Consider the following 56792-nt stretch of genomic DNA (forward strand, 5'->3'; position numbering starts at 1 on the left):
GGTCCTGGCCCATGTCGCCCTCGTCGATCCGCAGCCGCTTGGCCACCCACGGCAGGGTCGGTCCCTGGAGCAGGGTGAAGACGACGACCAGCATGAAGACGATGTTGAAGACGTCGTCGGCCCGGTGCGCGCCCGACACCACCGGGATGGTGGCCAGCACGATCGGCACCGCCCCGCGCAGTCCGGCCCAGCTCAGCAGCGCCTGCTCGCGGGCCGCCACCTTGAACGGGGTCAGCGAGGCCATCACCGAGAGCGGTCGGGCCAGGAACACCAGCACCCCGCCCACCACCAGTGCGGGCACCACCGCGTCGCCCATGGTCTCGGGCGTGACGAGCAGCCCGAGCAGCACGAACATGCCGATCTGCCCGATCCAGGCCAGCCCGTCGGCGAAGCCCCGGACGGCCGGGCCGTGCGGCAGCTTGGAGTTCCCGAGGATCACCGCGCTGATGTAGACGGCGAGGAAGCCGGAGCCGTGCAGCAGCGCGCCGCCGGCGTACGCGAGCACGGTGAGCGCCATCACGGCGATCGGGTAGAGGCCCGAGGAGGGCAGCGCGACGTGCTTGAGCCCGTACGCGCCGATCCGGCCGACGGCCAGGCCCACCGCGGCGCCGATCGCCAGTTCGGCGACGATCGTGGCGATCAGGACGTACCAGGAGTCCAGTTCCCCGGTGGTGGCGAAGGCGACGACCAGGATGACCACGGGGGCGTCGTTGAAGCCGGACTCGGCCTCCAGCAGGCCGGTGAGCCGGTGCGGCAGCGGGACCATCCGCAGCACCGAGAAGACGGCGGCCGCGTCGGTCGAGGAGACGATGGCGCCGAGCAGCAGTGAGGTCCGCCAGTCCAGGCCGACCAGCCAGTGGGCGCCGGCCGCGGTGGTGAACACGCTGACGCCGACGCCGAGGGTGGCGAGCACCGTCGCGGCCGGCACCACCGGCTTGATCTCCCGCCAGCTGGTCTTGAGGCCGCCCTCGGCGAGGATCACCACGAGCGCCGCGTAGCCGAGCACCTGGGTCAGCTCGGCGTTGTTGAAGGTGATGCCGATCCCGTTCTGGCCCAGCGCCACGCCGATCCCCAGGTAGATCAGCAGGCTGGGCAGCCCTGATCGGGTGGAGAGGCGTACGGCGCCCACCGCGAACAGCAGGATCACGGAGGACTCAAGCAGGAGCTGGTTCAGATGGGAGACGTTCACGCAGGGGCACCTCGGGCAGGCATGGGCGGGCGGGGTGTCTGGTGGTGCTGGGGGTGACCCGTTAAGAAGTCGTCAATGCTCCCCTTGCGGATCGTTACGCAGTCTAACATTTTGCCATATCTTTAGCTTGGTCCCCCGTTCACGGTGCCCGGCCGACTCGGCCTAATGTGGTGCCCTGTCACGGCCGCAGGCCCTGGACACGCCCGCCCGCCCCGAAGTCAGGACCGCAAGGACCCAGATGCCCCGCTCGAAGAAGTTCCGGCGCGCCCGTCTGATCGTGATCGTGCTGGTCGTGCTGCTGGTGGCCGGTGCCGGCTACGGCGGCTACCGCGGGGTCTCCGCGGTCCGCGCCTCCTTCCCGGAGGTCGACGGCAGTGTCAAGGTGGCGGGCCTGAGCGCGCCCGTCGACGTCAAGCGGGACGCCAACGGCATCCCGCAGCTGTACGCCGACAGCAACGAGGACCTGTTCCGGGCCCAGGGCTACGTCCAGGCGCAGGACCGTTTCTGGGAGATGGACGTCCGCCGGCACATCACCGCGGGCCGGCTCTCCGAGATGTTCGGCGACGGCCAGGTCGACACCGACGCCTTCATCCGCACCATGGGCTGGCGGCAGGTGGCGCAGAAGGAGTTCGACACCAAGCTGTCGCCGGAGACGAAGAAGTACCTCCAGGCCTACTCGGACGGCGTGAACGCCTGGCTCGCCGAGCACCCCGGCGGTGCGAAGGCCTCGCTGGAGTACAGCCTGCTCGGCGTCGTCAACAGCGGCTACCAGCCCGAGCAGTGGTCCCCGGTCGACTCGGTGGCCTGGCTCAAGGCGATGGCCTGGAACCTCTCCGGGAACCTCCAGGAGGAGATCGACCGCTCGCTGCTGGCCCAGGACTTCGGCCCGGACAAGATCGCCGAGCTGTACCCGGACTACCCGTTCGCCCGCAACGGCACCATCGTGAAGACCGGCACCGTGGCCGGCGACAACTACCGCCCCGCCGACGGCTCCCCGCAGTCCGGCGCGCCCGCCGGCACCGCCACCGCCCAGGGCGCGGCCACCACCAAGGCGATGCTGCAGGGCCTGACCGACCGGGTCGACTCGATGCCGCAGCTGCTCGGCCGCCCCGGCCAGGGCATCGGTTCCAACTCCTGGGTGGTCGCCGGCTCGCACACCACCACCGGCAAGCCGCTGCTGGCCAACGACCCGCACCTCGGCCCCGGCCTGCCGTCGGTCTGGTACCAGATGGGCCTGCACTGCCGGACCAGTTCCCCGGCCTGCCAGTTCGACGTCTCCGGCTTCACCTTCGCGGGCATGCCCGGCGTGGTGATCGGCCACAACAAGGACATCGCCTGGGGCTTCACCAACCTCGGCGCCGACGTGACCGACCTCTTCCTGGAGAAGGTCACCGGCCCGGAGACCTACCAGGTCGACGGCAAGGACGTGAAGTTCGACCTCCGCAAGGAGACCATCAAGGTCGCCGGCGGGGAGGACCGCACCATCACCGTCCGCACCACCCAGACCGGCGCCCCGCTGATCTCCGACCAGAGCAGCGAGCAGCAGAACGTCGGCAAGTACGCCCCCAACGGCCAGTCCGCCCCCGACCGCGGCACCAGCGGCTACGGCGTCGCCCTGCAGTGGACGGCGCTCAGCCCCGGCAAGACCATGGACGCCGTCTTCGAACTGGACAGGGCGAAGAACTGGGACGAGTTCCGCGCCGCCGCCAAGGACTTCACCGTCCCCGCGCAGAACCTGGTCTACGCCGACGCCAAGAACATCGGCTACCAGGCCCCGGGCACCATCCCGGTCCGCGGCAAGGGCGACGGCACCCTCCCCGCGCCGGGCTGGGACTCCGCGTACCAGTGGAAGGACCCGATCCCCTTCACCGCGCTGCCCTGGAGCCTCAACCCCTCGGCCGGCTACATCGTCACCGCCAACCAGGCCGTGGTGGACCCGGCCTACAAGTACAGCCTGACCAAGGACTGGGAGTACGGCACCCGCGCCAAGGAGATCACCGACCAGATCGAGGGCCTGCTCAAGAACAACGGCAAGATCTCGCCGGACGACATGCAGACCCTCCAGCTGGACAACACCAGCGTGATGGCCAAGACGCTGGTCCCGCTGCTGCTCAAGCAGCCGATCAGCGATCCGTACGTGCGCGAGGCCCAGGACCTGCTGAAGGACTGGAACTTCCACCAGGACGCCGACTCGGCCGCCGCCGCCTACTACAACGGCGTCTGGCGCCAGCTGCTGATCCTGGCCTTCGGCCAGAAGTTCCCGGCCGACCTGCGGGCCAAGGACAACTGCCTGCTGGTCCGCCAGCAGGACGACCCCACCAAGCCGGACAGCTCCACCAAGATCGTCACCGAGTGCGGCACCCGCGAGCCGGGCAAGGCCCAGCCGGACGGCGGCGACCGCTGGACCGAGGTGGTGCGCCAGCAGCTGGAGAAGCCCGACAGCTCGTGGTGGACGTACATCGACGACCAGCACAAGGAGCAGAAGGGCCTGGACAACCTGCTCCAGGAGGCGATGAAGAACGCCCGCCAGGAACTGACCTCGCTGCTCAGCAAGGACGTCTCCACCTGGAGCTGGGGCCGCCTGCACAAGCTGGAGCTGCGCGAGCAGACCCTCGGCACCGACGACTCGTCGATCGCCTCCGGCGTGGTGCACAAGCTGCTCAACCGCGGCCCGTACCGGCTCTCCGGCGGCTCGGCGGCGGTCGACGCGGCCGGCTGGAACGCGGCGGCCGGCTACCGGGTGGACTGGATCCCGTCGATGCGCATGGTGGTCGACCTGAACGACCTCGACTCCTCGCGCTGGGTCAACGTCGGCGGCGCCTCCGGCCACGCCTTCCACGACAACTACAACGACCAGACCGACCTCTGGCTCAAGGGCAAGCTGCTGACCTGGGCCTACTCGCCGGACGCGGTCGAGAAGGCCACCAAGCACAGGCTGGTGCTCACCACCGGCTGACGCCCGTACGGCCCGTCCGGCGGCCCCGTTCCCCCCCCCCGGGGGAGCGGGGCCGCCGCCGTCCCCGCCTCCACCCCTCACCCGAGCCTGCGCACCCCGGAGGGCAGCACCGCCAGGTCCACCGGCCGGTCGTGCGGCTCGGCCGGCACCCGCTCCAGCAGCTCGTGCTCGTACAGCAGCACCGCCAGCACCGGCCGCGCGCCCGCCCGCGCCAGCCGGGCCAGCACCCGGTCGTAGCTGCCGCCGCCCCGGCCCAGCCGCAGCCCGGAGCGGTCCACCGCCAGGCCCGGCAGCAGCACCACCGAGGCCTCCGTCACCGCCTGCGGCCCGAGCCGCGGGCCGACCGGCTCCAGCAGCCCGCGCCCGGCCGGGGTCAGCGCGTCGGGCCCCGCGTACTCGGTCCAGTCCAGGTCGTTGTCCGGCAGCAGCACCGGGAGCAGCACCCGAACCCCGCGTGCCAGCAGCGCGTCCAGCAGCGGCCGCGTCCCGGGCTCGGCGCCCATCGAGACGTACGCGGCCACCGTGGCGCCCGCGGCGGCCAGCTCCCCGGCGTGCCCGGCCAACGCGTCGGCCGCCGCCGCGCGCTCCCCGGCGGCCAGTTCGCGCCGTTCCGCCAGCAGCCGTGTCCTCAGGCCGCTCTTCTCGTTGGGCAACCGATCCTCGTTCATCCGATCCTCCTGGCCTGCGCACCGTCGACGCGCAGAGCCTGACACGCGAAGGGGCACCCCCCATTGACCACCCCGCTGCTGGTCCAGGCCCTGGCCGCACTGAGCGTCCCCGCACTGGTCGGCGCCACCGTCCTCGGACTGCGCGGACGGCGGGCGCGGGCCGGGGCCGCCGCCGGGGCGCAGCGGCTGCGCGGGCGGATCGCCGAACTGGAGGAGCGCTGCGCCGAACTGGAGCGCACCGCCTCCTGCGATCCGCTCACCGGCGTGTGGAACTACCGCCACCTCCAGCTCACCCTGGACCGGGAGATCGAACGGGCCCGCCGGGCCGAGCACACCGAGCAGGCCGACGGACCGCGCCCGCTCGCCGTGCTGATGCTGGCCATCACCGGCTTCGACGCGGTCGTCGCCGAGCACGGCCGGGGCCGGGCCGGAGCGGTGCTGCGCGACCTCGCCCAGCGGCTCGCGATGGAGATCCGCCGGGCCGACACGCTCGGCCGGTACGGCGGCGAGGAGTTCCTGGTGGTGCTGCCGGACACCGGAGCCGAGGGCGCCGCGCAGGTCGCCGAGCGGCTGGTCTGGTCGGTCCGCCGGCACCTGCTGCTGGACTGGTCCTCCGGCCAGCGCGAGTCCCGCCCCGCCGCCGGCAACGGCCTGACCGCCGCCGCCGGCATCGCCGTGCTGCCGGAGGACGGCACCCACGCGGCCGTCCTGCTGCGCGCCGCCGACGCGGCGCTCGCCGCGGCCCGGGCGGCCGGCGGTGACTGCTGGCGGCTCTCCGCCCAGCCCGCGGGGGAGGTCGACCGGCCCCGCGGGGACCGCCCCGGACAGGGCGGCCGTACCGCCGGTCACGGAGCGGAGGCCGATCGTGACCCTTCGGGAAAGACGGGTAGTCTGTCGGCCTGTGTCGGCAGGGACCCCCTCGCCCAGCCGGTCGCGACCCATACGCCAGCCACCGTGGCCGGGCACCGCGACGTGCTGTCCTAGCCGTCCGCCCGCGCTCGGCCGGGCAAAAACGTGCCTGAGTAAGGTAAACGCATGACGACGACCAACTCCCGAGTTCCGGTAACCAAGGCCGTGGTACCCGCGGCCGGACTGGGCACCCGCTTCCTCCCGGCGACCAAGGCCACCCCGAAGGAGATGCTCCCGGTCGTCGACAAGCCGGCGATCCAGTACGTCGTCGAGGAGGCCTCCGCCGCGGGCCTGTCCGACATACTGATGGTCACCGGCCGCAACAAGCGGGCGCTGGAGGACCACTTCGACCGTGCCTACGAGCTGGAGGAGCTGCTGGTCCGCAAGGGCGACGAGCAGCGCCTCGCCCGGGTCCGCGAGTCCGTCGAGCTGGCCAACATGCACTACGTCCGCCAGGGCGACCCGAAGGGCCTCGGCCACGCCGTCTCGGTCGCCGAGCAGCACGTCGCCGGCCAGCCCTTCGCCGTCCTGCTCGGCGACGACCTGATCGACCCGCGTGACCCGCTGCTCTCCCGGATGATCGAGGTGCAGCAGCAGCTCGGCGGCTCGGTCGTCGCCCTGATGGAGGTCGACCCCTCCCAGATCCACCTCTACGGCTGCGCCGCCGTCAAGGCCAACGGCTTCGGCGAGGACGTCTTCCAGGTGACCGACCTGGTCGAGAAGCCGGAGCCCGGCGAGGCCCCGTCCAACTACGCCGTGATCGGCCGCTACGTGCTCGACCCGCTGGTGTTCGACGTGCTGCGGGAGACCCTGCCCGGCCGCGGCGGCGAGATCCAGCTCACCGACGCCCTGCGCGAGCTGACCGACCGCGAGGCCGCGGACGGCGGCCAGGTGCACGGCGTGCTCTTCAAGGGCCGCCGCTACGACACCGGCGACCGCGCCGACTACCTGCGCGCTATCGTCCGTCTGGCCGCCGAACGCGAGGACCTGGGCCCGGAGTTCCGCTCCTGGCTGCGGGAGTTCGTCGGCTCCGAGATGCAGGCCTGACGCAGGACCGACCACGACAGAGAGCGAGTCGCCGATGACCGGGTCCACCGAGCACAGCACCACGCCCAGCGCCTGCTGCGACGCCGGAGCGGACCCGGCCCCGGCGGCCCCCCGCCTCTGGACCGTGGACGAGCACCTCGCCGACGTGCTGGCCTCGGTCCGCCCGCTGCCCGCGATCGAGCTCGGACTGCTCGACGCCCAGGGCTGCCGGCTCGACGAGGACGTGGTCGCCGACGGCGACCTGCCGCCCTTCGACAACAGCTCGATGGACGGCTACGCGGTCCGCACCGCCGACACCGAGGGCGCCACCGACACCTACCCGTCGGTGCTCACGGTGGTCGGCGACATCGCCGCCGGCGCCGACGAGCTGCCCAGGGTCGGCCCCGGCCAGGCCGCCCGGATCATGACCGGCGCCCCGCTGCCGCCCGGTGCCCGGGCCGTCGCCCCGGTCGAGTGGACCGACGGCGGCACCGGCACCGGGGTGGCCGCCGCCGCGATGACCGCGCCGGTCCCGGACGAGGAGGTCCGGGTCCTGCGCCCGGTCGCCGAGGGCGCGCACATCCGCCGCCGCGGCAGCGACGTCGCGGCCGGCACCCGGGTGCTGGAGGCCGGCACCCGGCTCGGCCCCGCCCAGCTCGGCCTGCTCGCCGCGATCGGCCGCCCCACCGTGAAGGTCCGCCCGCGCCCGCGGGTCGTGGTGCTGTCCACCGGCAGCGAGCTGGTCCAGCCCGGCGAACCGGTCGGCCCCGGGCGGATCGCCGACTCCAACAGCTTCACCCTCACCGCGGCCGCCCGGGAGGCCGGCGCCATCGCCTACCGGGTCGGCGCCGTCCCGGACGACGCCGACCGGCTGCGCGCCGTCCTGGACGAGCAGCTCGGCCGGGCCGACCTGATCGTCACCAGCGGCGGGGTCAGCGTCGGCGCGTACGACGTGGTCAAGGAGGTCTTCGAGACCTACGGCGGAGCCGCCGACGTCGAGTTCCGCAAGCTGCGGATGCAGCCCGGCAAGCCGCAGGGCTTCGGCCGGATCGGCGGGGCACCCGGGGTGCCGCTGCTCGCCCTGCCCGGCAACCCGGTGAGCGCCTACATCTCCTTCGAGCTCTTCGTCCGCCCGGTCATCCGCACCATGCTCGGCGCCGCCGACGTGCACCGCCCGGTCGTCCGCGCGCTCTGCCCGGCGGCGCTGCGCTCCCCGGCCGGCCGCCGGCAGTTCCTGCGCGGCCGCTACTCGGCCGCGGACGGCACGGTCGAGCCGGTGGGCGGCGCCGGGTCGCACCTGGTCGGCGCGCTGGCCCGGGCGAACTGTCTGATCACCGTCCCCGAGGACACCACCGAACTGCCCGCCGGCAGCGAGGTGGACGTGGTGTTGCTGGACTCCTGATCGGCCCCGAGGACCTGGGAACGGTACGGTAGCGCGGTATTCGACCTGCGCGCCCCTGGAGTTACCCGTGACGACACCTCCCCCCGGCGACCGCCTCACCCACGTCGACGACCAGGGCGCGGCCCGGATGGTCGACGTCTCCGAGAAGGCCACCACCGCGCGCACCGCCGTCGCGGCCGGCCGGGTGCGGGTCTCCCCGCAGGTGGTCGAGCTGCTGCGCGGCGAGGGTGTGCCCAAGGGCGACGCCCTCGCGGTGGCCCGGATCGCCGGGATCATGGGCGCCAAGAAGACCCCGGACCTGATCCCGCTCTGCCACCCGATCGCGGTCTCCGGCGTCAAGGTCGACCTCGCCGTCGCGGACGACGCGGTGGAGATCACCGCCACCGTGAAGACCGCCGACCGCACCGGCGTCGAGATGGAGGCGCTGACCGCCGTCGCGGTGGCCGGGCTGACCGTCGTCGACATGGTCAAGGCGGTGGACAAGGGCGCCACGATCGAGTCGGTCCGGGTGCTGAGCAAGACCGGCGGCAAGAGCGGCGACTGGTTCGCCCCGGAGGTGGACGCGTGACGGGCACGGCGGGGAGGGCGCTGGCCGTCACCGTGTCCAACCGGGCCTCGGCCGGGGTCTACGAGGACCGGGGCGGCCCGCTGCTGGTGGCCGGCCTGACCGCGATGGGCTTCGCCGCCGACGGCCCCCGGGTCGTCCCGGACGGCGAGCCGGTGGAGGCCGTGCTGCGCGAGGCCGTCGCGGCCGGTTACGACGTGGTGCTGACCACCGGCGGCACCGGCATCTCGCCGATGGACCTCACCCCCGAGATGACCGCCCGGGTGATCGACCGCCAGATCCCCGGCATCGCCGAGGCCGTCCGCGCGTACGGCCGGGAGAAGGTGCCCACCTCGGCGCTCTCCCGCGGGCTCGCCGGGCTCGCCGGACGTACCCTGATCGTCAACCTGCCGGGCTCGACCGGCGGCGTCAAGGACGGCCTGGCCGTCCTGGAGCCGCTGCTCGCCCACGCCGTCGACCAGCTCGGCGGCGGGGACCACCCCCGGACCGACGCCCCGGACCCCGGGGCTCCAGCATCCAGGAGAGGGCACTGAACGCCGGCTGGCCGGTAGAACTCCACGAGGGGGAGGTCGTGCTGCGCCCGATCCGGGCCCGCGACCAGCGCGAGTGGCAGGAGGTGAGCCGCCGCAACCGGGACTGGCTGCGCCGCTGGGAGGCCACCGTGCCGCCCGGCGCGGCGGGCCAGGCGGCCGGGTCCCGGCCGACGTACCGGCAGATGGTCCGCTTCCTGCGCGGCGAGGCCTCGGCCGGCCGGATGCTGCCCTTCGTCGTGCTCTACAAGGGCCGGCTGGTCGGCCAGTTGACCGTCGGCGGGATCACCTGGGGGTCGATGTGCTCGGCGAACATCGGGTACTGGGTGGACGAGTCGGTGGCCGGCCGGGGCATCATCCCGACCGCCGTGGCGCTGTCGGTGAACTACTGCTTCCGCACGCTCGGACTGCACCGGATCGAGGTCTGCATCCGCCCGGAGAACGCCCCGAGCCGGCGGGTGGTGGAAAAGCTCGGCTTCCGCTCGGAGGGAATCCGTCCGCGCTATCTCCACATCGACGGGGACTGGCGCGACCACCTCGTGTACGCGCTGACCGACGAGGAGGTCCCGGAGGGGATGCTGGAGCGCTGGCGGGCGCTCAGTTCCGGGCGCGGGCTGAGTAATTGAATATATGTTCGAAAGAAATATCGATATGGCATCGGCGGGGCACCGGACCCCCACAAATGGCGGCAAAATAGTCGGAGAATCAGCTTGATCACACGACACGCCGTGCCAAATTGCTGCCAGGCCTTCCCCGGCGCCCGTACGGTGTGAATCGTGAGCAGTAGCGGCCTTATCTACGCCGTCATCGTAGGGGCCTGGGCCGCCTATCTGGTGCCGATGTGGCTCCGCAGGCAGGACGAACTCAACGAGGCGCGCCCGACGGAACGCTTCAGCACCGCCATCCGCCTGCTGGCCGGGCGTTCGGCGCTGGAGCGGCGGGCAGCCCGGGCCCTGGGCGACGAACCGCGTGACGACGAGCAGAGCGACGACGGTCCTCCCGAACGGGACGGGACCGCCTCCGACGACCCCGCACGGGAGCCCGAACCCCCGGCGCAGCGTCCGGCCGAGCGGCCGGTCCCCGAGTCGAGGGCCGGCACCGAGCGCCGGGCGCAGCTGCTGGCCCGCCGGCGCCGGATGGTCACCGCCCTGTTCCTCTCCTTCGCGCTCGGCGCGGTGGTCGCCGCGGTGGCCGGACTGGCCTTCCTCTGGGTCCCGGCGGTCCCGGCGGTGCTCCTCACCCTGTACATCGGCCACCTGCGCAAGCTGGAGCGCCAGCGGTACGAGGTGAAGCTCGACCGGGTCCGGGCCGCCCAGGCGGCCGAGCGGCTGCGCAAGCGCGAGCAGCAGCGGGCCGGGGCCCCGGCTCCCGGCGCGGCCCCGGCCGAGGCCTCCGCCGAGCCGGCTCCGGCCGCGCCCGCCGAGGAGCGGGCCGTCCGCCGTCCGCACCTGCGGCTGGCGGCCGACCCGGAGCAGGCCACCGTCTCGGTGCCCTCCGCCTCCGCGGTGGCCGAGGCGACCGAGCACGAGGAGTGGGTGGACGGCATGCGCGAGCGCGGTGCGGCCGGCCCGGACTCCTGGGAGCCGGTGCCCGTCCCGCTGCCGACCTACGTGACCGCCCCGGTCGCGCCCCGGGTCTCCCGCGGCCTCGACCTGTCGGCGCCCGGCACCTGGACCGCGGGCCGCCCCGCCGAACCCCGCAAGACCCCGCTCTTCGACCAGTACGCCGACCCCCAGGCCCCCGAGTCGCGCCCGCGCGCGGCCAACGAGTAGCCCGGGGGAGGCCCCGGCCACCCCCCCCGACCGGCACCGCGATCCGGGGGTGGTCACAGGCCCCCTCCGAAAGGTGCTAGAGTTTCTTCTCGTTGGGGCTGTGGCGCAGTCCGGTAGCGCACCTCGTTCGCATCGAGGGGGTCAGGGGTTCGAATCCCCTCAGCTCCACCCAACGACTGTTTACGAGTCTGACTCGTAAGTGGTCATGAGATCCCGCTCGGCCGGTTCGGCTGAGCGGGATTTCTGCTTTGGGTGGGCTTGTTCGAGGTGGCGTGCGATGGCGATGGTGCTTCGTGACGCAGATCACGGGGTCGCTTGGGCTGCTTCGGGGGCGGTCGGGCTGCGGCGGGCATGCGGAACTGCCGTCGAGTGGCAGGCCAACGGCTGTGTGATGCAGATCTCTTCGGATCTTCTGTGAGCTGTTCGTCAGCCGGGCGGTGGGGGAAGGCCGTTGAAGCCGGCCAGGGCTGGCACGAGGCCGTCGTAGTCGTCGATGGCGTTCGTCGCTGTGAGCTCCGGGCTGGTGGTGCGGAGCCAGTCCTGGATGGTCCGCAGGTTGATCATGAGGATCATCAGGGCGAGCAGGATCGCCTGGGCGACGCGTCCGTGAGCGAGGCGCTTCTTCGGATCGGCGATGTTGATGTGGTGGCCCTTGGCGCGGCCGTTGACGGCCTCGTTGTGGGCCCGCATGGGCTTGTAGGCGTCGTGCCACGCCGCGCCGAGGTAGGGGCGGTCCTGCCGGAGCTTGTCGACCTTGCCGAGGTCACCGGGACGGACCGTGATCGTCGGCTTGCGGCAGATCCTCGGCAGGTCCTCGGCCGGGAGCGGCCGCAGGCGCTCGACGGGGGCGATCTGGACGCTGGGCTTCGCGGCGAGGTGGGCCGCGGTGGAACGGGAGCTGGTGAGGTCGACCACTGTGGGCAGACCCGCCTGGGGCCGGTGCGCGCGGTTGAAACGGGGGCAGGTCACGGATGGGGACGGACCGGAGGCCGGGCACTGGAAGCGGACCGTTCCGCGTCGGTCGGGACCCTGCTTGCGCTTGAGGAAGTAGGGCTCCCTGGCCGCCAGTCGCTGCCGCAGTCTCTCGTCGGGATCGCGGACCGTCTTGTCGTCGAGCCCGGTAGTGGCGTTGGCGAGGGCCTCGGGCATGAGTGGGCAGGCGAGGGTGCCGTCGACGAGGACGGCGCCGAGGTGGCTGCCCTGGACGCCGCGCTGATCCTGCTTGTAGTCGAGGGCGAGCTGGTAGCCGAAACGGCGGACGTGCAGTTGGAAGTGCTCGGTGGTCTGGTCGGTGTAGGCGCGGTCGGCGGCGAGCAGGCCGACGGGCAGGCCGAGTGGGACGAGGGCTTGGAGCGTGTGGACGGCGTTGGGGCCGACGCGTTTGCCGGGGCTGTCGAGGACGGCGCCCAGGATGAGCTGGGGGTGCTTGCTCGTCCGGGTTCCGGCTGCCGGGTGGCCGGTGGGGTGGCGGCGGCTGACCGCGGCCAGGAGGGTGGCGCTGTGTCCGAAGACGCCCTCGGTGCTGCCTCCGCTGAAGTGCCAGCCGGCCGTGATCTCCACCGATGCCAGGCCGCGGCGGTCGCTCTGGGGGTGGTGCCAGGCGGGGAAGGCTGTGGTGTCGGCGCCTACGTCGCCGTGCCAGCCCTTGAAGAGTCCTCGCCGGTGGGCCAGGCGGACGGTGACCAGGACGAGGCGGTCGCTGATCTGCTGCAGGAGGTCACGGCGGCGCACATGCTCGGCGTCGTCGTCTTCCCAAGCGGAGGCGTGCACGATCGCGTCGGCGAGCGGGAGCCTGCGGCGGCGGTCCGTGCGGGCCGGGTCCAGGGCGGTGGTCAGGCGGTCGAACGATCGGTAGACGCGCTGGCAGAACGCGTTGCGCGCCCACGGGTCATCCCGGTCGATCTCAGGGACGTGGAGCCAGGATCGCGCGGTGGGGCTGATCTGGTCGAGCAGGACTCGGCAGGCGTCGGCCAGGTTCCCGCTCGCGTGGTAGTGCAGAGCCAGCAGCACGCCGACCAGCACGGTGCGGACGGGCAGTCCGCCGGGGCCGGGTCGGCCTGCCAGTTCCGCGTCGATCAGGTCGAGCGCGCCGGAGTGGTGGAGCAGGAAGTCGACCTGGCCGACTTTGGAATCCGGGATCTCGGCGGGTGCGTCGGTGACCGGCCGTGGTCGACGCCGCCGGGCCTTGTTCGCGTCCCGCCACGTGCGGGGAAGGGTCACGCCGTCCTGCCGCGCAGGAGCCGGGCCGCGGTGGCGTCGTCGAGCGGCGGGACGAAGTGCTGGAAGCGGGCGAGTGAGGCGGCGGAGGCGAGCCCTGCGGCCTTGGCGATCAGATCGTGGTCGATGCGTTCGCGCATCAGTTCCACGATCCAGCCGGTCCGCAGTCGGCCGACCGACAGCGGTGGCAGGCCGTCGGTGGGCTGGTGCAGGTGAGACCAGGAGCCGATGAGGTTCTTCGCGTAGGGCTTCGTGCGGCGAGGCCGGAACAGGTAGCGGCCGCCGGCCGCATCGGCGAGGTCGGCCAGGACGTCTTCCCACTGGGCGCGGGCGGCCACAGGCGAGCGCTCGATGCCGGTGTGGACCAGCGGATGCCCCGGTCCGTGCCGCCGAAGGTCCAGCCCCCTGGTGGCGGCGACTTCCCTGGGCATCAGCCCGTAGCCGGCACCGAGCCCCAGCAGGGCGAGCGCGTCGGTTCGCTGCTGTCCGCGCAGGCGCGAGGCCCAGTCCCGGAGCCCGGCCAACTCGTTGCTGCTGTAGGGCTCGTGAGGATTGGCGGGTGCGTGCAGCTTGGGCGGGACGGGCTCGCCCCGGTCCGTCCAGGCCAGTGCGTCCCGTACGCGCCGCAGCCAGGTGCGGTAGGTCTGCACCGATGTCGGCGCGAGAACGCCCGCCCGGGACAGCACGAACGCGTCGATGACCTCGCTCCGCAGCCAGCCGTCAGGGTCTCGTGGCAGCCCGTTCTCCTCGGCCCACAGCGCCAGGCCGGCCGTGGCGTGCAGGAGCCGCTCGACGTCGTAGGGCACCGCGGTGACCGTCGCCGCGACGACGGACCGCACGAGCGGTGCGACGTCCTCCCAGGCAGCTGGGGCCTGGCGGGGCCGGTAGCGGGCGATCTTCGCGGACGTCTCCGGATCAAGGGTCACGGTCCACGAATACCGGCTGGTCAAGCAGCCGTCAGGGGATTGATCCACTTCAACGGACAGGATGGTGTGAGCATGGTCGGTGGAAGCGCCCGCGTGCGCCCCCCACGGGAGATGACCGACGATCCGGAAGCCTGGCCCCGCGAGGCCAGCGCCGACACGGCCGCTGAGGCCGTGCGGATCATCTCCAGCCGCCTCGCCGACGCCCTCACGGGGCAAGGCTTGAGCCTTCGCCAAGCCGCTGCCGGCTCGGGCGTGAACCGACAGGCGATCGCGGACCTGCTGGCCGGCCGGTCCTGGCCCGACGTGGCGACCGTGGCCCGTCTCGATGCGTTCACCGGCGTGGTGTTGTGGCCGGTCGATACCGGAATTGACCGAGGTGGGAGGCATTGAGTCTCGATTCCGCCCGGTCCCGCGAGTCTTCGTGACCAGGGCACGGCGATTCCGCGCTTCCCGCTCCGAATCGCCAGTCACCTCAACTACGCTCGGGCATGCGGAAAGCGCCTTGCTAGGAGCTCACGCAACCGGGTGCCGTCGAGGTCGACTCTCGACGGCACCCACAAGGCGACTACCCGTCGCCCCGCACCACCTCCTCCTCGGCCGGAACCGTGGCAATCCGGAACTGTCCGGGCTGCACTTCGACCGCTCTCCCCTCCTTCACCAGGCTTTTGCACCGGCCCCTGGTGGTTTCGATCCGCGCGGGAGACACCTCCTCGCCGATCGCCGCCGTGATCTCCCGGGCCCGCATCACCCGCCCCGAGGTGGCCAGCAGCGCGAGAATCCGCTCCAGCCCCTCAGCCCAGTCCAGCCGCTGGGACTCCGCCGGCCGCGCCGGGTGCGGGACGGACGCCTGTGGCGTGAACCCGGACGTGGGAGCGACAGGCTGGGGCGTCGGTTCATCGGGGGCCAAGGAGGACGGTGCGGCAGGGCCCCAAGCCCTCTCCTGGATGACAGGCGCCTGCACCCGAGCAGAAGCCGGACCATCAGCGGGCTCTGGGCCGCCAAGCAACTGCACGGCGGTCTCCCGAGTGATCGTCAGCCGGGCCAGACGCTCCTCCGCCGCCGCCAGCTTGGCCCGCAGCACGTCCAGCTCACCACGAACGATGGCCTCTTCCTCGTCCAGCCGCTGGAACAACGACGCCATCGCCGAACCCTGCCTTCCCAAACGGGCCACATGCCGTGCGCAACCGTAGGGCCAGACCCCAAACGCCCGCAGGGCGTGATCACATCTGCCGCAAACGGAACAACTCCGACCCGCAGCCTGGCTGTTCGCCGACCGCTGGCGCACGAACCAGCGCGGACACGACTCCCGACTGCCATGATCAGCACATGAGTGAGTACTCCTGGCCCTGGGAGAACTACCAGGACCGAGCAGCCACCGCCCGCGCAGCCTGGACCGAAACCGTCCGAGCCCTGCCCATCGGCACCCGGATCACAGGCGAGGTCGTCGGGCGGCAGCCCTTCGGTGTGTTCCTCGCAATCGACGGCCGGCCCGACGCCGTCGGCCTCGCCAAGATCACCGCCATGCCCAGATGCCTGGACCTGCCCGCGGTCGGCCAGCATGTCACCGGGGAAGTCGTCTGGCACGCCGATCACAACCACCAGGTCGGAGTCACGCTCGCCGCGTGGGCCCACCACGAGGACCTGCTGCCCACCTTCGCCGACCGCATTGGCCAAGTCGTCAACGGACGCGTCACCAAGACCGTGCCGATCGGAACATTCGTCCGCATCGCCCACTGCGTTGAGGGACTCGTGCCTTCCATCGAGCTTTCCGGCTCGCCCACGAAGGATGCCGGGCAGGCTGCCCAGGAACGTCAGGAGATCTCTGTACGAATCCTCGCCGTCGACCTGGGAAGACGGCGGATCATCCTGTCGACCAGATGTCTGCCGTAACTCCGTGCAGCCCCCGCGGCCTCAACCCGAGCCACGCAACGCAACACCTCCGGCCGGCGCGCGTCCGCCCGTCGACTGCGGTTCGAACCGGGCTGTCAGGGGACGGTGGCATGCTCAGCTGCCATGGACACCCAGCAGTTCTGGAAGCTGATCGAGGAAGCCCGCTCGCAGGTGCCGGCTCCGGACAACGGTGACGCTGTGGCCGAGCAGGCGACCGCACTGCTCGCGCTTCGCCCGGTCCAGGAGATCGTCGCCGCCCAGCAGATCCTCTGGGGCCTGATGGCTGACTCGTATCGAGCCCCCCTTTGGGGCGCCGCCTACGTGATCAACGGCGGATGCTCCGACGACGGGTTCGACTACTTCCGCGGCTGGCTGATCACCCAGGGCCGTGAGACGTTCGAGCGAGCCATCGGCGATCCCGATGCGCTCGCCGATCTTCCCGCAGTCCGTGCTTTTGCCGCAGACGGGATCGACATCGAGTGCGAGGAAGCCCTGGGCATGGCCTGGAACGCCCACCAGATCGCAACCGGCGAGGAGCTCCCCAACGACTCCTTAACCAACCGCTATCCAGAGCTGGACCCGGAATGGGGCTTCGACTTCGAGGACGACGACGAGCTGAGCCGCCGGCTGCCCCGCCTGGCAGAGCTCTACGCGGAATAGGGTCGGATCAACGCGTCGGCCGTGCTCCGAGCACCGTCAACAGTGTGCCCGACGTGCTGGCACCCACCAGGTTCGCCGACTACTCGCCGACCCTCCCGGCGCAGGCACGGAAGCGTTCGAGAAGTTCGCGCCCGGGCCCACTGTCTGGATCGAAGCCCTGGATGCGCCGTAGCCCGGCCGGGACGCCGGCCCCCAGGAGAAGGGCACCGTGGCAGCGGAAGCAGAACGCGATCTCGAAGAGGAGATCGGCGGAGCTGTGAGCCCGAATGCCGTAGCCGGGCACGAAGCACCGATGCAACTCGTCGCCGGGCAGTTCGGCCACCAGGTTCAGCACCTCCCGAGCCTGGTCCTCCACCCAGATCTCCAGAACATCGCCAACCAGGGTGCCCGAGTCCGTCGGTGCGGTGATGCGGACCACTTCGATCAGTTCGGTCTGTGCGGCGGTCTCGGGAAGCAGCATCCGTACAGGATCACCGACAGGGCCACGACTCGGGAAGCGATCACCAAGACGATGGGAAGCGATCTTCAACGCGCTCGGATCTTTCCTGGTCAAAGCCACTCGTGAACAGCCCACCCAACGGACCGGCTCAGGCCGGTCGACGAAATCCCGCCGGGAGGCAACTCCCGGCGGGATTTCGCGTTTTGGGTCCCCGGGCCGGTGCCGGGCCCGACCGCGGGCCGCCCCCCGGCCGGATGTGGGGCGGATCACATCACCCTTCCGGGCCCGTTTCTGACGCGGTTTGGGGCTCAGGGGGGTCGGTTATGGTGGGTGGGCCCAGACGCTGACGAGGGAACGATCTGGTCTATCTCAACGGGGTGCCATCGCGGTGCGCGAGCTCGGTCTGAAACGGTGGGGGCGGCGGACGGGCCCGGAGGAATCCGGCGGCGCGGCGGAAACCGGAAGACCGAGTTCCCGGACCCTCCCGGCGGCCTGCGTGGCGGCGGTGTCACTGGCGGTGTTCGCCTGGTTCCGGCACACCCACGGGGCCACCATGGTCGACATGCTGGTCTACCGGGCCGAGGGCCAGGCCGTCGTCCGCGGCGAGGACCTGTACGCGATGCGGCTGCCCGGCTGGGACCTGCCGGCCACCTACCCGCCGTTCGCGGCGATGCTCTTCGTGCCGAGCACCTGGTTCGACGTGAGCACCCTGCGCGTCCTGGTGATGCTCCTCAACTACGCGCTGCTCGCCGCGGCCGTGTACCTGTCGCTCAAGCTGGCCGGCTGGCCCAGGCAGCACCGCGCGGCCGTGGTGGTCCTGGCGACCGGCCTCGGCATCTGGCTGGAGCCGGTCTTCACCACCTTCCAGTACGGCCAGGTCAACCTGGGCATCCTCTGCCTGGTCCTGTGGGACCTGACCCGCTCGGACCGCGACCGCTTCAAGGGCGTGGGCATCGGCCTGGCCACCGCCATCAAGATCACCCCCGGCCTGTTCGCCGTCTACCTCTTCCTGACCGGGCGGGTCCGGGCCGCGCTGGTCTCGGCCGGCACCTTCCTGGCGGCGGGCCTGATCGGCTGGGCCCTGCTGCCGGACGCCTCGTACGGGTTCTGGACCGACTACCTCTGGGACCCGAGCCGGGTCGGGGTGACCGTCCTGGTGGACAACCAGTCGCTGCGCGGTGCCGTCTGCCGACTGCTCGACGTCAACGACCCGGGCGTGGTCGGGCTCGTCGCCTCGGCGCTGGTCGGGGCGGGCGGGCTCGGGGTGGCGGTGCTGGCCGGGCGCTCGGCGCGGGTGCTGCGGCGGGCCGACGCCTGGGGCGCGGTCTGCGCCGCCCTCACCGCGCTGCTGGTCTCGCCGATCAGCTGGACCCACCACTGGGTCTGGTGCGTCCCGCTCCTCGCCCTGCTGGCGGTGGAGGCCAGGACCACGGCCCGGAAGGTGCTGTTCGGCCTGGCCCTGCTGGTGTTCCTCTCCCACGTCATGTGGACGGTGCCGCACCGCTGGGGCCGCGGGGTCGCCTGGTACTGGCAGCTGCCCGGGGCGATCTACCCGCCGATCGCGATCGCCGTCCTGGTCGTCGTGGGCCTACGGCTGCGCCGCGCCCGGCGACAGGCCGTGGACGCCACCGGCGGGGCCCGGGCCCTGGCGGCCGACAGGCCGGACCGCGACCCCGAGCTGACGAACCGGACCTGACGGCCCGGACCCACGGACCCAGACCGGACGGATCAGACCTGACGTGACCACCCAGACCGCACCCCCGCCGCCGGCCGCCGCCGGGCCCGCCGCCCGCCGGCTGGCCGCGGCCGTGCTGCTCGGCCCGGCCCGGCGCACCGCGCTGCTCACCGCGCTCTGCTTCGCGGTGACCTGCGCGATCGGCCTGCAGGGCTGGACGTCCGTGGCGCTCGGCGGCTTCGACCTCGGCATCTTCGACCAGGGCGTGCGCGGCTACGCCCACTTCGGGCTGCCCGTCTCGACGCTGAAGAGCTTCCACCACGAGTTCCCGCCCGGCTTCTCGCTGCTGGGCGACCACTTCTCGCCGGTGCTGGCGCTGCTCGCGCCGCTGTACTGGATCTGGGACGATCCGCGCTCGCTGATCATCGGGCAGTCGCTGCTGTTCGCCGCCGGGGTGCCGCTGATCCGGCGGATCGCCGGGTACGCCTTCGCCGACGCCGAGCCGCGCACCGCCCGCCGGGCCGCCGACCTGGCCGGCCTGGTCCACGCGCTCGGCTGGCCGCTGCTGGTCGCCGCCCGGGTCGGCTTCCACGAGGTCGCCTTCGCGGTGCCGCTGACCCTGCTGATGCTGGAGCGCGGGCTGGCCCGCCGGTACGGCACGGTGCTGCTCGCCGCCGTGCTGCTGTGCTGCACCAAGGAGGACCTCGGCCTGATGGTCGCGGCGTACGGCCTGGTGCTGCTGCTGCGCACCCGCCGCACCGGCGACCGGGCGGGCCGCCGCACGGGGCTGGGGCTGCTGCTGGGCGGGCCGGTCGCCTCGGCGGCCGCCATCACCTGGCTGATCCCGGCGATGGGCGGGGAGCCGGGCTACTACTGGAACTACGGCTCGATCGGCACCGATGGCGGGGACGCGCTGCGCAACCTGCTGCACGACCCGTTCCTGCTGGTGCAGGCCGCCTTCGACCAGCCGCTCAAGCCGCTGCTGCTGCTCTGGCTGTTCGGCACCACGCTGCTGCTGCCGCTGCGCTCGGCCACGGTGCTGTGCGCGCTGCCGCTGCTGGCCGAGCGGATCCTGTCCAGCAACCCCAACCACTGGTCGATCGCCCGGCACTACGACTCGCTGCTGTGGCCGATCCTGCTCACCGCCGCGATCGAGGTGCTGGGCCGGCTGAGCGCCACCGGGCGGCCGGAGCGGACCGTGCGGCGGGCCCGCCGGCTGGGCCTCGGCGCGGCCGGGATCGCGCTGGTGGCCGCGGTGCCGATCGGGCTGCTGCCGCTCGCCGTACCGTCCTCCTGGGCGCCGAAGACGAGCGAGGCGGCGCTGGTGCGGGCGGCCGCGCTGATCCCGGACGGGGCGTCCGTCGAGGCGGACAACCAGATCGCGCCGCGGCTGACCGCCCGGGCGGACGTGGTGCTGGTCGACGGCACGCCGCGCGGGCGCGAGTACGTGCTCACCCGGGGCGACAAGCGGTCCTTCCCGTTCAAGACGGACAAGGAGCAGGCCGAGCGGATCCAGCTGCTGCTGGCGCACGGCTACCGGCAGCTGTGGGCCGAGGACGGGGTCGTGCTGCTGCACCGGGAGGGCGATCAGCCGGTCCCCGGCGAGCACGTGCCGGGGCCGGGCGACGAGCCGGTCCAGGACGAGGTCCCGTCCGACGTGGGGCACAACCTGTTCCGCGGCTGAGCACGACCCCCGGACACGCCGGAGGGCCGGCCGGAACGACGTCCGGCCGGCCCTCCGGGAGTGCCTCAGGGGCGGTCCGAGCCGGCGTAGCTGCCGCTCTGCGGGGAGCCCTGGGGCGGGACGGCGCCGTAGTGGCCCGGCCGCCGGCCGCGCGGGTGTCGGGTCAGCCTGTAGCCGAGGACGCCGGCCAGCGCGGCCAGGAAGCCGCCGCCGATCGTCCAGTACCAGCGGCTGTTCCAGCCGGAGAACCAGCCGGTGTACCAGTGCTCCTCCTCGGCCACCGGGGCGGCCGCCTTGGCCGTGCTCGCGCCGCCGCCGGCCGGCGGGACCAGCGGGGCCTTCAGCTCGCCGCCCTCCGGCTGGGCGTTGTCGGCGTCGCCCTTGGCGGCGACGTGCAGCCGGACCGAGGAGGCCAGGCCGAGGTCCGGCTGCGGGACGTCGCTGACCGACAGCCGCACGTAGTAGGTGCCGGGCAGGGGGTCGCCGGACCACGGCTCGGCCCAGGTGCGGACCTCGCGCAGGGTGCAGTTCAGCGCCAGGGTGGCGGCGCTCTGCTCGGCGGTGGCGTTCTGGGTGCCGGCGGTGCACGACTGGCGGCGGCGCAGCCCGTCGAAGACCTCGACGGACCAGGTCTGCGGGCCGTGCCGGTCGGCCGCGGGGGCCAGGTCGACGGTCAGGTCGACCGTCGGGGTCTGGCCCTCGGAGGCGCCGAACGCCCAGTACAGGTAGTCGCCGGTGGAGACGGCGACCTTGGCGTCCTGGCCGGGGGAGAGGTTGACCGCGGTCAGGAAGGAGGTGCCGGCCTTGGTGGCCGGGGCCGGGGTGCCCTTCGCGCCGGCCGAGGGGGACGGCGAGGCGGCCGAGGCGGCCGGGGCGCCCAGGGCGCTCAGGGCCAGGGCGGGCAGCAGGGCGAGGGCGGCGAGGGTGCCGCGGAGCGTCGTACGCATGGTCAGTTCTCCCGCCAGACGGCGATCCGCCAGCGCGCGATCCAGCCGAGGACCAGACCGAAGGCCAGGCCGGCCAGGGTGAGGGTGAGCAGCAGGATCCAGCCGCGGCCGAGGCCCATCGCGGCGCCCTCCGGAGCGGGCGAGGCGGAGGCCAGGTCGACGGTCAGCTCCAGCGGCATGCCGGGGTCGGCCAGGACGCCGGTCTGCGGGGCCAGCGAGTTGCTGACGACCAGGCAGACGGTGGTCTCCGGCTTCTCCTTGGAGCCCTTCGTGGCGGTGGGGCTCGCGGTGACGTAGCCCTTGGAGTCGTCGGTGGACCAGCGCAGGCCGGTGGAGACCACGTCGGTGCGGCCGCTGCCGGCGTCGGTGCCGCGGACCAGCTCCTGGCCGGTCGCGCTGGTCGCCTGGAGCAGGACCCCGTAGTCCCGGGCCACCGGGCGGTCGAGGGCGACGCTGACCGAGGCGCGCAGCTCCTGGCCGGACTTGACCGGGACCTTGTAGACGCGGTGCTCGGAGAACTTCTCGCGGTCGGTGTAGACGCCCGGGGCGAGCACCGGGGCGCTCTCGCACCTGTCGGTGCCGGAGGTCTTGACCGGGGTCACCGTGTAGGTGTCGTTGGAACGGTCGACCAGCTGCTTCACCTTGTCGGTGAGCTGCTCCTGGGTGCGGACGTCGGTGTAGGTGCCGCCGGTCGCGTTGGCGATGCAGAGCAGCTGCTGGCGGGTCTTGTCGTCGTGGGCCAGGCCCAGGGTGTCGACCACCAGGTGGATGCCCTGGGAGGCGAGTTCGCGGGCGACGTCGCAGGGGTCGGGCGGGGTGCAGGTGTCCTCGCCGTCGGTGATCAGCACCACCCGGCGGGTGGTCTCGCCCTTGCCGAGGTCCTGGGCGGCGCCGCGCAGGGCCAGGCCGATCGGGGTGAAGCCGGTGGGCCGCAGGGTGGCGACGGCGGTCTTGGCCTCGACCTTGTCGGTCTTGCCGACCGGGAACAGCTGCTTGGTGTCCAGGCAGCCCTGGGCCTTGTCGTTGCCGGGGTAGGTCGCGCCCAGCGTGCGGATGCCGAACTCGGTCTCCGCGGGCAACGCGTCGATCACCTCGTTCAGCGACTGCTGGGCCACCGCGATGCGGCTCTTGCCCTGGATGTCGGCCTCTCGCATGGAGCCGCTGACGTCCAGGACGAGGTCGACCCGGGGGGCCTCCTTGGTCGTGGGAGCGGCGCCGGCTGATGGTTCGTCGGCATGGGCGGGCAGGCCGAGCAGCAGCGAGGCGCCGGTTATCGCCAGGGCCGCCAACAGGCTGCCGAGCCTGGTCTGTGGTCGTCGTCCGGTAGTCACCCGCCGATCCTAGGGAGCATCAGTTGACGATGGCGAAACGAGGCCGGATCGTGCCTCGACCAGCCGAGGCGTGAACTCCGGCGCGCGGACGAGGAATTCGCTGACGCCGCCCTTACCGCGGCTGGATAGCCTTCCGTACGCACGCGACGGCGACGGGGGCGGGATGGAACTGACGGCGGTCGGCAAACGGTACGGGCGGCGGGAGCGGTGGATCCTGCGCGGGGTCGATCTGGCGGTCGGGCCGGGCGAGTTGGTGCGGATCGCCGGGCGCAACGGCAGCGGCAAGTCGACGCTCCTGCGGCTGGTCGCCGGGATCGAGCGGCCGAGCACCGGGCGGGTGCTGCGGCCCGGCCCGACGGCGTACGTGCCCGAACGCTTCCCGCCGGCGCTGCCCTTCGACGCCGCCACCTACCTGCTGCGGGTCGGCCGGGTGCACGGGCTGTCGGCGGAGCGGGCGCGGCGGCGGGCGGCGGAGTGGCTGGACCGGTTCGGGGTCGCGGACCGGGCGGGCACGCCGCTGAGCCGGCTGTCGAAGGGCACCTGCCAGAAGGTCGCGGTCGCCCAGGCGCTGCTCCCCGAGGCGCGGGTGCTGCTGCTGGACGAGGCGTGGACCGGGCTGGACCCGCAGGCCCGGGCGGTGCTGGACGAGGCGGCCGCCGAGCGGGCGGCGGCGGGCGGCACGGTGCTGTTCGTCGACCACGACCCGGCCCGGCTGGCCGGGCTGACCACCGCCGCGTACCGGGTCGGCGCGGACGGCGGGCTGCGCGCCGTCGAGGACGGGGCGCGGGAGCCGGTGTGCGGCCCGGTCTCGGACGGCCCGGTGATGGAGGTCGAGGTGGACGTCGAGGACGGCGCCCCGCTGCCGCCGCTGCTGCCGGGGGCGCCGGAGGTCACCGCGCTGGCCGGGACGGCGGTGCGGCTGGCGGTGCCGGCCGCGCACTCGGACGCGCTGCTGCGCCGGCTGCTGCTGGGCCGCCCGGCCGTCCGGGTGCTGGCGGTGCGGCGGCGCGAGGAGGGGGAGCGGTGATGACCCGGACCGGTGCGCTGACCAGGTACCACCTGGAGCTGCTGCTGCGCTCGCACGCCTGGCTGCCGCCGTTCCTGGCGTACGCGCTGCTGCTGGTGGTCGGAGTGCCGGTGGGCGACCCGCTGCTGGGCGGCCTGGGCTACGGCGCGGGGGTGCTGCTGCCGGTGAGCGCCTGGTACGTGCGCGGCGCGCTGAACGCGGAGCCGCCGGCCTCGCGGGCCTGCCTGGTGGCGGCGGCGGGCCCGGTGCGGGTCCAGCTGGGCGCGCTGCTGGCGGCGCTGACGGCGTCGCTGGTGCTGGCGGTCGGCCAGGTGGCGGCGGTGTGGTGGGTCGGTGGTGCGGTGGCCGGCCCGGGGGCGCAGCGGCAGCCGTCGGCCGGGGCGGCGGTGCTGGCCGGGCTGGTGGCCTCGGTGGCCTGCGCGCTGCTGGGGGTGCTGGCCGGGGCGCTGGCCAACCGTCCGGTGCTGGGCCGCCCGCAGTACGGCATCCCGACGGCGCTGGCGCTGGCCGTACTGCTGCTGGTGGTGCCGGTCTCGCCGGCCAACACGGCGGTGCGCGAGCTGGTGTCGGCGGCCCGGACCGGCCGGATCGCGGTGCCGTGGGCGAGCCTGCTGGCCGCCGCCGTCCTGCTGGCGGCGGTCGGCGCGGGGACGGCGGTGCTGGCCGGGCGCCGGCCGGAGTGACGGGCGCAGTGAGGGCCGGAGTGACGGGCGGAGGGGCTCGGCGGACGATCGCCGCAGGGCGCTGAGCTGCTGCTTCGACCGCCGAGTGGGAGAAGCGCCGTTTACGAAGTGTCCGGTTTGTATAGCACTATGCGCCAATTCGGACAATGCGCCGGTTGGGACTGTTCGTTTGCGACACTGGTGCTTTCGCCGGGTACTGTCCCATGTTTGTTCGGTTGGTCCCCGATGACACCCGGAAGGGTTCCGGGTGACCAGCCGCTAGGACACCCTCCCCCGCCTAGAAGGACCGCAGTTTTGGCCAGCAACACCCTTGGTGCGCGTCTGCTGCGACGCAAGCCCGTCTCGACACTGATCGCCGAGTCCGAAGGCAAGGACGCCCTCCCGGCCGGCGCGCCCGAGGAGGGCGGGCGCTCCGGCATCCACCTGCGCCGCTCGATCGGCCTGTGGCAGCTGTCCTCGATCGGCATCGGCGCCACCATCGGCACCGGCATCTTCTTCGTGCTGAACACCGCCGTGCCCTCGGCCGGGCCGGCCGTCATCCTGTCCTTCGTGATCGCCGCGATCACCGCCGGGCTCACCGCGCTCTGCTACGCCGAGATGGCCTCCGCGATCCCGGTCTCCGGCTCCTCGTACTCCTACGCCTACGCCACCCTCGGCGAGGGCGTCGCCTTCGGCGTCGGCATCTGCCTGCTGATGGAGTACGGCGTCTCGGCGTCCGCGATCGCGGTCAGCTGGGCCGAGTACCTGAACAAGTTCCTCGACCTGGCCTTCGGGATCACGATCCCCGAGCAGCTGTCCGGCGCGCCGGGCGGGGGCCACTGGTTCAACCTGCCCGCGCTGCTGCTGGTCGCCATGGTCTGCGTCCTGCTGATCCGCGGCGTCAGCGAGTCGGTGAAGGTCAACGCGGCGATGGTCGCGATCAAGATCCTGATCCTGATCCTGTTCGTCGGCGTGGCGCTCACCGGCTTCCACTCCGGCAACCTGACCCCGTTCATGCCGCTCGGCATCGGCGGCGTGCAGGTCGCCGCGTCCAGCATCTTCTTCTCCTTCATCGGCCTGGACGCCGTGTCCACCGCCGGTGAGGAGGTCAAGAACCCGCGCCGCACCCTGCCGCTGGCGATCATCATCTCGCTGGTCGTGGTGACCCTGCTCTACATCCTGGTCGCCCTGGCCGGCATCGGCGCCCAGCCCTGGCAGAAGTTCGACGGCCAGGAGGCCGGCCTCGCCCAGATCCTCCAGGACATCACCGGCCAGAGCTGGCCCGCGATGCTCTTCGCGGTCGGCGCGATCATCTCGATCTTCAGCATCACCCTCGTGGTGATCTACGGCCAGACCCGCATCCTCTACTCGATGGGCCGCGACGGCATGCTGCCCAAGCGCTTCGCCGAGCTCTCCCCGCGCAGCGGCACCCCGGTGTGGAACACCCTCGTGGTGGGCCTCGGCGTGGGCGCGCTGGCCGCGTTCGTCCCGCTGAACATCCTGGCCGACATCACCAGCCTCGGGACGCTCATCGCCTTCTCGGTGGTCTCGATCGGCGTGATCGTGCTGCGCCGCACCCAGCCCGACCTGCCGCGCGGCTTCAAGGTGCCCGGCTACCCGGTCGTCCCGCTGGTCAGCGTCGGCTTCTGCGCCTACCTGATCACCGGCCTGCACGCCGACACCTTCCGGGCCGGCGCGATCGCCCTCGTGGTCGCCGTGGTCGTCTACTTCGGCTACAGCATCAAGCACTCCCGGCTGGAGCAGGCCGAGCGGCAGTCCGTGCCCTCGGACAGCGCCGTCGGCTGATCCGGAGGCAAACCCCGCGTGAAGGGCCGCCGACCGCCGAGGCACCCGGCGGCCCTTTTCGCGCCATCGCCCGTCCGGTGTCCTACGCCATGGCGACAGGGCCCGGCCCACACCCATAACCTTCCACCATGGTGAGCACCCGCACGCCCGGCTTCTCCCGCCCGCGCGGCCGCTTCACCGGCCGCAGCAGAACGCCGGCCCAGACCTCCGCGACCGAGGCGCCGTCCGGATCCGGACGGCCGCCGCGCGGCTTCTCCACCCGGCCCTTCCCCCGTCAGCGTGGTGAGAGCACGTTTCCGCCCACGCCCGATCGGCTGAACGCCGCCCGGCTCGCCCGCCTCTCCTCGACGCGGACCGTCCAACTGCTCGGCTGCCTGGTCGCGGCCGGCTGGGCCGCCGCCTTCCCGCTCGTCTCCGACCTGCCCAACCAGCGGCTCTGGGGCCTGATCGCGGCCCCCGCCTACGCTCTGGCCGGGCTGCTCTGCCTGACCCTGCCGCGCCGCTTCGCGGCCCACGCGGCGGCCTGCGTCGCCCTCGTCGGAGCCGTCCTCGTCCCGCTCGGACTGCTCGCCCTGCACGGCCGCCACCAGTCCGAGGTGATGGTGGTCGAACGCTCGGCCCACCTGCTGCTCACCACCGGCACCGCGTACCTGCCGCACCCGGTGGTGGTCACCGACTACAACCCGTACCTGCCGGCGATGTCCCTGTTCGGGATGCCGCGCCAGCTGCTCGGGGACTCCACCGCCTTCGCGCGGGTCGCCGGGGACGCCCGGATCTGGTTCGCGCTGACCTTCTTCGCCTGCCTGCTGGCCGCCTGGCGGCTGCTGCGGCCCTCCGGCCCCGGCCCGAGCGGCCGGCGGGCGCCGCTGCTGCCGCTGGCGGTCCTCACCGCCTCGCCGCTGATCGCGCTGGCCCTGGTGGTCGGCGGGGTGGACCTGCCGCTGATCGGGGTCTGCTGCCTGGCCATGGCGCTCGCCGAGCGGGACCGCACCGTCGGCGCCGGGCTGGTGCTCGCCCTCGCCTGCACCCTGAAGTGGACGGCCTGGCCCGCGCTGCCGGTCGCCGTCCTGCTGCTCTGGCGGCTGTACGGCCGGCGGCCCGCCGCCCGGACCGCGCTGATCGGGGTCGGGGCGAGCGCGCTGGTGATACTGCCCTCCGTACTGGCCCAGGCGGACGCGCTGCGCGAGCAGGTGGTGCGCTTCCCGCTCGGGATGACGGCGATCCGCACCCCGGCGGGCAGCCCGCTGCCCGGCAAGGTGCTGGCCGGCTTCGGGCCGACCGGGCACGCGGTCTCGCTGGCGCTGATGACCATCGCCCTGGTCGCGGTGGCGATCTGGCTGCTGGCCCGGCCGCCGGTCTCCGCGATCGCCGCGGCCGACCTGCTGGCCGCCGGGCTCGCCATCGCCTTCATGCTGGCCCCGGCCGGGCGGTTCGGGTACCTGGCGCTGCCGGCGGTGCTGCTGATCTGGCCGCGGCTGGCGGCCCGGCGCTGGAGCAGCCGGCGCCCGGTCCCGCCCGGCCGGGTGCGGGGAAGGCCGCAGCCCGCCCTGCCGCGGGGCTGAGCGGGAAGTGACTCGTCCGTTCGCCTCCGGGCGTTCCGGACCCGGCGGCTCGGGGCGTGACTCGTCCGTTCGCCTCCGGGCGTTCCGGACCCGGCGGCTCGGGGCGTGACTCGGCCGCTCGCCTCCGGGCGTTCTGGACCCGGAGGCTCGGGGGTTCTCAGCGGCCGCCGGCGGCCTTCAGGATGGAGGCGACGGCCGGGCCGGCCGCGTCCACGCCGTGGCCGCCGCCCTGCACCTCGGCGGCCACCGCGATGTTGCCGCGGTAGGCGGTGAACCAGCTGTTGGTGACGTCGACGCCGGCGACCTCGGCGGAGCCGGTCTTGGCGCCCGCGTTGTCGGTGATCCCGGCCATCACGTCCTTGGCGGTGCCGCCGGTGGCGGTGGCGGCCATCATCGCCTTCAGCTTGGCGGCCACGTCCGGGGAGAGCGGGCGGGCGGCCTTCTGCTGCGGCAGTTCGGCGACCAGGACCGGCTGCTTGAACTCGCCGTTCTGCACGGTGGCGGTGATCGAGGCGATGGCCAGCGGGTTCATCTGGACCTTGCCCTGGCCGATGTAGTTCATGGCCTGCTCGTCCTTGCTGCCCGGCGTGGCCGGCACCTTGCCGTCCGCGTTCGGCAGGCCGGTCTTCCACTCCAGGCCGATGCCGAAGACGTCCTTGGCCGTGCCGGACAGCGTCTCGGGCTTGAGGCTGGCCAGGCCCTGGTTGATGAAGGCCGTGTTGCAGGACATCATGAAGTCCTGCTGGAGCGTGTTGCCCGGGAACGCGCCCGGGAACGAGTTCGGGATCGGGTGCGCGTTGCCGCTCTTCTCCGGGCAGGCCACCACGGTGTCCGGGTTGATCCCGGCCTCCAGCAGCGACGCCGAGGTGACGATCTTCATCGTCGAGCCCGGCGCGAGCAGCCCGGTGAAGGCCCGGTTCTGGCCGTTGGCCGGGGAGTTGGCGAAGGCCAGCACCTGGCCGGTGCTCGGCTCGATCGCGACGATGGACCCGGGCTTGCCGCCCAGGTCGGTCATCGCCTTCTCGGCGGCGGCCTGGAGGGTGTTGTCGATGGTCACCTTGAACGGCTTGCCGGGCTTCGGCTCGACGATGGTGAACAGCTTGTCCTGGGAGCCCTTGCCGGCCGGGTCGGAGATCACCACCGCGCTGCCCGCGTCCTGGTCCTTGTTCGGGTCCGGCGGCAGCAGCTTGTTGGCGTTCTCCTGGAGGGTGGTCATCAGCGCCGGGGTGAGCGAGGCGCCCTGCACCGGCTTGCCGTTGCGGTCGACCACGGTGGACGGCGGGGAGAAGACCGGCTGGACGGCGATGGTCTCGTTGCCGGACAGGTGGGGGTGGATCACCGAGGGTGCCCAGTGCACGGCCGGAGTGTTGTCGCTCATCTTCACGACGCCCAGGAAGCCCTGGTAGTCCCAGGCCCGGTTGGTGCCCGCGAACTCCGCGCGCGCCTTGTAGGACATCAGCGTGCCGGTGGGCCCGGGGGTGGCGGTCGGGGACGGCGAGTCGCCGGCGCCGGGGGCGCCGGGCGTCCCGGAGGCGGCGGCGGACGGCTTGGGGGCCGGGGCGGGGGTGCCGGTGGCGGCGGAGAAGACCTGCTGGGTGGTCGGACCGAACGGGGTGAGGGTCAGCGCGCTCGGCTTGACCTGGTCCCGGAAGGCGGTCAGCGCGGTGGTGGCCGCGGCCGGATCGTCGGTCAGCGAGGCCGCCTTGGCGATGTCGCCGGCCGCCCACGCCGCCAGGAAGTCCTTCAGGCCGGCTGCCGCCTGCTCGGCCGACGGCGGCTCGGCGACGACCGTGCGGGGCTTCTTGCCCTCGGATCCGCCCGAGTCGCTCATCAGGCTGTACGCGCCGTAGCCGCCGCCCGCGAGGACGGCGATGGACACGCCGGTGATGATGCCGATCTTCGCGCCACTGCGCATGGTGCAGTTCCCCCAGGGGTCTCGCGGCCGGGCGCAACCGGCCGGGGCCGGAAACGCGGTACCCCCCCACCCTAGGCAGCCCGGATCGGTGCGTCGGCGAATCGCCCCGGACTTGTGACGGATCTGGTACGTGGTGTGCACCGCGTACGGACGGTTCGCGGGAACGCGGTGCGGACCCGGCGGACGGTCAGATCCAGGTGTTGAACCACATCCGGCGGCGCCAGTCCTCCAGCGGGATGGTCTGCCCGGTGAAGAGCGGGTAGAAGAAGAGGAAGTTCCAGACGATCAGCAGGACCAGCAGCCCGGCCGCCGCCGAGCCGATGATCCGGCGGTCCCGGGAGGCGCCGGCCGGGCCGATCAGGGCGCCGACCAGCATCGTCACCGCGAGCACCAGGAACGGGACGAAGACCACCGCGTAGAAGAGGAAGATCGTCCGCTGCTGGTAGGCGAACCAGGGCAGGTAGCCGGCGGCCAGGCCGCAGAGCAGGGCGCCGGCCCGCCAGTCCCGCCGGGCCGCCCAGCGCCACAGGCAGTAGGCCAGCGCCGCGACGGCCGTCCACCACAGCAGCGGGGTGCCGATGCCCAGCACCTCGCGGGCGCAGTCCGCGGCGGTGCAGCCGGCCTGGCCGTACTTGGGGGACTCGTAGTAGAAGGACACCGGCCGGCCCAGCACCAGCCAGGACCACGGGTTGGACTGGTAGGTGTGCGGGTCGCTCAGGCCGACGTGGAAGTCGTAGACCGTCGAGTGGTAGTGCCACAGGGAGCGCAGGGCCTCGGGTATCCACGGGAAGTCGGTGGAACGGCCGACCGCCCAGTCCCGGCCCCAGCCGCCCTGGCCGGGGGCGGTGCTGCTGGCGAACCAGCCCCACCAGGACGCGATGTAGACGCCGACCGGGACCACCACGACCGAGACGAAGGCCGGCACCACGTCCCGGGCGAGCGCCGCCCGGAGCGGGTGCGGGGCGCCGGCCAGGCGGCGGGCGCCGACGTCCCAGAGCACGGTCATCAGCCCGAAGGCCGCCGCGACGTACAGGCCGCTCCACTTGGTGGCGCAGGTCAGGCCGACGCAGACGCCGGCCGCGATCCGGTACGGGCGCCAGCCCAGGTTCAGCCGCTGGGCGAGCCGCGGGTCCTCGACCCCGCCCAGCCGCCGGGCCAGCAGGGCCCGGGTGCGGTCGCGGTCCAGCAGCAGGAAGCCGAAGGCGGCGAGGGTCCAGAACATCACCACCAGGTCGAGCAGGGCGGCCCGGCTGAGCACCAGGTGCAGGCCGTCCACCGACAGCAGCAGGCCCGCCACGCAGCCCAGCAGGGTGGAGCGGAACATCCGGCGGGCGATCCGGGCCAGCATCAGCACCGACAGGGTGCCGAGCAGGGCCACCGCGAACCGCCAGCCGAACGGGTTCATGCCGAACAGCTGCTCGCCCGCGCCGATGATCCACTTGCCCACCGGCGGGTGCACCACGTACGAGGGCGTCGGCCGGTACGGGACGGCCGCGCCCGGCGTCATGATCGTCGCGTTGGCGTCCTCCGGCCAGCTGATCTCGTAGCCGCCGTGCCAGAGCGCGTAGGCGTCCTTGGCGTAGTACGTCTCGTCGAAGATGATCGCGTGCGGCTGCCCGAGGCCGGTGAACCGCAGCAGGCCGGCGAAGACCGCCACCGCGACCGGGCCCAGCCAGCCGGCCCACCGGCAGAGGAAGGACCACAGGCCCTGCGGCAGCGAGACGCCCAGCCGCAACAGCAGCGGCGACTGCGGCACGTCCCGGGGCGTCACCCGGGGGCCGTCCGGCATCGGCGGCGCCAGGCGCTCGGTGAGCGTCGCCGTGGGGCGGGCGGCGTAGCCGTACCGGGCCAGGCGTCCGCGCCAGCCGGCGGGTCCGGCCTGCGGTGAGCGGGGGGACGGCAGGCCGACGCCGCCGTACGCGGAGTGGTCCGTACCAGTGGGCGTCTGCGCCGCCGTGTCGCCGTTCATCCGCCACATCGTAGGGGCGCTCTTCGTACGCGTGTCCGCTCCCTCGGAAGCTGACCGAATCGTCACCAAAAACCCCGGGCGCTCCACAGCTGCGAGGATGGGGACCGTGACAGGAGTACTCGTTCTCGCAGGCACCCCCATCGGCGACGTCTCGGACGCCCCGCCCCGGCTGGTCCACGAACTGGCGACGGCGGACGTGATCGCCGCCGAGGACACCCGGCGGCTGCGCCGGCTCACCCAGGCGCTGGGGGTGACCCCGGCCGGGCGGGTGGTCTCCTACTTCGAGGGCAACGAGGCCGGCCGCACCCCCGAACTGGTCGAGGCGCTGCTCGGCGGCGCCCGGGTGCTGCTGGTCACCGACGCCGGCATGCCCTCGGTCTCCGACCCCGGCTACCGGCTGGTCGCCGCCGCCGTGGCCGCCGACGTCAAGGTCACCGCGGTGCCCGGGCCCTCGGCGGTGCTCACCGCGCTCGCGCTGTCCGGCCTGCCGGTCGACCGCTTCACCTTCGAGGGCTTCCTGCCGCGCAAGAGCGGCGACCGGGCCCGGCAGCTCGCCTCGATCGCCGCCGAGCCGCGCACCATGGTCTTCTTCGAGGCGCCCCACCGGATCGCCGAGGCGCTGACGGCGATGGCCGAGGCGTTCGGGCCGGAGCGGCCGGCCGCCGTCTGCCGCGAACTCACCAAGACCTACGAGGAGGTCAGGCGCGGACCGATCGGCGAGCTGGCGGTCTGGGCGGCCGACGGCGTCAAGGGCGAGATCACCGTCGTGGTCGCCGGCGCCCCGCCGGCCGCGCCCCAGGAGCTGACCCCGGCCGAGCTGGCCCGGCTGGTGGCCCTCCGGGAGGAGGCCGGGGAGCGGCGCAAGGAGGCCATCGCGGCCGTCGCCGTGGAACTCTCGCTGCCCAAGCGCGAGGTCTTCGACGCGGTCGTGGCGGCCAAGCGGGAAGGCCTGGAGGGGCGCCCGGGGAAGCCGTGAATCCCGGGGGTTGCGTTGCCCACGGGGAGTCGTACCGTGGAGAGAAGGCCTCGGTAAACACCCGCTGAGCTGAAGTTTCGGTCGCGGTTTCCGGTCCTGGGAGGGCCCTGCGTATAGGGCTCCCCAACCCGCATCCAAGTCTTCACAAGTGGGGCGTCGGCCGGGGCGGTCCGGGCATTTCCTGGAACGGAAAGACCCAGCCGGACGAGCGTCCGGCGGGCGCTGGGAGACGGCCATGAGTGATGTTGTCGGTAGCCCCCGCAGTGGCAGCGCACTGAGCACCGCCGGTCTGGCCGGCCGGCCGCACACTCCCGTCGAGACCGTACGGGAGGCCTACTCCTTCGCGTGCCTGCGCTGCGGGTACGGCTGGGAGCAGGCGTACGACATCGAGCACCACGTGGCCAAGGACGGGCACGTCGTGTTCGAGTACCACGCCAACGGCGTCCGGGTGCCGTCCCCGCTGCTCAAGCCGACCTGCCCGGGATGCGGCGGCCACACCGTACGGATCATGCGCGAGGGCCGGGTGGCCTCCGCGGACCAGCCGCGGCACCACGCCCCCGGCTACCCGGCGCACGCCGAGCCGGCCGGGGCGACCCCGGTGGCCGAGCCCGTGCGGCCGCGCGGACGCTGGGCCCGGTTCTGGTCGCGGCTGCTGGGCTGACACCGGGGCGACGTGGAAGGGACCGCCCCCGGCCGGGAGAGAACTCGGTCGAGGGCGGCCCGCCCGCCCGACTAAGCTTTCCGACCATGGCGGCCACTGCAGACCACAGCACCACCGGGGCGAGCGCCCCGGCGTACTACGTTTCCACCCCGATCTACTACGTCAACGATCGCCCCCACCTGGGCCACGCGTACACCACCGTGGCGGGCGACGTCCTCACCCGCTGGCACCGCCAGCGCGGCGAGAAGGTGTGGTACCTGACCGGCACCGACGAGCACGGTCAGAAGATCATGCGGACGGCCGAGGCGAACGGCGTCAGCCCGCAGGAGTGGTGCGACAAGCTGGTCGAGGAGGCCTGGAAGCCGCTCTGGGAGCACCTGGAGATCGCCAACGACGACTTCATCCGCACCACCGAGGAGCGGCACACCGCCCGGGTGCAGGAGTTCGTCCAGGACCTGTTCGACAAGGGCGAGATCTACAAGGGCGGCTACTCCGGCCCGTACTGCGTCGGCTGCGAGGAGTTCAAGCTCCCGTCCGAGCTGCTCGACGGCGCGGCCGAGGACGAGAAGCTCTGCTCCGTCCACAAGCGGCCGGTCGAGTGGCTGGAGGAGGAGAACTACTTCTTCCGCCTCTCCGCCTACGGCCCGCGGCTGCTGGAGTTCTACGCGGCGAACCCGGACTTCATCCAGCCCGCCTCGGCCCGCAACGAGGTGCTGCGCTTCGTCGAGCAGGACCTCAAGGACCTCTCGATCTCCCGGTCCACCTTCGACTGGGGCGTGCCGCTGCCCTGGGACGAGAAGCACGTCCTCTACGTGTGGGTCGACGCGCTGCAGAACTACATCACCGCGGCCGGCTACGGCAGCGACCCGGAGCGCTTCGCCGAGCTGTGGCCCGCCTCGGTCCACCTGGTCGGCAAGGACATCCTGCGGTTCCACGCCGTCATCTGGCCCGCCATGCTGATGGCCGCCGGGCTGCCGCTGCCCAAGCGGGTCGTCGCCAACGGCTGGCTGATGGTCGGCGGCGAGAAGATGTCCAAGTCCAACCTGACCGGCATCGCGCCCACCGACCTCACCTCGCACTTCGGCGTGGACGCGTACCGCTACTACTTCCTGCGGGCGATCCCGTTCGGCACCGACGGCTCGTTCTCCTGGGAGGACTTCACCGCCCGGTACACCTCCGAGCTGGCCAACGACTTCGGCAACCTGGCCTCCCGGGTCGCCGCGATGGTCGGCAAGTACTTCGACGGGGCGCTGCCGGCCGCGGCCGCGCACGGCGGGGCCGAGCAGGCGATCGCCGACGGGCTCGCCAGGGCCGTCGACACGGCCGACCGGAAGATCGGCGAGGAGCTGGACTTCGCCGGCGGCCTCGCGGCGATCTTCGAGTTCGTCAAGCAGGTCAACGGCTACCTCACCGAGCAGGAGCCGTGGAAGGTCGCCAAGGACGACTCCGAGGAGGGCCGGGCCCGTCTCGCGACCATCCTCTACACCGCCGCCGAGGCGCTGCGCGCCACCGCCGTCCTGCTCAACCCGGTGATGCCGTCCACCGCCGAGAAGCTGTGGACCTCGCTGGGCGCCGAGGCCGCCGGCCTGGGCGCGCTCTGCGCGCAGACCGTCGCCACCGCCGCCGACTGGGGCCGGCTGCCCGCCGGTGCCACCGTCACCAAGGGCGAGATCCTCTTCCCGCGCCTCGAAGAGAAGCCGGCCGCCTGACATGGCCGCCAAGGACGACGCCCGGTCGACCCCGCCGCCGCTGCCGGAACCCCTGGCGGTGGCGGTGGCCGACTCGCACACCCACCTCGACATGCAGTCCGGCACCCCGGCCGAGGGCCTGGCCAAGGCCGCCTCGGTCGGGGTCACCACGGTGGTCCAGGTGGGCTGCGACGTGCCCGGCTCGCGCTGGGCCGCCGAACTGGCGGCGCAGTACGAGCAGGTGCACGCGGCCGTCGCCCTGCACCCGAACGAGGCGCCGCGGATCTTCCTCGGCGACGCGGACGGCTGGTCCGGGCAGCAGCGGAAGGCCGGCGGCGCCGCCGCGCTGGACGAGGCGCTCGCCGAGATCGACCGGCTCGCCGCCCTGCCGCAGGTGCTGGCGGTCGGCGAGACCGGCCTGGACTACTTCCGCACCGGCCCGGAGGGCGTGGAGATCCAGAAGGAGTCGTTCCGCCGCCACATCGAGATGGCCAAGCGGCACGGCAAGGCCCTGGTCATCCACGACCGGGACGCCCACGACGACGTCATCGCCCTGCTGCTGGCGGAGGGCGCCCCGGAGCGGACGGTCTTCCACTGCTACTCCGGCGACGCCGACATGGCCAAGACCTGCGCCGAGCACGGCTGGTACCTCTCCTTCGCCGGCCCGGTCACCTTCAAGGCCAACCAGCCGCTGCGCGACGCCCTGCTCGCCACCCCGCTGGACCGGATCCTGGTCGAGACCGACGCCCCGTTCCTCACCCCGCACCCCTACCGCGGCCGCCCCAACGCCCCGTACCTGATCCCGGTCACGGTGCGCTCGATGGCGGCGACGCTGGGGCTGCACGAGGACGAGCTGTCGGCGGCCGTCGCGGAGAACACCGCGCGCGCCTTCGGGTACTGAGCACGAGGTCGGGGCCCCGTCCGGATCGGCGCGTCCGGACGGCGGCCCCCGCGCCCGTATCCTTGGCGCGTGAGCACCACCGACCCCACCCCTGACAGCCGCCCCCAGCCTCCGGCCGGGGGGACCCCCTTGCTGGGCAGCGCCGACATCCGGGAGCTGGCCGCCGCGTTCGGCGTGAAGCCGACCAAGCAGCGCGGGCAGAACTTCGTCATCGACGGCAACACCGTGCGGCGGATCGTCCGGGCCGCCGACGTGACGGAGCAGGACGCGGTGGTGGAGGTCGGGCCCGGGCTCGGCTCGCTCACGCTGGCGCTGCTGGAGGTGGCGCGGCACGTCACCGCGGTCGAGATCGACCCGGTGCTGGCCCGGCACCTGCCGGACACCGTCGCGGCCCGGATGCCCGGCAGGGCGGGCGCCTTCGACCTGGTGTTCAGCGACGCGATGGAGGTCACCGAGCTGCCCGGGCCGGCGCCCACCGCGCTGGTCGCCAACCTCCCGTACAACGTCGCGGTGCCCGTCCTGCTGCACATGCTGGCGACCTTCCCCAGCATCGACCGGACCCTGGTGATGGTGCAGAGCGAGGTAGCCGACCGGCTCGCCGCCAAGCCGGGCAACAAGGTGTACGGCGTCCCGTCGGTCAAGGCCAACTGGTACGCCGACGTGAAGCGGGCCGGCGCCATCGGGCGGAACGTGTTCTGGCCCGCCCCCAACGTCGACTCCGGGCTGGTCTCGCTGATCCGCCGCGAGCCGCCGAGGACCAGCGCCAGCCGCGAGGAGGTGTTCGCGGTCGTCGACGCCGCGTTCGCCCAGCGGCGCAAGACCCTGCGCGCCGCACTGGCCGGCTGGGCCGGCTCCGCCGCCGGGGCCGAGCAGGCGCTCGCCGCGGCCGGCATCGACCACAAGCTGCGCGGCGAGATGCTGACGGTGGAGCAGTTCGCCGCGATCGCCGAACACAAGCCCGCGAAGGACCCCGGTAAGGACAGCGAGTGATCACCGTACGGGTACCGGCCAAGGTCAACGTCCAGCTGGGGGTCGGCGGGCTGCGCGCCGACGGCTTCCACGACCTGGCCAACGTCTTCTTCGCCGTCGCCCTCGGTGACGAGGTCACCGCCACCCCGGGTGAGGACGTGACGCTGAGCTGCACCGGCCCGGACGCCGCCGTCGTCCCGCTGGACGACGGCAACCTCGCCGCCCGCGCCGCCCGGCTGCTCGCCGCCCACCACGGCATCGCCGACCCCGGCGTGCACCTGCACATCGCCAAGGCCATCCCGGTGGCCGGCGGGATGGCCGGCGGCAGCGCCGACGGCGCGGCGGCCCTGGTCGCCTGCGACGCGCTCTGGCAGCTGGACACCCCGCTGCCGGTGCTGCTCGACCTGGCCGCCGAACTCGGCTCCGACGTGCCGTTCGCCCTGCTCGGCGGCGTGGCGCTGGGCCGCGGCCGGGGCGAGATCCTGGAGCCGCTGGCCGTCGAGGGCACCTTCCACTGGGTCTTCGCGGTCGCCGAGGGCGGCCTGTCCACCCCCGCCGTGTTCCGCGAGTGCGACCGGCTGCGCGAGGAGGCCGGCACCGGCTCCGGCGCCGCCGACGTCCCCACCCCCGACGCCGACCCGGCCCTGCTCGCCGCCCTCGCCGAGGGCGACGCCGTCGCCCTGGCCACCGCGCTCGCCAACGACCTCCAGCCCGCCGCGCTCTCGCTGCGCCCCGCGCTCGCCGCCACCCTGCGGGCCGGCACCGAGGCGGGCGCGCTCGGGGCGCTGGTCTCCGGCTCCGGGCCGACCTGCGCCTTCCTGGTCAAGGACGCCGAGGCCGCCGCCGCGGTGGCCGACGCGCTGCGGGCCTCCGGCACCTGCCGGACCGCGCACGCCACCCACGGGCCGGTGCCGGGGGCGTCGGTCGTCGGTTGACGTTGACGGGGTGGTGCGGGGTCACCGCGTCCGTCGTCGGCTGGCGGGGTGGCGCGGGGTCACCGCGTCCGTCGTCGGCTGGCGGGGTGGTGCCGGGTCCACCGCGTCCGTCGTCGGCCGACGGGTCGGGCGGGTCCACCGCGTCCGTCGCCCAGCCAACGCGGTGAAGCCGATCCGGCGGGCCCATTAGGCTGGAGAGATCGGGGTGTCCCGAGAGGGGTGCCCGACCGCCGAGCGGCGGGCCGCCCCGCGACCGCCGAACCCAGGAGCGCAGCACACGTGGCCGTCAACCTCGCCACCATCGAGTCCGTCACGAAGGTCTACGGCACCCGCGCCCTGCTGGACGGGGTCAGCCTGGGCGTCAGCGAGGGCGACCGGATCGGCGTCGTCGGCCGCAACGGCGACGGCAAGACCACCCTCATCCGGATGCTCGCCAAGCTGGAGGAACCCGACGGCGGCCGGATCACCCACTCCGGCGGGCTGCAGATGGCCGTCCTCACCCAGCACGACTCGCTCGACCCGACGGCCACCATCCGGCACGAGGTGATCGCCGACCGGGCCGACCACGAGTGGCTCGGCGACGCCCGCATCCGCGACATCATCGAGGGCCTCTTCGGCGGCCTCGACCTGCCCGGCTTCGCCGACGGCCTGGACACCGTCATCGGCCCGCTCTCCGGCGGCGAGCGCCGCCGGATCGCCCTCGCCAAGCTGCTGCTCGGCTCGCCCGACCTGATCGTCCTCGACGAGCCCACCAACCACCTCGACGTCGAGGGCATCAACTGGCTCGCCCAGCACCTCCAGAAGCGCCGCTCCGCGCTGGTCTGCGTCACCCACGACCGCTGGTTCCTCGACCAGGTCTGCACCCGGATGTGGGACGTCCAGAACGGCGAGGTGCACGAGTACGAGGGCGGCTACTCCGACTACGTCTTCGCCCGCGCCGAACGCTCCCGGATCGAGGCCGTCGAGGAGCAGAAGCGCCAGAACATGGCCCGCAAGGAGCTCGCCTGGCTGCGCCGCGGCGCCCCCGCCCGCACCTCCAAGCCGCGCTACCGGATCGAGGCCGCCAACGCCCTGATCGCGGACGTGCCGGATCCGCGAGACAAGTCCGAGCTGATGAAGTTCGCCAACGCGCGGCTCGGGAAGACGGTCTTCGACCTGGAGGGCGTGACCGTCAAGGCCGGCCCGAAGCTGCTGCTGGAGAACGTCACCTGGCAGCTCGGCCCCGGCGACCGGATCGGCCTGCTCGGCGTCAACGGCGCCGGCAAGACCTCGCTGCTGCGCGCGCTGCGCGACGCGTACGCGAGCGAGGGCGACGTCCAGCCGGCGTCCGGCGTCATCAAGGTCGGCAAGACCGTGCGGCTGGCCTACCTGTCGCAGGAGGTCGCCGAGCTGGACCCGGCGACCCGGGTGCTCCAAGCCGTCGAGCAGGTCCGCTCGCGGGTCGACCTCGGCAAGGGCCGGGAGATGAGCGCCGGCCAGCTGTGCGAGCAGTTCGGCTTCGGCAAGGACAAGCAGTGGACGCCGGTCGGCGACCTGTCCGGTGGCGAGCGGCGCCGGCTCCAGCTGCTGCGGCTGCTGATGGACGAGCCCAACGTGCTGTTCCTGGACGAGCCCACCAACGACCTGGACATCGAGACGCTCAACCAGCTGGAGGACCTGCTCGACGGCTGGCCCGGCTCGATGATCGTCATCAGCCACGACCGCTTCTTCATCGAGCGCACCACGGACACCGTCCAGGCGCTGCTGGGCGACAAGCGGATGCGGATGCTGCCGAACGGCGTGGACGAGTACCTGGAGCGCCGGGCCCGGATGGCCGCCGCGGCCGCGGCGGTGCCCGCTGCGGGTGCGGGTTCTGGGGGTGCTGCGGGTTCCGCGGGCGGGTCCGGTGCCTCGGCCGACGCGGGTGCTGCTCCGGCGCTGTCCGGCGGGGACCTGCGGGCGGCGAAGAAGGAGATGCAGAAGCTGGAGCGGCAGATCGCCAAGCTGGACGAGAAGGAGTCCAAGCTGCACGCCCAACTCGCCGAGCACGCCGCCGACTTCTCCAAGGTCGCCGAACTGGACACGCAGCTGCGGGCGGTCCGGGACGAGAAGGAGGAGCTGGAGATGAGCTGGCTGGAGCTGGCCGAGCAGGTCTGAACAGGTCTGAGCGGCGCTGAACAGATCTGAGCGGCGCTGAACAGCTCTGAGCAGGTCTGAGCCCGGTCACCCGTCGGGCCGGGTGCCGAGGAGCGTTTCGAGCTCCTCCGCTGCCCGGGCCAGCGCGCTGCGCGTCGGGTCGTGGGGCGTGGTCGGACCGGCCGCCCGGTGTGCCGCGGCAGCCGGGGCGGCCGGGACCGCAGGGGCGGTCGGTGGGCGGTGTGCCCGGGCGGCGGCGGTCAGTTCGTCCAGCGCGCGCCGGACCCGGTCGACCTCGGCCGGGTCCGGTACCCGGCCGCCGTAGCGGATCTGCGCGGCGAAGGCCGCCACCGCGCCGCCCAGCCGTTCCAACGCCGCCGTCGCCGGCAGCCACCGCTCGGCCAGCCGGCCGGTGGGCGGTGGCTCGGACAGTCCCTGCCGCACCTCCTGGCGGGCGTCCGCCAGTGACCGGTAGGCCGTGCGGCGCAGCCACACCTGGGCGTTGCCGGGCCGGGTGGCGGTGTCGGTGTCCTCGGCGGCGGCGTTCTCGGCGACGGCGTTCTCGGCGGCGGTGTCCTCGGCGACGGCGTCCAGGTAGGCCCGTAGCGCCGTCGCCGCCTCGACCAGCTCGGGCTCGATCCGGTGGCGGGGACGCTCCGGCCACAGCAGGTACCCGAAGAGCAGGACGATCCCGCTGGCCAGCACGGTGTCCAGGACCCGGGGCCAGAACTCGGCGGCGCTGCTCTGCCCGCCGAGCTGCAGCAGGACCAGCGCCATCGGCGTCATCACCACGGTGTTCAGCCCGTAGTGCGCCGCCGTGGCGTACGGGAGCAGGGCCACGCAGCCGGCGGCCATCGCGGTCAGCGCCCACTCGTCGGTGGTGGCCAGGAGCAGCGCCGCGGTGACGACCACTCCGAGCACCGTGCCGACCGACCGGCTCACCGCACGCAGGAACACCGAGCCGAGGTCCGGCTTGAGCACGAAGGCGATCGTCATCGGCACCCAGTAGCTCTTGCTGAGCGGGAAGTTGGCGGTGACCGCCGAGCCGACCGCGATGCACAGCGCGACCCGCAGTCCGTACCGGACCGACCCCCGGGACAGCAGCCGCGCCCGAAGCCGCCACGGGTCCGGCGGCGGCGCGGGGGCGGTGCCGAGCCGGGAGTCCCGGCCGGCCACGGTGTCGGCGGCGGCGCGCAGGGCCACGTCCAGGGCCTGCCGGGAGGGGGTGTCGGGCCGCCAGTCGGGGACGGCGACCTCGCCGCCGCCCTGCCGTACGGCGGCCGCCAGCCGGTTCGGCACCTCGGCCACCTCCGGCGGGACGGGGCGGCGGGCCCAGAGCAGGCCGGTCGCCGCCTCGGTGGCGGCGAGGGCGGCCTCGTACATCCGGGCGCGGCGGTCGTGTCGGCTCTGGCGGTCGCGGCGGTCCTGGCGGGTTCGACGGCTCCGGCGGTTCCGGGGCGTCCGGTGCGTCGTGCCGAGGAGGTCCTGGAGCTGGTTCAGACGGGCCGTCAGCACCTGGCGCGAGGCGGCGGCCCGGGGACCGCCCAGATCGGCGAGCGTACGGCCGAGCGCGTCGTACGCGGCCGCCAGCGCCCGGTTGCGCGGATCCGCGGCGGGCCGGCTCGGCGCACCCGCCGGCAGCCCCAGCAGCACCACGAACGCGGCCCCGGCCAGCAGCATCGGCGCCGCCGCCCACCACGGCTGCGGCAGCGGCATCCCACTGCCCAGCGCCGCCGACACCGACAGCAGCATCCCGGCCGCCGAACCGCGCGGGCCGGTCGCACTCAGCGCGCCCGAGACGAAGGCGGTCGACGTCAGCGCGACTCCCAGGGCGAGACCATCCGCACCGGCGTGCTGGAGAGCGGTGCCGATCAGCATGCCGACCGCGGAGGCGAGCACGGCCGTCCCGATCCGGGCGGCCCGCAGCCCGCCCGGCTCCACCCGGTCGTTCATCGTCGCGTGCATCGCCCCGAGCCCGGCGAACACCCCCAGGTCCAGCCGGTGCACCAGCAGCCCCACCGCCAACGGCACCGCCATGCCCACCGCCGCCCGCACCATCAGCGCCACCGGCACCGGCGGCCGCGCCGGCCGCACGGCACGGGCCCACCAGGGGGAGGGGGAGGCGTCGAGGGAGCTCACGCGGTCACGTCCGTTCTGCGGCCTGGGGTCGCTGCTGTGCGACATTGCGCGGCAGATGGGGCGTACCGGGCCAGTCTACCCAGGGCGGGCCCGGCGGCTCGTACGTGTCAAGTTCGTACCGATCGCGTACGGGCGGGCCAAGGGCCCTGCCGGGCCGACAGAGGTGGTGGCTACGATGACTGAGGCGGAAACCGTCCACAGGGCGGACGGTGCACCGACCAGGACGGTACGACCCAGAAGTTGACGGTGTGTTGCGGCGGGGGCCGCCCGGGACGCCCGGGCGCGAACCGGCCGTACGGGGGAGAGGTGAACTGCTGTGGCAGGCAATGCAACTAGTTCGGGGACGCCGACTCCTTCGGCGAGTCCGTCGCCCAGTCCGTCGCCGACGGCGACTCCTTCGCCGAGCCCTTCGCCGAGTCCGTCGGCGAACCCCTCGCCCAGCCCTTCGGCGAGTCCCGCACCCAGTCCGTCGTCCAACCCGTCGTCCAGCCCGGCGCCCAGCCCGTCGGGCACCGACCCGGGCGCCGGCGACACGGCTCCGTACATGCTGGAGCAGAAGCTTCCGTGGCCGCTGGGCGGGATCAACATCGCGCCCATCGTCAGCACCATTCAGACGAACGGCAGCGCCAGTGACCTGGTGTCGGCCTTCGGCAAGCAGAACGTCCAGATCGAGCTCGACACGCTCAGGACGTTCGCCGGGAAGGTCGAAGCGCTGCTCGCCGCGATGGAGGGGTCGGCGGCCGCGCCGTACCAGCTCCAGCAGCAGAAGCTGACGAGCAAGAGCTTCGCGAGCGAGGAGTTCGCGGAGGCGACGGCCCTGACCACCGCCTACGAGAAGGTCCACGGCCAGCTCGTCCAGCTGCACAAGGACTTCGCGGCGCAGATCCAGGCGATGCAGACGGCGGTCTCGCAGACCGCGAGCAACTACGTGACCAACGAGGACCACACGACGGCCGCGCAGAACTCCGTCGCGAAGAACGCGGGTGTCACCACGCCGGCGCCGGGGTCGGGCGACGGCAGGTACTGATGGCCGCCTGGGGAGAGTTCTACGGGGAGACGGGGAGCAAGTAGTGTCAGCCAGCACGAACTTCGAAAGCTTGGAACACGCCCATCTGAGGAAGATGGTGTCCAGCACGGACCCGGCGACGGTCCTCAGCCGCGGCACCCAGCTGCAGTCGGCCGGCCGGGTGCTGAAGGAACTGAGCACGGCGCTCAAGTCGCATGTCGGCAACGTGACCTGGGAAGGTCCGGCTGCCGAGAGCTTCAAGACCTGGGTGAACAACCTGCAGCAGTCGGCGCAGATCATCGGCGAGCACGCCACGACCGCGGGCAACGCGATGCACCAGGCCGGCGAGGCGCTCAGCACCGCCAAGGTCGCCGTGCCGGAGCCTCCGCAGACGGAGATCCAGACGGTCAACAAGCACAACAGCCAGTCGAACCTGCTCAGCATCCCCCAGCTCGCCGTCGGCCAGACCGCCGACCAGTACATGAAGTCGGTCAACCCCAACTGGGTGACCGCGGCGGAATACAGCCAGGCCAAGGCGAAGGTCGAGAAGGAGCACCAGGAAGCCGTTCTCCAGATGGAGAAGCTGGCGCAGGCGTACAACGCGGCGACGACCACGCTGAACGGGATTCCCTCGGACGTGGTGCTGCCGGGGACGCCTGGTGCGAACAACCGGAACGACTCCTCGGACTACCAGGGCGGAGGTTCCGGGAGCACGGGCGGTTCTGGAGGGTCGGTTCGCTCGCCGCGGTTGAGTGGTGGAAGCGGCGGCGGTTCCAGCCCGTCCGGCGGCGGAAGCTACGGCGGCGGGACGGTCCTACCCCGTGACCCGGGCTCGGGTGGCTCCAGCCCGTCCGGGCCGGGCCGCACCACGCCCCCGCCGCACACCGGCGGAGGCCAGCTGCCGCCCGCGCCGCAGGACCCGGGGGCCTCGATCCCGCCGTCCTACCCGTCGGATCCGGTCAACCGTCCCGGCACCGACATCAACAGCCTGCCCACCCTGCCGACCCAGACCGGTCCGTACGGCCCCGGCGGCGGCCAGCTGCCGACGGACGGGCCGACCGGCCTTCCCGGCTACCCGACCGGGCCGACCGGCCCGGGTGGCGGACCCGGCCTCCCCAACAACGGTCCGTCCATGAGCTTCCCGGTCGGACCGGGCGGCGGAACCCTCCCGAACAAGGGCGGCGGCCAGGTCCAGCCGCGCACGACGCCGTTCAGCGGCACTCCGGGGCAGGCGAAGAGCGGCACCCCGGGTCTTCCCAGTGGGACGGTCTTCGGCAACCGCGAGGCGGGGCCGGGCGGAGGCCGGACCGGTGGGCCCGGCATGGGCGGCATGCACCCGGGTATGGGTGGCGCCCACGGTGGTGCGGTCGGCGCCGGCGGCGGCTCACGTGGCCGGGGCCTGTCCTCGACCACCGGCGGGACGGTCGGCGGTCGCAAGGGACCGACCGCCGGCGGGGAGTTCACGCCCGGCGGTACCGGTCTGCGCAACCGCGCGGCGGGAGCCGGCGAGGGCGGCGCCCAGTCCAGGCAGAACGGCATGATGGCCCCCGGAGCGGCGGGCCACGGCGGCCGCAACGAGCGCGACCGCCGCAAGCGGGCCGACTATCTGCACGAGGACGACGAGACCTGGACCAGCGGTACGCCGCACAGCAACCCGGACGTGATTGAGTAGGACGGCAACGACTGCCCGGCCACTGGGCATCCCCAGTGGCCGGGCAGTCCTGTTCGGGGCACGCGTCGACGAGAGATTGACGAGGAGTTGTGATGGGGCGGACGAGCGCGCGAGCGCGTTGGCGGGCTGCTGCTGCGGCACTTCTGGCGGCGGGAATCGTGGTCGGCCCGGTCGCAACACCCGCGCTCGCCGGTGGCCCGATCCGTGACGATCAGTGGCATCTGGACGCCATGCATGCCCCGGAGATGTGGAACATTTCCAAAGGAGAGAACGTCACTGTTGCCGTGATCGACGATGGCTTCAAGCTGGACCACCCGGATCTGGTCGGCCAGTTTCTTCCGGGCAAGGATTTCAGTGGTAGCCCGGGTGGCGTCGGATCCTATGCGGACGGCCACGGCACACAGATGGCCAGCCTCATTGCGGGGACCGGGAAATCGGATGGCGGCAAGGGAGCTTACGGCCTTGCGCCCCGCGCCAAGGTCCTGCCCTTGAAGATCGCCAATGGATCCGAGCATGCAGTGGTTTCGGCTGACTTCCTGGACCAGATCGGGCAAGCGGTGACGTATGCGGTCGAGCAGGGCGCCAAGGTCATCAACATTTCGCAGGGAACCGCCGCCGTCACGACTTCTCCGGCTGATGTGGAGAAGCTGAACAGGATCTTGGCATGGGCCCGGGGAAAGGGCTCGCTGGTGGTCTCCAGTGTCGGAAACTCCGGCGACAAGGGGAATGTCGTCGAATACCCGGGAGCCCTGCCCAATGTTGTCGGAGTGGGATCCTCGGATCGGAACGGTACGGTCACCGCTGAATCCGAGCGTGGACCGCAGGTTGCTCTTGTCGCTCCCGGTGTGGACATGATCGAGGCCTGCACGGGTCCGACCGGGTACTGCAAGAGTCATGGCACGTCGGATGCGACCGCCTTGGTTTCCGCCTCGGCGGCTTTGGTGTGGTCGTTGCATCCGGATTGGACGGCGAATCAGGTCCTGCGGGTACTCCTCAATACCGCTGGGAAGGCGAATGACGGCGCTGGCCGCAACGACCTCATCGGTTACGGTGCGGTGCGGCCGCGTATTGCCTTGACGGAACCGGGGGACCCCGGTCCTGCGAACGTGTCGCCGCTGCCGGCCGACGTGGCTGTGCCGTCTGCGGCCCCGTCGCCTTCGGCGAGCGCGTCCGCCCCGGTGTCGGCGGTGCCGAGTCCGGTTGGGAGCGCCACCGATGTGGCCGTTGGCGCGCCGACGGCGCAGCCCCAGGCGGAGAAGTCGTCGGGTTCGGGCAGCACGCTGCCGGTTGTGGCGGGTGTGGTGGTCGGGCTGGTGCTGGTGGCCGGCGTGGTGGTCGCCGTGATGCGGCGCCGACGGAAGCCTGCCGCGCAGCCGCAGGCTGCGGTGGCGGCCCAGGTGCCGCCTCTGCCGACGCAACAGCCGGCGGGGACGGTGCCCCCGCCCCCGCCGTCGTTCCAGCCGCCGGTGCCGCCCGTGCCGCCGGAGGACAATCCGTACGCGAGGTAGTCGCGGACGCGACGTGGTCGACGCATGCGAGGGCGCCAGGGGGACCTGGCGCCCTCGCGCGTGTCGGGGGCGTGGGGTGGCGGGTGTGCGCCGCGGTCACTCGGGTGGGGGCTGGTCGGGGCCGGGTGGGGGTCGTGAGGGTTGGCGGTATGGATGCGGAGGGTGCTTGGCGGGTCGGGCAGGTGCGGCGGGCGGCGGCCGCGGCGCTGATCGGGACGGCGATCGAGTTCTACGACTTCTTCCTTTACGGGACGGCGGCCGCGTTGGTGTTCGGGCCGGTGTTCTTTCCCGGGCTGGGCACCGTGGGGGCGCTGTTGGCGGCGTTCTCGGTGTACGCGGTGGCGTTCCTGGCCCGCCCGGTGGGGGCGGTGGTGTTCGGGCACTTCGGGGACCGGGTGGGGCGCAGGACGACGCTGGTGGTGTCGCTGCTGCTGATGGGGCTGGCGACGGCGGCGGTGGGGCTGCTGCCGGGGTTCGCGGTGTGGGGGTGGTGGGCGCCGGGGGTGCTGGTGGTGCTGCGGGTGTGTCAGGGCGTCGGGTTGGGCGGGGAGTGGGGCGGAGCGGCGCTGCTGATCGCGGAGAACGCCCCGGCCGGGCGGCGGGGGCGGTACGGGGGGTTTCTGCAGCTGGGGCCGACGATCGGGTTCGCGCTGGCGAACGGGGTGTTCCTGGCGCTGCAACTCGGCCTGGACGAAGGGGCGTTCCGTGCGTGGGGTTGGCGGGTGCCGTTCCTGGCCTCGTTGGTCATGGTCGCGGTGGGACTGTTCGTGCGCCTGCGGCTCGAGGAGTCGCCGCTGTTCCGGGCGGAGGAGCGGCGGGAGCGGCTGCCGGTGCTGGAGGTGCTGCGCGGGCACTGGCGCCCGGTGCTGGCGGGGGGCGGGGCGATCACCGTGGGGTACGCGCTGTTCTACCTGACCACGACGTACGCGCTGGCGTACGCGACGGCCGGGCTCGGGGTGGCGAGCACGCTGGTGCTGTCGATGCTGCTGGTCGGCGCGGTGGGGATGGCGGCGACGGTGTGGCTGAGCGCCTCGCGCAGTGACCGCTGGGGGCGGCGGCGGACCCTGCGGTGGGCGACGGGCCTGGCCGCGGTCTGGTCGCTGGTGCTGTTCCCGCTGCTGGAGACGGTGAGCCGGCCGCTGATGTTCGTCGGGCTGGCGGGAGCGATGGTGGTGCTGGGCGGCATGTTCGGGCCGCTGGCGGCGTTCCTGCCGGAGCTGTTCCCGACCCGGGTGCGCTACACGGGCGCGGCGCTGACGTACAACCTGGGCGGGGTGGTCGGCGGGGCGACGACGCCGCTGGTGGCGACCCGGCTGACCGGGGCGTACGGGACGGCGCAGCCGGTGGGCTGGTACCTGGCGGCGCTGGGGGTGCTGGCCCTGGGGTGCCTGCGGCTGCTGCCGGAGAACACCGGCGCGGAGCTCGGGGCGGTGGACGGTTCGCCGGACGGCGGCTGCCGCCGGATGCCCAGGTGGGGGGCGGATCCGGCGGCGTAGCGGTGCGGCGTACGGAGGTGGCCGAGCCGCCCCGCGGGGGCCGGGAGCGCCGGCGCGGGGCGGAGCGGAGGCCGATTTCCCTTCCGGGCCCGGGGCCGTGTAATGTCTTCCTTGTTCGAGCGGCTCGGAGAAACACCGGGCAAGCGAGCAAGCCCCTATAGCTCAGTCGGTAGAGCGTCTCCATGGTAAGGAGAAGGTCTGCGGTTCGATTCCGCATGGGGGCTCCACTGGAAGACCCCCGCCTCACGGCGGGGGTCTTTCGCGTTCTCCGGCCGGTTCCGCACCGCCGACACGCCACGGCCTAGCGGGTCGGGTACGGAATGCGCTGTGATGGTGCGTCATCGGCCGCCCGCCCGAGGGGTGCGGGCACGAGCCGAACCCCGACCGGGAGGGCGTCATGGGTGTTCGACTCGTGGTGGTGGACGACCACCGGCTGTTGGCGGAGGCGCTGGCCACCGCACTGCAGCTGCGCGGCCACCGGGTGCTCGCGGTCGGTTCCCCGGCCGGTGTCGCCGCCGACCTGGTGGTCGGACGGCGGCCCGAGGTGTGTCTGCTGGGAGTGGCCGCGCCGGGGGAGTCGGGTGCCTTCGAGGGGCTGCGCCGGATCCGCCGGGAACGCCCCGAGGTGGCGGTGATCGTGCTCGGCCCGGTGGGTGAACTGCGCGGGGTGGCGGGGGCGTTCGCGGCCGGAGCGGCCGGGTACGTGCCCAGCGACGAGCGGATCGAGGTGGTCGAGCGGGCCATCGGACGGGCGCGCGCGGGCGAGGCCGCGGTCGCGGTGGACGTCCTGCGCGGCGCCTTCGACCAACTGCTGCGCCCGGTGGCCGAACCCGACGACGAGGCCGTCCGGCTGCTGCGGTTGCTGACCCGCCGTGAGGTGCAGGTGCTGGCCCGGATCGCGGACGGTGAGGACACCGCGGCGATCGCCGCGGGGATGCGGATCGCCGCCAGCACCGCCCGGACGCACGTCCAGCGGGTGCTGATGAAGCTCGGCGCGCGGACCCGGCTGGAGGCGGCCGCGGTGGCGGCCCGCACCGGCCTGCTGGAACGGATGGCCGGCGGCTGAGGAGTCGGCGGGAAGGCCGGAAGCCGCCGTCCGGGTGGTGCGGAGGACCCCGGTGGGATTGGGAGAATGACCCCGGTCGTACGCATTCCGTCGACGGCTTCCGCCCGCCCGGGCGGACCGTCGTTCGCTGGAGGTCGCAACATGAGTAAGTACCTGGTCACGGGTGGCGCCGGCTACGTCGGCGGTGTGGTCGCCGCCCACCTGCTGGAGGCGGGGCACCAGGTGACCGTCCTGGACGATCTCTCCACCGGCTTCCGCGAGGGCGTCCCGGCCGGTGCCGAGTTCGTCGAGGGCCGGATCCAGGAGGCCGACAAGGTGCTGGACGGCTCCTTCGACGGCGTGCTGCACTTCGCCGCCTCCTCGCAGGTCGGCGAGTCGGTCGCGGACCCGGAGAAGTACTGGCGCAACAACGTGGCCGGCTCGCTGGAGCTGATCAGCGCGATGCGCGCGGCCGGCGTGCGCAAGCTGGTGTTCTCCTCCACCGCCGCGACCTACGGCGAGCCGGAGGCCGTGCCGATCGCCGAGACCGCCCGCACCGCGCCGACCAACACCTACGGCGCCACCAAGCTCGCGGTGGACCACCTGATCACCGGTGAGGCCGTCGCGCACGGCCTGGCCGCCGTCTCGCTGCGCTACTTCAACGTGGCGGGCGCGTACGGTGCGTACGGCGAGCGGCACGACCCCGAGTCGCACCTGATCCCGCTGGTCTTCCAGGCCGCTCTGGGGCAGCGCCCGCACATCGCGGTGTACGGCGACGACTACCCGACGCCGGACGGCACCTGCATCCGCGACTACATCCACGTCGCCGACCTGGCCGAGGCGCACCTGCTGGCGCTGGACGCGGCCCAGCCGGGCGAGCACCTGATCTGCAACCTGGGCAACGGCAGCGGCTTCTCGGTGCACGAGGTGATCGAGGCGGTCAAGCGCGTCACGGGCCGGGAGATCCCGGTGCGGGTCGAAGGCCGCCGGGCCGGCGACCCCGCGGTGCTGGTGGCCTCGGCCGCCCGCGCCCACGAGGTGCTGGGCTGGACTCCGCGCCGCGCCGACCTGGACGAGATCGTCGCCGACGCCTGGAAGTTCACCCTGGCGAAGAACGGCCAGTGAGCGACGGTGCGGTGAGCGACGGCGCGGTGAGCGACGCCCCCGGAGCGGCCGCCGTTGAGCAACGGCCCTTCGGCGCAGGCCGGTTGGAGCATGAGCGGCCCCTGCCGCCGCGGGCGCCGCCCCCGGGGATCCCGGGAACGGCGCCCCTCGGCGGCCGCTCGACGGTTCAAGTCCGGTCGGCAGCAGGCCTCCTGGCGAAACTTCACCGAATCGCCACGAGCGCGTTTGCCGCCCCGTAGGCTGAGTGCGGTACCGGTGGGGGCCGGCGCCCGTTCGGCCTCATCGGCCACCGGTGGGCGGGCGGAACGGCTGGTCCGGAACGCGGACGCCGGGCCGGTCCCCGTCCCCGGGCTCGGGCGGTGTGAGCAGGGGGAGGGACGATGGGGCGGATTCGCGTCCTGGTGGTCGACGACCACCGGATCTTCGCCGAGGCACTGGCCGCGGCGCTGGCCGCCGAGCCGGACGTGGAGGTGGGGGCGGCCGGCAGTGCCGCCGCCGCCGAGCGGGCCTTGGAACGGGCGGCCGGCGAGGGCCGGGCCTACGACGTGGCGCTGATCGACGCCGACCTCGGCGTCGAGGCGTCCGGCGCGGCAGGAGCTCTCGGCGCGGCCGGAACGATCGGAGCGGCCGGGGCAGCCGGAGTGATCGGAACGGCCGGTACGGCCGGGTTACCCGGTGGCTCCGGAGCGGCCGCTCCGCACGCCCGCCGCCGGCCCGGTGCGGAGCCCCCCGAGGAGGCCCGGCGCGGCCGCGCCGCCCCGCCGGTGCCGCAGCCGCGCCGCCCGGCCGTACCGGCGGGGGTGCCGGTCCCGCCGACGGGCGGGCTGCCGCCCGGCGCCCGGTCCGCGGCGGACCCGCTGCGCGGCGACCAGTTCAGACCCGCCGCCCCGCCGCCCGACGGCATCACCCTGCTGGCCCGGCTCCGCCGCGCCCACCCGGGGCTGCGCGCCGTCGTCCTGGCCGCCGCCGACGACCCGCACCGCGCGGCCCGCGCCCTGCACGCGGGCGCCACCGGCTGGGTGGCCAAGGAGAGTTCGCTGGCCCGGCTGCTCGCGGTGGTCCGGGGAGTGCTGCGGGACGAGACCCACCTGCCGCCCGCGCTGCTCACCGGGGTGATCCGTGAGCTCACCACCGCCCGGCGGGACCGCACCGAGAGCGAGCGGCTGGTGGACACCCTGACCCCGCGGGAGAAGCAGATCCTGCGCTGCATGGTCGCGGGCCTCGGCCGGCAGGCCGTCGCGGAGCGGCTCTACCTGTCGCCGCACACCGTCCGGACGCACATGCAGAACGTGCTGGGCAAGCTCGGGGTGCACTCCACGCTGGCGGCCGTCGCGGTCGCCCGCCGGGCCGGGGTCAGCCCCGCCGAGCCCGCCGTGCCCCCGCCGCCCTCGGCGGTCGGCACCGTCGACCGTCCCTGAGGACGGGGTCGCCGGCCCAGGGGCAGTCGTCAGTCCGGGGCTTTCGTCAGTCCGGGACCGTCGTCAGCCCGGGATGTTGTCGAACGGGGCGACCAGCAGCCGCAGCAGCGCGGCGAGTTCGGTCTGCTGGCCGGAGGTGAGCTGGGCGAGCAGTTCGCGCTCGTGCGCGAGCAGCCCGGCGAGCGCCTGGTCGGCGCGGTCGCGGCCGTCGTCGGTGAGCCGGACCAGCACGCCGCGCCGGTCGTCCGGGTCGGGCAGGCGCTTGACCAGGCCCTTGCCGGTGAGCCGGTCGATCCGGTTGGTCATGGTGCCGGAGGTGACCAGGGTCTGGGTGAGCAGCTGGCCGGGGGAGAGCTGGTACGGGGAGCCGGCCCGCCGAAGGGCGGTCAGGACGTCGAACTCCCACGGCTCCAGGCCGTGCTCGGCGAAGGCGGCGCGGCGGGCGCGGTCGAGGTGCCGGGCGAGCCGGCTGACCCGGCTGAGCACCTCCAGCGGCTCCACGTCGAGGTCGGGGCGCTCCCGGCGCCACGCTGCGACCAGCCTGTCGACCTCGTCCTCCATGACGATCAGTGTATCGGTGGATGTGTCGATGTGAAGTCTCTTGACATCGAGAAATGTGCCAGCGAGGCTACCGGGAGATATCTTGATGTCGAGATAGCTGCGAGGTGAACCATGACCACCCCCGTCTGGGACCCGGCGCAGTACCTGCGCTTCGCCGACGAACGCACCCGCCCGCTGCGCGACCTGCTCGCCCGCGTCCCCGCCCTCCCGCACCCCGGCGCCGAAGTGGTCCTGGACATCGGCTGCGGCCCCGGCAACTCCACCGCCGTGCTGCGCGAGCGCTGGCCGCGGGCCCGCCTCACCGGCGTCGACAACTCCGCCCCGATGCTGGCCACCGCCCGCACCGAGGGCGAACCCGACGCCGAGTACCTGCTCGCCGACGCCCGCGACTACGACCCGGCGCCGGCCCGGCCCGACCTGATCGTCTCCAACGCCACCCTCCAGTGGGTGGACGGGCACCTGGCGCTGCTGCCGCGCTGGGCGGACGCCCTCGAACCCGGCGGGGTGCTCGCCTTCCAGGTGCCGGGCAACTTCGACGCCCCCAGCCACACCCTGCTCGCCGACCTGCGCGGCAGCGCCCGCTGGCGGGACGCGCTCGGCGGAGACGGCGTCCGGGCCGGCGTCCACCCGCCCGAGCGCTACCTCGACGCCCTGGCCGCCGCCGGCTGCCTCCCGGACGTCTGGGAGACCACCTACCTGACCCTGCTGCCGGGGCCGGACCCGGTCCTGGAGTGGGTCAAGGGCACCGCGCTGCGCCCGGTCCTCACCCGGCTCACCGACCCGGCCGACCGGGCCGACTTCCTCGCCGAGTACGGGCGGCTGCTGCGCGAGGCCTACCCGGCCGGGCCGCACGGGACGGTGTTCCCGTTCCGTCGGATCTTCGCGGTGGGGACCAGGCGGTCGGCGGGGACCAGGCAGTCGGGCTGAGCCGGCCGGGCCGATCGGGCGGCTCCCGATGGGCCGGGCCGAGCAGCCCCGGCCGGTCAGCCCGTGCGGTCGCCGACCAGCTTCGGGTGCCGCTCCAGGCCCTCCAGCCCGTGCCAGGCGAGGTTCACCAGGTGCGCCGCCACCGTCGCCTTGTCCGGCTTGCGGACCTCCAGCCACCACTGCCCGGTCAGCGCGACCATCCCGACCAGCATCTGCGAGTACATCGGGGCCAGCCGGGCGTCGAAGCCGCGGGACTTGAACTCCAGGCCCAGGATGTCCTCGACCTGCGTGGCGATGTCGCTGATCAGCGACGCGAAGGTGCCGGTCGACTGGGCCACCGGCGAGTCCCGGACCAGGATCCGGAAGCCGTCCGTCGAGGTGTCGATGTAGTCCATCAGCGCGAAGGCGGCCTGCTCCAGCAGCTCGCGCGAGTGCCCGCCGGTCAGCGCCCCGGTCACCATGTCCAGCAGCAGCTGCATCTCGCGGTCGACGACCACCGCGTACAGCCCCTCCTTGCCGCCGAAGTGCTCGTACACCACGGGCTTCGACACCCCGGCGCGCTCGGCGATCTCCTCCACCGAGGTGCCGTCGTAGCCGCGCTCGGCGAAGACCGTCCGGCCGATCTCCAGCAGCTGCTCGCGCCGCTGCTTGCCGGTCATCCGGACCCGGCCGCCCCGGCGGCGCGGGGCCGGGGCCGGGCCGCCGCCGGTACTCCGGTCCGGACCTGCGTCGCCGGTGCCGGCTGCCGGTGCAGCGGCCCGCGGACGGGCGGGCGCCGTGGCGGGCGCCGCGTCCGTCCGCGTGCTGTGGTGACCGCCTGTGCTGTCTGCGCTGCTCCCGTTCACCCCTACATCATGCTGGAAGCGCCGCCTCATGCGGCGCGGCGGGCGGCGATCCGCTGCGCGTCCGGCCAGCGCACGTCCCGCACCCAGCCGGCCAGCTCGAACCAGCGGATCAGCCGGGCCGAGGAGTCGATCTGCCCGCGCAGCACCCCGTGCCGGGCCGCGGTCGGGTCGGCGTGGTGCAGGTTGTGCCAGGACTCCCCGCAGGAGAGCACGGCGAGCCACCAGACGTTGCCGGAGCGGTCCCGGGAGCGGAACGGGCGCCGGCCGACGGCGTGGCAGATCGAGTTGATCGACCAGGTGACGTGGTGCAGCAGCGCCACCCGGACCAGCGAACCCCAGAAGAAGGCGGACAGCGCGCCCTCCCAGGACAGGCTCACCAGGCCGCCGACCAGCGCGGGCAGCAGCAGCGAGATGGTGGTCCAGAGCCAGAACAGCCGGGAGATCCGCCTCATGGCCGGGTCGCGGACCAGGTCGGGGGCGTACTTGGCCTGCGAGGTCTGCTCCTCGTCGAACATCCAGCCCATGTGGGCCCACCACAGGCCCTTCATCAGCGCCGGGACGCTCTCCCCGTAGCGCCACGGCGAGTGCGGGTCGCCGTCCTTGTCGCTGAACCGGTGGTGCTTGCGGTGGTCGGCCACCCAGCGCACCAGCGGGCCCTCGACCGCGAGGCTCCCGACGACCGCGAGGGCCAGCCGCATCGGGCGGTTCGCCTTGAACGCGCCGTGGGTGAAGTAGCGGTGGTAGCCGATGGTGATGCCGTGGCAGGTGAGGAAGTACATGGCGACGGTGATCGCGAGGTCCGTCCAGCCCAGCCCCCACCCCCAGGCCACCGGGACGGCGGCCACCAGGGCGGCGAACGGCACCAGGATGAACAGCGAGAGCGCGAGCCGTTCGGCCAGGCCCTGCTTCTCCCCGCCACGGGTGGCGGACAGCTGGGTGGCTGCGTCGGTCTCGGTGGGCCCAGCGGCCTCGGCGGTCCCGTCGGAATCGGCGGCCTCGGCGGTCCCGTCGGGACAGTCGGAATCGGTGGAGTCGGAGTCGGAGTCGGGAGACGGAGTGCGGGACGCGGCGTTCCCCGCGCGCGCCTCGCCTGCCTGGATGGTCATGGGCGTCCCTAATGCGACGTCCCGGAACGGGACAGAAGCGGAGCTACGTTGGCGTAACCTACGGCATCGTAGGTTGCGCTTCGTGTCCAGGGGAACACTCCGCCGCGCGGCGCTCGAGTGAATTCACCCGACTGGATGGATGAACCGGGGGCCGGGCGGGTTCGGTCGCCGGGGACGGAAACGGGCCCGTGGATCGGTGCAAGTCGATACCCACGGCAGGGCCCACTCGGGTAGGGTCTGACACGACTGTCCGCCGTGGTGTAATGGCAGCACAGGGCCCTTTGGAGGCCTTTGTCTGGGTTCGAATCCTAGCGGCGGAGCCTCTGCACGCCTCGGGTTCGGGCGTTTTCCACCGCGCCGGTATTGTCGGTGCTGCTCGGCGGACTGTGCGAATGGCGACCGGCCTGGGTCCGGGCCGGGCCTGCTCTGCCCTCTCTGTGAACCTACCGAGGAGCCTCCCCGCATGGGTGCCAATTCGCTTGCCGCCGTTGTCGTGCTCGCCGCCGGTGGCGGGACCCGGATGAAGTCGAACAAGCTGCCCAAGGTGCTGCACGAGGTGTGCGGGCGCTCGCTGGTGGGTCACGCGGTCTCGGCGGCCCGGGAACTGACTCCGGACCAGCTGGTCGTGGTGGTCGGCCACCAGCGCGAGCAGGTCGTGGCGCACCTGGCGGAGCACTACCCGGCCACCCGCACCGCGGTGCAGGAGCAGCAGAACGGCACCGGCCACGCGGTGCGCACCGCGCTGGAGTCGCTGACCGCCGACGGCGTGGTGCTGGACGGCACCGTCATCGTCACCGCCGGCGACTCGCCGCTGCTGACCGGGGAGACCCTGCGCCGGCTGGCCGACGCGCACACCGCCCAGCAGAACGGCGTCACCGTGCTGACCGCCGTCGTCCCCGAGCCCTTCGGCTACGGCCGCATCCTGCGGGACGAGGACGGCACCGTCGCCGCGATCGTCGAGGAGCGGGACGCCAGCGCCACCCAGCGCGCGATCACCGAGATCAACTCCGGCGTCTTCGCCTTCGACGCCAAGCTGCTCGCCGAGGCGCTGGCCGAGCTCACCACGGACAACTCGCAGGGCGAGGAGTACCTGACCGACACCCTGGAGATCCTGCGCAAGGCGGGCCACCGGGTCGGCGCCGTGGTGGCCGAGGACCACCGGGACATCCTGGGCATCAACGACCGGGTCCAGCTGGCGCAGGCCCGCCGGCTGCTGAACGACCGCCTGCTGGAGCGGGCGATGCGCGAGGGCGTCACCGTGGTGGACCCGGCGACCACCTGGTTCGACGTGCAGGTCAGCTACGAGCCGGACGCCGTGGTGCTGCCGAACACCCAGCTCCAGGGCGCCACGCACCTGGGCGAGGGCTGCGAGGTGGGCCCGAACTCGACCCTCAGGGACACCCTGGTCGGCGCCGGCGCCCGGGTGAGCAACACCACGGCCGACCGCGCCGAGGTGGGCGAGCTGGCCACCGCCGGCCCGTACGCCTACCTGCGGCCGGGCGCCAAGCTGGCCCGCAAGGCGAAGGTCGGCACCTACGTCGAGGTGAAGAACTCCGAGCTGGGCGAGGGCGCCAAGGTGCCGCACCTGTCCTACATCGGCGACGCCACGATCGGCGAGGGGACCAACGTCGGCGCGGCCTCGGTCACCGTGAACTACGACGGCGTGAACAAGCACCGCACGGTCATCGGCGCGCACTGCCGTACCGGTTCGGACAACATGTTCATCGCCCCGGTCACCATCGGTGACGGCGCCTACACCGCCGCCGGCTCGGTGGTCACCAGCGACGTCCCGGCCGGGGCGCTCGGTGTGAGCCGGGCCACGCAGCGCAACATCGAGGGCTGGGTCGAGCGCAAGCGCCCCGGGACGGCATCCGCGCAGGCCGCGAAGGCGGCGGTGGACGGGGCCGAGCAGGCCTGAGCGGGCGGGCCGGAGCCCGAGGGCCGGTCCCGAGGCGGACGGTTTCTGCGCGGG

The 56792-nt window shown here is 73.2% G+C and carries 47 protein-coding genes and 3 tRNA genes (1 of these 50 running past the window's edge); 36 read left to right on the top strand and 14 right to left on the bottom strand.

Annotated features, from left to right (window positions below; translation table 11 throughout):
- Positions 1–1189: the 5' portion of a potassium/proton antiporter gene (locus tag ACZ5GH_RS21335; protein WP_464335028.1), read on the bottom strand. Its footprint begins 296 nt before the window's first position; only the first 1189 of its 1485 coding nucleotides appear in the window; its start codon is at positions 1187–1189; the stop codon falls past the left edge of the window.
- A 238-nt stretch (positions 1190–1427) separates the two neighbouring features.
- Here ACZ5GH_RS21335 and ACZ5GH_RS21340 point away from each other — a divergent pair, with 238 nt between their 5' ends.
- Positions 1428–4145, top strand: a complete 2718-nt coding sequence (locus ACZ5GH_RS21340) for a penicillin acylase family protein (protein ID WP_387749439.1) — start codon at positions 1428–1430, stop codon at positions 4143–4145.
- Positions 4146–4222: 77 nt separating this feature from the next.
- Here the strand turns inward: ACZ5GH_RS21340 and ACZ5GH_RS21345 are convergent, their stop codons facing one another.
- Positions 4223–4813 (bottom strand): 5-formyltetrahydrofolate cyclo-ligase, encoded by a 591-nt coding sequence (locus ACZ5GH_RS21345; protein ID WP_387749442.1) that lies wholly within the window; start codon positions 4811–4813, stop codon positions 4223–4225.
- Positions 4814–4876: 63 nt separating this feature from the next.
- Here ACZ5GH_RS21345 and ACZ5GH_RS21350 point away from each other — a divergent pair, with 63 nt between their 5' ends.
- The 8 genes from ACZ5GH_RS21350 (at position 4877) to ACZ5GH_RS21385 (ending at position 11185) form a co-directional block, all read left to right on the top strand.
- Positions 4877–5797, top strand: coding sequence for a GGDEF domain-containing protein (locus ACZ5GH_RS21350; protein WP_387749444.1), 921 nt, complete (start codon positions 4877–4879; stop codon positions 5795–5797).
- 51 nt (positions 5798–5848) lie between these two features.
- Positions 5849–6769 carry a UTP--glucose-1-phosphate uridylyltransferase GalU gene (gene galU, locus ACZ5GH_RS21355; protein WP_387749447.1) on the top strand — a complete coding sequence of 307 codons (921 nt, stop codon included), beginning with the start codon at positions 5849–5851 and terminating at the stop codon, positions 6767–6769.
- A 34-nt stretch (positions 6770–6803) separates the two neighbouring features.
- Positions 6804–8150 (top strand): molybdotransferase-like divisome protein Glp, encoded by a 1347-nt coding sequence (gene glp / locus ACZ5GH_RS21360; RefSeq protein WP_387749450.1) that lies wholly within the window; start codon positions 6804–6806, stop codon positions 8148–8150.
- A 127-nt stretch (positions 8151–8277) separates the two neighbouring features.
- Complete coding sequence (gene moaC / locus ACZ5GH_RS21365) at positions 8278–8718, top strand: cyclic pyranopterin monophosphate synthase MoaC (RefSeq protein WP_387750568.1); 441 nt, start codon at positions 8278–8280, stop codon at positions 8716–8718.
- Positions 8715–9248 (top strand): MogA/MoaB family molybdenum cofactor biosynthesis protein, encoded by a 534-nt coding sequence (locus tag ACZ5GH_RS21370; RefSeq protein WP_387749452.1) that lies wholly within the window; start codon positions 8715–8717, stop codon positions 9246–9248. Before moaC ends, ACZ5GH_RS21370 begins: the two co-directional genes overlap by 4 nt.
- Positions 9249–9286: 38 nt before the next feature.
- The gene (locus ACZ5GH_RS21375) at positions 9287–9871 is read left to right on the top strand and encodes a GNAT family N-acetyltransferase (protein WP_387749455.1); all 585 of its coding nucleotides are present in this window, start codon (positions 9287–9289) and stop codon (positions 9869–9871) included.
- A gap of 150 nt (positions 9872–10021) precedes the next feature.
- Positions 10022–11017 (top strand): divisome protein SepX/GlpR, encoded by a 996-nt coding sequence (gene sepX, locus ACZ5GH_RS21380; protein WP_387749457.1) that lies wholly within the window; start codon positions 10022–10024, stop codon positions 11015–11017.
- 94 nt (positions 11018–11111) lie between these two features.
- Positions 11112–11185: transfer RNA gene (locus ACZ5GH_RS21385), tRNA-Ala, on the top strand.
- Positions 11186–11443: 258 nt separating this feature from the next.
- Here ACZ5GH_RS21385 and ACZ5GH_RS21390 read toward each other — a convergent pair.
- Both ACZ5GH_RS21390 and ACZ5GH_RS21395 read right to left on the bottom strand, forming a co-directional pair.
- Positions 11444–13237, bottom strand: a complete 1794-nt coding sequence (locus ACZ5GH_RS21390) for a hypothetical protein (RefSeq protein ID WP_464335029.1) — start codon at positions 13235–13237, stop codon at positions 11444–11446.
- Positions 13234–14160 carry a hypothetical protein gene (locus ACZ5GH_RS21395; protein ID WP_464335030.1) on the bottom strand — a complete coding sequence of 309 codons (927 nt, stop codon included), beginning with the start codon at positions 14158–14160 and terminating at the stop codon, positions 13234–13236. The genes ACZ5GH_RS21390 and ACZ5GH_RS21395 overlap by 4 nt, the downstream gene beginning before the upstream one ends.
- 111 nt (positions 14161–14271) lie before the next feature.
- On the opposite strand from ACZ5GH_RS21395, the gene ACZ5GH_RS21400 reads away from it, so the two are divergent.
- The gene (locus ACZ5GH_RS21400; RefSeq protein WP_464335031.1) at positions 14272–14550 is read left to right on the top strand and encodes a helix-turn-helix domain-containing protein; all 279 of its coding nucleotides are present in this window, start codon (positions 14272–14274) and stop codon (positions 14548–14550) included.
- A gap of 175 nt (positions 14551–14725) precedes the next feature.
- Here the strand turns inward: ACZ5GH_RS21400 and ACZ5GH_RS21405 are convergent, their stop codons facing one another.
- Entirely contained in the window at positions 14726–15301 is a 576-nt protein-coding gene (locus ACZ5GH_RS21405; RefSeq protein ID WP_464335032.1) for a hypothetical protein, read from the bottom strand.
- A 185-nt stretch (positions 15302–15486) separates the two neighbouring features.
- On the opposite strand from ACZ5GH_RS21405, the gene ACZ5GH_RS21410 reads away from it, so the two are divergent.
- The gene (locus tag ACZ5GH_RS21410) at positions 15487–16050 is read left to right on the top strand and encodes a S1 RNA-binding domain-containing protein (RefSeq protein WP_464335033.1); all 564 of its coding nucleotides are present in this window, start codon (positions 15487–15489) and stop codon (positions 16048–16050) included.
- Positions 16051–16173: 123 nt separating this feature from the next.
- Entirely contained in the window at positions 16174–16710 is a 537-nt protein-coding gene (locus tag ACZ5GH_RS21415) for a DUF4240 domain-containing protein (protein WP_464335034.1), read from the top strand.
- A gap of 79 nt (positions 16711–16789) precedes the next feature.
- On the opposite strand, the gene ACZ5GH_RS21420 is transcribed toward ACZ5GH_RS21415, so the two are convergent.
- A complete protein-coding gene (locus tag ACZ5GH_RS21420) occupies positions 16790–17170 on the bottom strand; it encodes a hypothetical protein (RefSeq protein ID WP_380623811.1) in 381 nt (126 codons plus the stop codon).
- 484 nt (positions 17171–17654) lie between these two features.
- Between ACZ5GH_RS21420 and ACZ5GH_RS21425 the strand changes: the two genes are divergently transcribed.
- Both ACZ5GH_RS21425 and ACZ5GH_RS21430 read left to right on the top strand, forming a co-directional pair.
- Positions 17655–18845 (top strand): glycosyltransferase 87 family protein, encoded by a 1191-nt coding sequence (locus ACZ5GH_RS21425; protein WP_464335035.1) that lies wholly within the window; start codon positions 17655–17657, stop codon positions 18843–18845.
- Positions 18846–18888: 43 nt separating this feature from the next.
- On the top strand, positions 18889–20508 hold the full coding sequence (locus ACZ5GH_RS21430) for a DUF2079 domain-containing protein (protein WP_464335036.1): 1620 nt from the start codon (positions 18889–18891) through the stop codon (positions 20506–20508).
- Positions 20509–20573: 65 nt separating this feature from the next.
- Here the strand turns inward: ACZ5GH_RS21430 and ACZ5GH_RS21435 are convergent, their stop codons facing one another.
- On the bottom strand, positions 20574–21455 hold the full coding sequence (locus ACZ5GH_RS21435) for a peptidase (RefSeq protein WP_387749466.1): 882 nt from the start codon (positions 21453–21455) through the stop codon (positions 20574–20576).
- A 2-nt stretch (positions 21456–21457) separates the two neighbouring features.
- A complete protein-coding gene (locus tag ACZ5GH_RS21440; RefSeq protein ID WP_387749469.1) occupies positions 21458–22786 on the bottom strand; it encodes a VWA domain-containing protein in 1329 nt (442 codons plus the stop codon).
- 163 nt (positions 22787–22949) lie between these two features.
- Here ACZ5GH_RS21440 and ACZ5GH_RS21445 point away from each other — a divergent pair, with 163 nt between their 5' ends.
- The 4 genes from ACZ5GH_RS21445 (at position 22950) to ACZ5GH_RS21460 (ending at position 27843) form a co-directional block, all read left to right on the top strand.
- The gene (locus tag ACZ5GH_RS21445) at positions 22950–23813 is read left to right on the top strand and encodes an ABC transporter ATP-binding protein (RefSeq protein ID WP_464335037.1); all 864 of its coding nucleotides are present in this window, start codon (positions 22950–22952) and stop codon (positions 23811–23813) included.
- Complete coding sequence (locus ACZ5GH_RS21450) at positions 23813–24496, top strand: ABC transporter (RefSeq protein ID WP_387749475.1); 684 nt, start codon at positions 23813–23815, stop codon at positions 24494–24496. Before ACZ5GH_RS21445 ends, ACZ5GH_RS21450 begins: the two co-directional genes overlap by 1 nt.
- A gap of 225 nt (positions 24497–24721) precedes the next feature.
- Complete coding sequence (locus tag ACZ5GH_RS21455; protein ID WP_387749477.1) at positions 24722–26281, top strand: amino acid permease; 1560 nt, start codon at positions 24722–24724, stop codon at positions 26279–26281.
- Between the two features lie 128 nt (positions 26282–26409).
- A complete protein-coding gene (locus ACZ5GH_RS21460; protein WP_464335038.1) occupies positions 26410–27843 on the top strand; it encodes a glycosyltransferase 87 family protein in 1434 nt (477 codons plus the stop codon).
- A gap of 157 nt (positions 27844–28000) precedes the next feature.
- Here ACZ5GH_RS21460 and ACZ5GH_RS21465 read toward each other — a convergent pair whose 3' ends face one another.
- Both ACZ5GH_RS21465 and ACZ5GH_RS21470 read right to left on the bottom strand, forming a co-directional pair.
- The gene (locus ACZ5GH_RS21465) at positions 28001–29758 is read right to left on the bottom strand and encodes a penicillin-binding transpeptidase domain-containing protein (protein ID WP_387749483.1); all 1758 of its coding nucleotides are present in this window, start codon (positions 29756–29758) and stop codon (positions 28001–28003) included.
- Positions 29759–29945: 187 nt separating this feature from the next.
- Complete coding sequence (locus tag ACZ5GH_RS21470; RefSeq protein ID WP_464335039.1) at positions 29946–31727, bottom strand: dolichyl-phosphate-mannose--protein mannosyltransferase; 1782 nt, start codon at positions 31725–31727, stop codon at positions 29946–29948.
- Positions 31728–31833: 106 nt separating this feature from the next.
- Between ACZ5GH_RS21470 and rsmI the strand changes: the two genes are divergently transcribed.
- From rsmI to ACZ5GH_RS21505, 7 genes are all read left to right on the top strand, one after another.
- The gene (gene rsmI, locus ACZ5GH_RS21475; RefSeq protein WP_464335040.1) at positions 31834–32703 is read left to right on the top strand and encodes a 16S rRNA (cytidine(1402)-2'-O)-methyltransferase; all 870 of its coding nucleotides are present in this window, start codon (positions 31834–31836) and stop codon (positions 32701–32703) included.
- A gap of 235 nt (positions 32704–32938) precedes the next feature.
- Positions 32939–33364, top strand: a complete 426-nt coding sequence (locus tag ACZ5GH_RS21480; RefSeq protein ID WP_464335041.1) for a hypothetical protein — start codon at positions 32939–32941, stop codon at positions 33362–33364.
- A gap of 86 nt (positions 33365–33450) precedes the next feature.
- Positions 33451–35073: a methionine--tRNA ligase gene (gene metG / locus ACZ5GH_RS21485; protein WP_464335042.1), complete on the top strand. Its 1623-nt coding sequence runs from the start codon at positions 33451–33453 to the stop codon at positions 35071–35073.
- 1 nt (position 35074) lies between these two features.
- Positions 35075–35953, top strand: coding sequence for a TatD family hydrolase (locus tag ACZ5GH_RS21490; RefSeq protein WP_401113743.1), 879 nt, complete (start codon positions 35075–35077; stop codon positions 35951–35953).
- Positions 35954–36022: 69 nt separating this feature from the next.
- A complete protein-coding gene (rsmA, locus tag ACZ5GH_RS21495) occupies positions 36023–36943 on the top strand; it encodes a 16S rRNA (adenine(1518)-N(6)/adenine(1519)-N(6))-dimethyltransferase RsmA (protein ID WP_464335043.1) in 921 nt (306 codons plus the stop codon).
- Positions 36940–37857, top strand: a complete 918-nt coding sequence (locus ACZ5GH_RS21500) for a 4-(cytidine 5'-diphospho)-2-C-methyl-D-erythritol kinase (RefSeq protein WP_464335044.1) — start codon at positions 36940–36942, stop codon at positions 37855–37857. The genes rsmA and ACZ5GH_RS21500 overlap by 4 nt, the downstream gene beginning before the upstream one ends.
- Positions 37858–38136: 279 nt before the next feature.
- Entirely contained in the window at positions 38137–39993 is a 1857-nt protein-coding gene (locus ACZ5GH_RS21505) for an ABC-F family ATP-binding cassette domain-containing protein (protein WP_464335045.1), read from the top strand.
- A gap of 66 nt (positions 39994–40059) precedes the next feature.
- Here ACZ5GH_RS21505 and ACZ5GH_RS21510 read toward each other — a convergent pair whose 3' ends face one another.
- Entirely contained in the window at positions 40060–42111 is a 2052-nt protein-coding gene (locus ACZ5GH_RS21510) for an FUSC family protein (RefSeq protein WP_464335046.1), read from the bottom strand.
- 544 nt (positions 42112–42655) lie between these two features.
- Between ACZ5GH_RS21510 and ACZ5GH_RS21515 the strand changes: the two genes are divergently transcribed.
- The 8 genes from ACZ5GH_RS21515 to ACZ5GH_RS21550 all read left to right on the top strand — a co-directional run bounded on the left by ACZ5GH_RS21515 (position 42656) and on the right by ACZ5GH_RS21550 (position 51381).
- Complete coding sequence (locus ACZ5GH_RS21515; protein WP_387749512.1) at positions 42656–43138, top strand: hypothetical protein; 483 nt, start codon at positions 42656–42658, stop codon at positions 43136–43138.
- A 94-nt stretch (positions 43139–43232) separates the two neighbouring features.
- Positions 43233–44789 (top strand): WXG100 family type VII secretion target, encoded by a 1557-nt coding sequence (locus ACZ5GH_RS21520; RefSeq protein WP_464335047.1) that lies wholly within the window; start codon positions 43233–43235, stop codon positions 44787–44789.
- 92 nt (positions 44790–44881) lie between these two features.
- Positions 44882–46297, top strand: a complete 1416-nt coding sequence (mycP, locus tag ACZ5GH_RS21525) for a type VII secretion-associated serine protease mycosin (protein WP_464335048.1) — start codon at positions 44882–44884, stop codon at positions 46295–46297.
- Positions 46298–46446: 149 nt separating this feature from the next.
- Complete coding sequence (locus tag ACZ5GH_RS21530) at positions 46447–47793, top strand: MFS transporter (RefSeq protein WP_387749522.1); 1347 nt, start codon at positions 46447–46449, stop codon at positions 47791–47793.
- A 151-nt stretch (positions 47794–47944) separates the two neighbouring features.
- A tRNA-Thr gene (locus ACZ5GH_RS21535) sits at positions 47945–48020 on the top strand.
- Positions 48021–48190: 170 nt separating this feature from the next.
- The gene (locus ACZ5GH_RS21540) at positions 48191–48859 is read left to right on the top strand and encodes a LuxR C-terminal-related transcriptional regulator (protein WP_387749525.1); all 669 of its coding nucleotides are present in this window, start codon (positions 48191–48193) and stop codon (positions 48857–48859) included.
- Between the two features lie 141 nt (positions 48860–49000).
- Positions 49001–49963 carry a UDP-glucose 4-epimerase GalE gene (gene galE / locus ACZ5GH_RS21545; RefSeq protein WP_464335049.1) on the top strand — a complete coding sequence of 321 codons (963 nt, stop codon included), beginning with the start codon at positions 49001–49003 and terminating at the stop codon, positions 49961–49963.
- A 380-nt stretch (positions 49964–50343) separates the two neighbouring features.
- Positions 50344–51381 carry a LuxR C-terminal-related transcriptional regulator gene (locus ACZ5GH_RS21550; protein ID WP_464335050.1) on the top strand — a complete coding sequence of 346 codons (1038 nt, stop codon included), beginning with the start codon at positions 50344–50346 and terminating at the stop codon, positions 51379–51381.
- Between the two features lie 63 nt (positions 51382–51444).
- On the opposite strand, the gene ACZ5GH_RS21555 is transcribed toward ACZ5GH_RS21550, so the two are convergent.
- The gene (locus tag ACZ5GH_RS21555) at positions 51445–51942 is read right to left on the bottom strand and encodes a MarR family winged helix-turn-helix transcriptional regulator (protein WP_387749532.1); all 498 of its coding nucleotides are present in this window, start codon (positions 51940–51942) and stop codon (positions 51445–51447) included.
- Between the two features lie 111 nt (positions 51943–52053).
- On the opposite strand from ACZ5GH_RS21555, the gene ACZ5GH_RS21560 reads away from it, so the two are divergent.
- Positions 52054–52869 carry a methyltransferase domain-containing protein gene (locus ACZ5GH_RS21560; protein WP_387749535.1) on the top strand — a complete coding sequence of 272 codons (816 nt, stop codon included), beginning with the start codon at positions 52054–52056 and terminating at the stop codon, positions 52867–52869.
- A 56-nt stretch (positions 52870–52925) separates the two neighbouring features.
- Here the strand turns inward: ACZ5GH_RS21560 and ACZ5GH_RS21565 are convergent, their stop codons facing one another.
- The gene (locus ACZ5GH_RS21565) at positions 52926–53528 is read right to left on the bottom strand and encodes a TetR/AcrR family transcriptional regulator (protein ID WP_387749538.1); all 603 of its coding nucleotides are present in this window, start codon (positions 53526–53528) and stop codon (positions 52926–52928) included.
- Between the two features lie 212 nt (positions 53529–53740).
- Positions 53741–54820 (bottom strand): acyl-CoA desaturase, encoded by a 1080-nt coding sequence (locus ACZ5GH_RS21570; RefSeq protein ID WP_387749541.1) that lies wholly within the window; start codon positions 54818–54820, stop codon positions 53741–53743.
- Positions 54821–55069: 249 nt separating this feature from the next.
- On the opposite strand from ACZ5GH_RS21570, the gene ACZ5GH_RS21575 reads away from it, so the two are divergent.
- Together ACZ5GH_RS21575 and glmU are read left to right on the top strand one after the other, a co-directional pair.
- Positions 55070–55140: transfer RNA gene (locus ACZ5GH_RS21575), tRNA-Gln, on the top strand.
- 143 nt (positions 55141–55283) lie between these two features.
- Positions 55284–56738 (top strand): bifunctional UDP-N-acetylglucosamine diphosphorylase/glucosamine-1-phosphate N-acetyltransferase GlmU, encoded by a 1455-nt coding sequence (gene glmU / locus ACZ5GH_RS21580; protein WP_464335051.1) that lies wholly within the window; start codon positions 55284–55286, stop codon positions 56736–56738.
- Positions 56739–56792 lie beyond the last annotated feature (54 nt).

Source organism: Kitasatospora sp. Xyl93 (assembly GCF_055383135.1).

What these genes read in the sequence shown, in the direction of transcription:
- ACZ5GH_RS21540 (WP_387749525.1), top strand. Translation starts at nt 48,191, where the DNA reads ATGGGTGTTCGACTCGTGGTGGTGGACGACCACCGGCTGTTGGCGGAG.
- ACZ5GH_RS21405 (WP_464335032.1), bottom strand. Translation starts at nt 15,301, where the DNA reads ATGGCGTCGTTGTTCCAGCGGCTGGACGAGGAAGAGGCCATCGTTCGT.
- galU (WP_387749447.1), top strand. Translation starts at nt 5,849, where the DNA reads ATGACGACGACCAACTCCCGAGTTCCGGTAACCAAGGCCGTGGTACCC.
- galE (WP_464335049.1), top strand. Translation starts at nt 49,001, where the DNA reads ATGAGTAAGTACCTGGTCACGGGTGGCGCCGGCTACGTCGGCGGTGTG.
- ACZ5GH_RS21550 (WP_464335050.1), top strand. Translation starts at nt 50,344, where the DNA reads ATGGGGCGGATTCGCGTCCTGGTGGTCGACGACCACCGGATCTTCGCC.
- moaC (WP_387750568.1), top strand. Translation starts at nt 8,278, where the DNA reads ATGGTCGACGTCTCCGAGAAGGCCACCACCGCGCGCACCGCCGTCGCG.
- ACZ5GH_RS21490 (WP_401113743.1), top strand. Translation starts at nt 35,075, where the DNA reads ATGGCCGCCAAGGACGACGCCCGGTCGACCCCGCCGCCGCTGCCGGAA.
- ACZ5GH_RS21400 (WP_464335031.1), top strand. Translation starts at nt 14,272, where the DNA reads ATGACCGACGATCCGGAAGCCTGGCCCCGCGAGGCCAGCGCCGACACG.
- ACZ5GH_RS21560 (WP_387749535.1), top strand. Translation starts at nt 52,054, where the DNA reads ATGACCACCCCCGTCTGGGACCCGGCGCAGTACCTGCGCTTCGCCGAC.
- ACZ5GH_RS21415 (WP_464335034.1), top strand. Translation starts at nt 16,174, where the DNA reads ATGGACACCCAGCAGTTCTGGAAGCTGATCGAGGAAGCCCGCTCGCAG.
- ACZ5GH_RS21420 (WP_380623811.1), bottom strand. Translation starts at nt 17,170, where the DNA reads ATGCTGCTTCCCGAGACCGCCGCACAGACCGAACTGATCGAAGTGGTC.
- ACZ5GH_RS21450 (WP_387749475.1), top strand. Translation starts at nt 23,813, where the DNA reads ATGACCCGGACCGGTGCGCTGACCAGGTACCACCTGGAGCTGCTGCTG.
- ACZ5GH_RS21520 (WP_464335047.1), top strand. Translation starts at nt 43,233, where the DNA reads ATGGTGTCCAGCACGGACCCGGCGACGGTCCTCAGCCGCGGCACCCAG.
- ACZ5GH_RS21345 (WP_387749442.1), bottom strand. Translation starts at nt 4,813, where the DNA reads ATGAACGAGGATCGGTTGCCCAACGAGAAGAGCGGCCTGAGGACACGG.
- mycP (WP_464335048.1), top strand. Translation starts at nt 44,882, where the DNA reads ATGGGGCGGACGAGCGCGCGAGCGCGTTGGCGGGCTGCTGCTGCGGCA.
- ACZ5GH_RS21455 (WP_387749477.1), top strand. Translation starts at nt 24,722, where the DNA reads ATGACACCCGGAAGGGTTCCGGGTGACCAGCCGCTAGGACACCCTCCC.
- ACZ5GH_RS21470 (WP_464335039.1), bottom strand. Translation starts at nt 31,727, where the DNA reads ATGAACGGCGACACGGCGGCGCAGACGCCCACTGGTACGGACCACTCC.
- ACZ5GH_RS21480 (WP_464335041.1), top strand. Translation starts at nt 32,939, where the DNA reads ATGAGTGATGTTGTCGGTAGCCCCCGCAGTGGCAGCGCACTGAGCACC.
- ACZ5GH_RS21570 (WP_387749541.1), bottom strand. Translation starts at nt 54,820, where the DNA reads ATGACCATCCAGGCAGGCGAGGCGCGCGCGGGGAACGCCGCGTCCCGC.
- ACZ5GH_RS21555 (WP_387749532.1), bottom strand. Translation starts at nt 51,942, where the DNA reads ATGGAGGACGAGGTCGACAGGCTGGTCGCAGCGTGGCGCCGGGAGCGC.
- ACZ5GH_RS21565 (WP_387749538.1), bottom strand. Translation starts at nt 53,528, where the DNA reads ATGACCGGCAAGCAGCGGCGCGAGCAGCTGCTGGAGATCGGCCGGACG.
- glp (WP_387749450.1), top strand. Translation starts at nt 6,804, where the DNA reads ATGACCGGGTCCACCGAGCACAGCACCACGCCCAGCGCCTGCTGCGAC.
- ACZ5GH_RS21410 (WP_464335033.1), top strand. Translation starts at nt 15,487, where the DNA reads ATGAGTGAGTACTCCTGGCCCTGGGAGAACTACCAGGACCGAGCAGCC.
- ACZ5GH_RS21515 (WP_387749512.1), top strand. Translation starts at nt 42,656, where the DNA reads ATGCTGGAGCAGAAGCTTCCGTGGCCGCTGGGCGGGATCAACATCGCG.
- glmU (WP_464335051.1), top strand. Translation starts at nt 55,284, where the DNA reads ATGGGTGCCAATTCGCTTGCCGCCGTTGTCGTGCTCGCCGCCGGTGGC.
- ACZ5GH_RS21530 (WP_387749522.1), top strand. Translation starts at nt 46,447, where the DNA reads ATGGATGCGGAGGGTGCTTGGCGGGTCGGGCAGGTGCGGCGGGCGGCG.
- ACZ5GH_RS21460 (WP_464335038.1), top strand. Translation starts at nt 26,410, where the DNA reads ATGGTGAGCACCCGCACGCCCGGCTTCTCCCGCCCGCGCGGCCGCTTC.
- ACZ5GH_RS21465 (WP_387749483.1), bottom strand. Translation starts at nt 29,758, where the DNA reads ATGCGCAGTGGCGCGAAGATCGGCATCATCACCGGCGTGTCCATCGCC.
- ACZ5GH_RS21340 (WP_387749439.1), top strand. Translation starts at nt 1,428, where the DNA reads ATGCCCCGCTCGAAGAAGTTCCGGCGCGCCCGTCTGATCGTGATCGTG.
- ACZ5GH_RS21445 (WP_464335037.1), top strand. Translation starts at nt 22,950, where the DNA reads ATGGAACTGACGGCGGTCGGCAAACGGTACGGGCGGCGGGAGCGGTGG.
- metG (WP_464335042.1), top strand. Translation starts at nt 33,451, where the DNA reads ATGGCGGCCACTGCAGACCACAGCACCACCGGGGCGAGCGCCCCGGCG.
- ACZ5GH_RS21435 (WP_387749466.1), bottom strand. Translation starts at nt 21,455, where the DNA reads ATGCGTACGACGCTCCGCGGCACCCTCGCCGCCCTCGCCCTGCTGCCC.